The 54952-nt window shown below is 62.0% G+C and carries 57 protein-coding genes, 2 tRNA genes and 1 pseudogene (2 of these 60 cut by a window edge); 29 read left to right on the top strand and 31 right to left on the bottom strand.

Annotated features, from left to right (window positions below):
• The 9 genes from dxr to lpxB form a co-directional block, all read left to right on the top strand.
• Positions 1 to 652, top strand: partial view of a 1-deoxy-D-xylulose-5-phosphate reductoisomerase gene (dxr, locus tag Q0908_RS06510; RefSeq protein ID WP_299282048.1) — the 3' portion only. Its footprint begins 518 nt before the window's first position; the window shows 652 of its 1170 coding nt (coding positions 519-1170); its start codon lies off the left edge, out of view; the stop codon is at positions 650 to 652.
• Between the two features lie 4 nt (positions 653 to 656).
• Complete coding sequence (rseP, locus tag Q0908_RS06505) at positions 657 to 2006, top strand: RIP metalloprotease RseP (protein ID WP_299282047.1); 1350 nt, start codon at positions 657 to 659, stop codon at positions 2004 to 2006.
• A 97-nt stretch (positions 2007 to 2103) separates the two neighbouring features.
• Complete coding sequence (locus Q0908_RS06500; RefSeq protein WP_299282045.1) at positions 2104 to 2229, top strand: hypothetical protein; 126 nt, start codon at positions 2104 to 2106, stop codon at positions 2227 to 2229.
• A 229-nt stretch (positions 2230 to 2458) separates the two neighbouring features.
• The gene (gene bamA / locus Q0908_RS06495) at positions 2459 to 4711 is read left to right on the top strand and encodes an outer membrane protein assembly factor BamA (protein WP_299282043.1); all 2253 of its coding nucleotides are present in this window, start codon (positions 2459 to 2461) and stop codon (positions 4709 to 4711) included.
• A 4-nt stretch (positions 4712 to 4715) separates the two neighbouring features.
• A complete protein-coding gene (locus Q0908_RS06490) occupies positions 4716 to 5255 on the top strand; it encodes an OmpH family outer membrane protein (protein WP_299282041.1) in 540 nt (179 codons plus the stop codon).
• Between the two features lie 74 nt (positions 5256 to 5329).
• Positions 5330 to 5794, top strand: coding sequence for a 3-hydroxyacyl-ACP dehydratase FabZ (gene fabZ / locus Q0908_RS06485; protein ID WP_299282039.1), 465 nt, complete (start codon positions 5330 to 5332; stop codon positions 5792 to 5794).
• Positions 5795 to 5802: 8 nt separating this feature from the next.
• Complete coding sequence (gene lpxA, locus Q0908_RS06480) at positions 5803 to 6579, top strand: acyl-ACP--UDP-N-acetylglucosamine O-acyltransferase (RefSeq protein WP_299282038.1); 777 nt, start codon at positions 5803 to 5805, stop codon at positions 6577 to 6579.
• Positions 6579 to 7460 carry a UDP-2,3-diacylglucosamine diphosphatase LpxI gene (lpxI, locus tag Q0908_RS06475; protein ID WP_299282036.1) on the top strand — a complete coding sequence of 294 codons (882 nt, stop codon included), beginning with the start codon at positions 6579 to 6581 and terminating at the stop codon, positions 7458 to 7460. The genes lpxA and lpxI overlap by 1 nt, the downstream gene beginning before the upstream one ends.
• Complete coding sequence (gene lpxB, locus Q0908_RS06470) at positions 7448 to 8611, top strand: lipid-A-disaccharide synthase (protein WP_299282034.1); 1164 nt, start codon at positions 7448 to 7450, stop codon at positions 8609 to 8611. The genes lpxI and lpxB overlap by 13 nt, the downstream gene beginning before the upstream one ends.
• Here the strand turns inward: lpxB and tyrS are convergent.
• Positions 8608 to 9849, bottom strand: a complete 1242-nt coding sequence (gene tyrS, locus Q0908_RS06465; RefSeq protein ID WP_299282032.1) for a tyrosine--tRNA ligase — start codon at positions 9847 to 9849, stop codon at positions 8608 to 8610. The two genes, lpxB and tyrS, sit on opposite strands and share 4 nt — an antisense overlap.
• Before the next feature lie 64 nt (positions 9850 to 9913).
• Between tyrS and Q0908_RS06460 the strand changes: the two genes are divergently transcribed.
• A complete protein-coding gene (locus Q0908_RS06460; RefSeq protein WP_299282030.1) occupies positions 9914 to 11029 on the top strand; it encodes an anhydro-N-acetylmuramic acid kinase in 1116 nt (371 codons plus the stop codon).
• On the opposite strand, the pseudogene Q0908_RS06455 reads toward Q0908_RS06460, so the two are convergent.
• Positions 11026 to 11441 (bottom strand): annotated as a pseudogene (locus Q0908_RS06455) (cupin domain-containing protein). The gene Q0908_RS06460 and the pseudogene Q0908_RS06455 overlap by 4 nt on opposite strands.
• Before the next feature lie 40 nt (positions 11442 to 11481).
• Here Q0908_RS06455 and Q0908_RS06450 point away from each other — a divergent pair.
• Positions 11482 to 12528, top strand: a complete 1047-nt coding sequence (locus tag Q0908_RS06450; RefSeq protein ID WP_299282028.1) for an FAD-dependent oxidoreductase — start codon at positions 11482 to 11484, stop codon at positions 12526 to 12528.
• Here Q0908_RS06450 and Q0908_RS06445 read toward each other — a convergent pair.
• The 4 genes from Q0908_RS06445 to Q0908_RS06430 form a co-directional block, all read right to left on the bottom strand.
• Positions 12516 to 13025, bottom strand: a complete 510-nt coding sequence (locus Q0908_RS06445; protein WP_299282026.1) for a GNAT family N-acetyltransferase — start codon at positions 13023 to 13025, stop codon at positions 12516 to 12518. The two genes, Q0908_RS06450 and Q0908_RS06445, sit on opposite strands and share 13 nt — an antisense overlap.
• A complete protein-coding gene (locus tag Q0908_RS06440) occupies positions 13022 to 13336 on the bottom strand; it encodes a hypothetical protein (protein WP_299282024.1) in 315 nt (104 codons plus the stop codon). Before Q0908_RS06440 ends, Q0908_RS06445 begins: the two co-directional genes overlap by 4 nt.
• The gene (eno, locus tag Q0908_RS06435; protein WP_299282022.1) at positions 13333 to 14607 is read right to left on the bottom strand and encodes a phosphopyruvate hydratase; all 1275 of its coding nucleotides are present in this window, start codon (positions 14605 to 14607) and stop codon (positions 13333 to 13335) included. The genes Q0908_RS06440 and eno overlap by 4 nt, the downstream gene beginning before the upstream one ends.
• 68 nt (positions 14608 to 14675) lie before the next feature.
• The gene (locus Q0908_RS06430) at positions 14676 to 15563 is read right to left on the bottom strand and encodes a DMT family transporter (RefSeq protein ID WP_299282020.1); all 888 of its coding nucleotides are present in this window, start codon (positions 15561 to 15563) and stop codon (positions 14676 to 14678) included.
• Positions 15564 to 15726: 163 nt separating this feature from the next.
• Here Q0908_RS06430 and Q0908_RS06425 point away from each other — a divergent pair, with 163 nt between their 5' ends.
• Complete coding sequence (locus Q0908_RS06425; RefSeq protein ID WP_299282018.1) at positions 15727 to 17061, top strand: hypothetical protein; 1335 nt, start codon at positions 15727 to 15729, stop codon at positions 17059 to 17061.
• 6 nt (positions 17062 to 17067) lie between these two features.
• Here the strand turns inward: Q0908_RS06425 and Q0908_RS06420 are convergent, their stop codons facing one another.
• Positions 17068 to 17433 carry a Fur family transcriptional regulator gene (locus Q0908_RS06420; protein ID WP_299282016.1) on the bottom strand — a complete coding sequence of 122 codons (366 nt, stop codon included), beginning with the start codon at positions 17431 to 17433 and terminating at the stop codon, positions 17068 to 17070.
• 130 nt (positions 17434 to 17563) lie between these two features.
• Here Q0908_RS06420 and Q0908_RS06415 point away from each other — a divergent pair, with 130 nt between their 5' ends.
• The gene (locus Q0908_RS06415) at positions 17564 to 18853 is read left to right on the top strand and encodes a DEAD/DEAH box helicase (RefSeq protein ID WP_299282014.1); all 1290 of its coding nucleotides are present in this window, start codon (positions 17564 to 17566) and stop codon (positions 18851 to 18853) included.
• Positions 18854 to 18923: 70 nt separating this feature from the next.
• On the opposite strand, the gene Q0908_RS06410 is transcribed toward Q0908_RS06415, so the two are convergent.
• Positions 18924 to 19727, bottom strand: a complete 804-nt coding sequence (locus tag Q0908_RS06410; RefSeq protein ID WP_299282012.1) for a tellurite resistance TerB family protein — start codon at positions 19725 to 19727, stop codon at positions 18924 to 18926.
• 119 nt (positions 19728 to 19846) lie between these two features.
• Between Q0908_RS06410 and Q0908_RS06405 the strand changes: the two genes are divergently transcribed.
• Positions 19847 to 20722 carry a DMT family transporter gene (locus Q0908_RS06405; RefSeq protein ID WP_299282011.1) on the top strand — a complete coding sequence of 292 codons (876 nt, stop codon included), beginning with the start codon at positions 19847 to 19849 and terminating at the stop codon, positions 20720 to 20722.
• Here the strand turns inward: Q0908_RS06405 and Q0908_RS06400 are convergent.
• The 5 genes from Q0908_RS06400 to mazG form a co-directional block, all read right to left on the bottom strand.
• Positions 20719 to 22122, bottom strand: coding sequence for a protein adenylyltransferase SelO (locus Q0908_RS06400; RefSeq protein ID WP_299282010.1), 1404 nt, complete (start codon positions 22120 to 22122; stop codon positions 20719 to 20721). The two genes, Q0908_RS06405 and Q0908_RS06400, sit on opposite strands and share 4 nt — an antisense overlap.
• A 32-nt stretch (positions 22123 to 22154) precedes the next feature.
• Complete coding sequence (locus Q0908_RS06395) at positions 22155 to 22604, bottom strand: GNAT family N-acetyltransferase (RefSeq protein WP_299282008.1); 450 nt, start codon at positions 22602 to 22604, stop codon at positions 22155 to 22157.
• On the bottom strand, positions 22601 to 23110 hold the full coding sequence (locus Q0908_RS06390; RefSeq protein ID WP_299282006.1) for a GrpB family protein: 510 nt from the start codon (positions 23108 to 23110) through the stop codon (positions 22601 to 22603). Before Q0908_RS06390 ends, Q0908_RS06395 begins: the two co-directional genes overlap by 4 nt.
• Positions 23107 to 24048 (bottom strand): nucleoside hydrolase, encoded by a 942-nt coding sequence (locus tag Q0908_RS06385; protein WP_299282005.1) that lies wholly within the window; start codon positions 24046 to 24048, stop codon positions 23107 to 23109. The genes Q0908_RS06390 and Q0908_RS06385 overlap by 4 nt, the downstream gene beginning before the upstream one ends.
• A gap of 129 nt (positions 24049 to 24177) precedes the next feature.
• Positions 24178 to 25032, bottom strand: coding sequence for a nucleoside triphosphate pyrophosphohydrolase (gene mazG / locus Q0908_RS06380; protein ID WP_299282003.1), 855 nt, complete (start codon positions 25030 to 25032; stop codon positions 24178 to 24180).
• Between the two features lie 30 nt (positions 25033 to 25062).
• Between mazG and Q0908_RS06375 the strand changes: the two genes are divergently transcribed.
• From Q0908_RS06375 to Q0908_RS06340, 7 genes are all read left to right on the top strand, one after another.
• Entirely contained in the window at positions 25063 to 26226 is a 1164-nt protein-coding gene (locus Q0908_RS06375) for a M20 aminoacylase family protein (RefSeq protein ID WP_299282002.1), read from the top strand.
• A gap of 47 nt (positions 26227 to 26273) precedes the next feature.
• Positions 26274 to 27242 (top strand): agmatinase, encoded by a 969-nt coding sequence (speB, locus tag Q0908_RS06370; protein ID WP_299282000.1) that lies wholly within the window; start codon positions 26274 to 26276, stop codon positions 27240 to 27242.
• Complete coding sequence (gene speB / locus Q0908_RS06365; RefSeq protein WP_299281999.1) at positions 27232 to 28179, top strand: agmatinase; 948 nt, start codon at positions 27232 to 27234, stop codon at positions 28177 to 28179. The genes speB (Q0908_RS06370) and speB (Q0908_RS06365) overlap by 11 nt, the downstream gene beginning before the upstream one ends.
• A 49-nt stretch (positions 28180 to 28228) precedes the next feature.
• Positions 28229 to 28642 carry a DUF1499 domain-containing protein gene (locus tag Q0908_RS06360; protein ID WP_299281998.1) on the top strand — a complete coding sequence of 138 codons (414 nt, stop codon included), beginning with the start codon at positions 28229 to 28231 and terminating at the stop codon, positions 28640 to 28642.
• Positions 28643 to 28931: 289 nt separating this feature from the next.
• Entirely contained in the window at positions 28932 to 29981 is a 1050-nt protein-coding gene (gene prfA / locus Q0908_RS06350; protein WP_299281994.1) for a peptide chain release factor 1, read from the top strand.
• Positions 29978 to 30811 (top strand): peptide chain release factor N(5)-glutamine methyltransferase, encoded by an 834-nt coding sequence (prmC, locus tag Q0908_RS06345; RefSeq protein WP_299281992.1) that lies wholly within the window; start codon positions 29978 to 29980, stop codon positions 30809 to 30811. The genes prfA and prmC overlap by 4 nt, the downstream gene beginning before the upstream one ends.
• Positions 30812 to 31011: 200 nt before the next feature.
• Entirely contained in the window at positions 31012 to 31575 is a 564-nt protein-coding gene (locus Q0908_RS06340; protein ID WP_299281990.1) for a DUF4167 domain-containing protein, read from the top strand.
• An 8-nt stretch (positions 31576 to 31583) separates the two neighbouring features.
• Here the strand turns inward: Q0908_RS06340 and rsmA are convergent, their stop codons facing one another.
• The 6 genes from rsmA to lptF are packed head-to-tail and all read right to left on the bottom strand — an operon-like array spanning position 31584 to position 39087.
• On the bottom strand, positions 31584 to 32432 hold the full coding sequence (gene rsmA, locus Q0908_RS06335; protein ID WP_299281988.1) for a 16S rRNA (adenine(1518)-N(6)/adenine(1519)-N(6))-dimethyltransferase RsmA: 849 nt from the start codon (positions 32430 to 32432) through the stop codon (positions 31584 to 31586).
• A 36-nt stretch (positions 32433 to 32468) separates the two neighbouring features.
• Entirely contained in the window at positions 32469 to 33434 is a 966-nt protein-coding gene (pdxA, locus tag Q0908_RS06330; RefSeq protein WP_299281986.1) for a 4-hydroxythreonine-4-phosphate dehydrogenase PdxA, read from the bottom strand.
• Entirely contained in the window at positions 33431 to 34666 is a 1236-nt protein-coding gene (locus Q0908_RS06325; RefSeq protein ID WP_299281984.1) for a peptidylprolyl isomerase, read from the bottom strand. Before Q0908_RS06325 ends, pdxA begins: the two co-directional genes overlap by 4 nt.
• 5 nt (positions 34667 to 34671) lie before the next feature.
• Positions 34672 to 36882 (bottom strand): LPS assembly protein LptD, encoded by a 2211-nt coding sequence (gene lptD, locus Q0908_RS06320; protein WP_299281981.1) that lies wholly within the window; start codon positions 36880 to 36882, stop codon positions 34672 to 34674.
• Positions 36866 to 37963 (bottom strand): LPS export ABC transporter permease LptG, encoded by a 1098-nt coding sequence (gene lptG, locus Q0908_RS06315; protein ID WP_299281979.1) that lies wholly within the window; start codon positions 37961 to 37963, stop codon positions 36866 to 36868. The genes lptD and lptG overlap by 17 nt, the downstream gene beginning before the upstream one ends.
• Positions 37960 to 39087: an LPS export ABC transporter permease LptF gene (gene lptF / locus Q0908_RS06310; protein ID WP_299281977.1), complete on the bottom strand. Its 1128-nt coding sequence runs from the start codon at positions 39085 to 39087 to the stop codon at positions 37960 to 37962. The genes lptG and lptF overlap by 4 nt, the downstream gene beginning before the upstream one ends.
• 165 nt (positions 39088 to 39252) lie before the next feature.
• Between lptF and Q0908_RS06305 the strand changes: the two genes are divergently transcribed.
• A complete protein-coding gene (locus tag Q0908_RS06305) occupies positions 39253 to 40725 on the top strand; it encodes a leucyl aminopeptidase (RefSeq protein ID WP_299281976.1) in 1473 nt (490 codons plus the stop codon).
• 1 nt (position 40726) lies between these two features.
• The gene (locus Q0908_RS06300) at positions 40727 to 41182 is read left to right on the top strand and encodes a DNA polymerase III subunit chi (RefSeq protein WP_299281974.1); all 456 of its coding nucleotides are present in this window, start codon (positions 40727 to 40729) and stop codon (positions 41180 to 41182) included.
• Positions 41183 to 41202: 20 nt separating this feature from the next.
• Here Q0908_RS06300 and Q0908_RS06295 read toward each other — a convergent pair whose 3' ends face one another.
• From Q0908_RS06295 to Q0908_RS06285, 3 genes are all read right to left on the bottom strand, one after another.
• Positions 41203 to 41784 (bottom strand): TIGR02281 family clan AA aspartic protease, encoded by a 582-nt coding sequence (locus tag Q0908_RS06295; RefSeq protein ID WP_299281972.1) that lies wholly within the window; start codon positions 41782 to 41784, stop codon positions 41203 to 41205.
• Positions 41785 to 41815: 31 nt separating this feature from the next.
• Entirely contained in the window at positions 41816 to 42442 is a 627-nt protein-coding gene (locus tag Q0908_RS06290) for a MarC family protein (RefSeq protein WP_299281970.1), read from the bottom strand.
• Positions 42443 to 42546: 104 nt separating this feature from the next.
• Positions 42547 to 44391, bottom strand: coding sequence for an ABC-F family ATP-binding cassette domain-containing protein (locus Q0908_RS06285; RefSeq protein ID WP_299281968.1), 1845 nt, complete (start codon positions 44389 to 44391; stop codon positions 42547 to 42549).
• Positions 44392 to 44518: 127 nt separating this feature from the next.
• Here Q0908_RS06285 and ndk point away from each other — a divergent pair, with 127 nt between their 5' ends.
• Positions 44519 to 44941, top strand: coding sequence for a nucleoside-diphosphate kinase (ndk, locus tag Q0908_RS06280; protein WP_299281967.1), 423 nt, complete (start codon positions 44519 to 44521; stop codon positions 44939 to 44941).
• Between the two features lie 108 nt (positions 44942 to 45049).
• On the opposite strand, the gene Q0908_RS06275 is transcribed toward ndk, so the two are convergent.
• The 6 genes from Q0908_RS06275 to Q0908_RS06250 form a co-directional block, all read right to left on the bottom strand.
• Positions 45050 to 45436 carry a DUF4112 domain-containing protein gene (locus Q0908_RS06275; RefSeq protein ID WP_299281966.1) on the bottom strand — a complete coding sequence of 129 codons (387 nt, stop codon included), beginning with the start codon at positions 45434 to 45436 and terminating at the stop codon, positions 45050 to 45052.
• On the bottom strand, positions 45429 to 45599 hold the full coding sequence (locus tag Q0908_RS06270; protein WP_299281964.1) for a YqaE/Pmp3 family membrane protein: 171 nt from the start codon (positions 45597 to 45599) through the stop codon (positions 45429 to 45431). Before Q0908_RS06270 ends, Q0908_RS06275 begins: the two co-directional genes overlap by 8 nt.
• Positions 45600 to 45668: 69 nt before the next feature.
• Positions 45669 to 46010: a TfoX/Sxy family protein gene (locus tag Q0908_RS06265; RefSeq protein WP_299281962.1), complete on the bottom strand. Its 342-nt coding sequence runs from the start codon at positions 46008 to 46010 to the stop codon at positions 45669 to 45671.
• 252 nt (positions 46011 to 46262) lie between these two features.
• Positions 46263 to 47186 (bottom strand): aldose epimerase family protein, encoded by a 924-nt coding sequence (locus Q0908_RS06260; protein ID WP_299281960.1) that lies wholly within the window; start codon positions 47184 to 47186, stop codon positions 46263 to 46265.
• A gap of 82 nt (positions 47187 to 47268) precedes the next feature.
• A tRNA-Asn gene (locus Q0908_RS06255) sits at positions 47269 to 47343 on the bottom strand.
• 71 nt (positions 47344 to 47414) lie between these two features.
• A complete protein-coding gene (locus Q0908_RS06250; protein WP_299282357.1) occupies positions 47415 to 48335 on the bottom strand; it encodes an MBL fold metallo-hydrolase in 921 nt (306 codons plus the stop codon).
• Between the two features lie 66 nt (positions 48336 to 48401).
• Here Q0908_RS06250 and Q0908_RS06245 point away from each other — a divergent pair, with 66 nt between their 5' ends.
• Together Q0908_RS06245 and Q0908_RS06240 are read left to right on the top strand one after the other, a co-directional pair.
• Positions 48402 to 49721, top strand: a complete 1320-nt coding sequence (locus tag Q0908_RS06245; RefSeq protein WP_299281958.1) for an ATP-binding protein — start codon at positions 48402 to 48404, stop codon at positions 49719 to 49721.
• Positions 49722 to 49804: 83 nt separating this feature from the next.
• Positions 49805 to 50251 (top strand): DUF4442 domain-containing protein, encoded by a 447-nt coding sequence (locus Q0908_RS06240; protein WP_299281956.1) that lies wholly within the window; start codon positions 49805 to 49807, stop codon positions 50249 to 50251.
• Between the two features lie 13 nt (positions 50252 to 50264).
• Here Q0908_RS06240 and Q0908_RS06235 read toward each other — a convergent pair.
• Together Q0908_RS06235 and Q0908_RS06230 are read right to left on the bottom strand one after the other, a co-directional pair.
• A tRNA-Ile gene (locus Q0908_RS06235) sits at positions 50265 to 50341 on the bottom strand.
• Between the two features lie 44 nt (positions 50342 to 50385).
• Entirely contained in the window at positions 50386 to 51477 is a 1092-nt protein-coding gene (locus Q0908_RS06230) for a hypothetical protein (RefSeq protein WP_299281955.1), read from the bottom strand.
• A 192-nt stretch (positions 51478 to 51669) separates the two neighbouring features.
• Between Q0908_RS06230 and purM the strand changes: the two genes are divergently transcribed.
• The 3 genes from purM to rnd all read left to right on the top strand — a co-directional run bounded on the left by purM (position 51670) and on the right by rnd (position 54536).
• A complete protein-coding gene (gene purM / locus Q0908_RS06225) occupies positions 51670 to 52716 on the top strand; it encodes a phosphoribosylformylglycinamidine cyclo-ligase (RefSeq protein WP_299281954.1) in 1047 nt (348 codons plus the stop codon).
• On the top strand, positions 52713 to 53303 hold the full coding sequence (gene purN / locus Q0908_RS06220) for a phosphoribosylglycinamide formyltransferase (protein ID WP_299281953.1): 591 nt from the start codon (positions 52713 to 52715) through the stop codon (positions 53301 to 53303). The genes purM and purN overlap by 4 nt, the downstream gene beginning before the upstream one ends.
• Positions 53304 to 53372: 69 nt before the next feature.
• The gene (rnd, locus tag Q0908_RS06215) at positions 53373 to 54536 is read left to right on the top strand and encodes a ribonuclease D (RefSeq protein WP_299281952.1); all 1164 of its coding nucleotides are present in this window, start codon (positions 53373 to 53375) and stop codon (positions 54534 to 54536) included.
• Between the two features lies 1 nt (position 54537).
• Here the strand turns inward: rnd and Q0908_RS06210 are convergent, their stop codons facing one another.
• Positions 54538 to 54952 carry the 3' portion of a hypothetical protein gene (locus tag Q0908_RS06210; RefSeq protein WP_299281951.1) on the bottom strand. Its footprint extends 122 nt past the window's final position, so only the last 415 of its 537 coding nucleotides appear in the window; the start codon falls outside the window, past its right edge — the gene reads right to left on this strand; its stop codon occupies positions 54538 to 54540.

The raw sequence follows: 54952 nt of genomic DNA, 5'->3' as shown, positions 1-54952 counted from the left end.
GTCGGGCGGGGCGTTCCGCGACTGGCCGCTGGAACAACTGGCCACGGCCACGCTGGCCGAAGCCTCGGCACATCCCAATTGGGACATGGGCCAGCGGATCACCATCGACAGTGCTTCCATGTTCAACAAGGCGCTGGAACTTATTGAAACCCGAGAATATTTCGGCGTCGAGCCAAGTCAGATCGAAGTTCTGGTACATCCTGAATCCATGATCCACGCGATGGTCGGCTTTCGCGATGGCGCGCTGATGGCCCATGTCGGCCCGCCCGATATGCGCCACGCCATTGGCTATGCCTTGCACTGGCCCGTGCGCCGCACGCTTCCGGTGGAACGGCTTGATCTGGCCGCCATCGGTCAACTCACCTTCCGCGCGCCGGACGAGGTGCGCTGGCCCGCCTTGCGCCTGGCGCGCGAAGTGATGGAGCGGGGAGGGCTGTCGGGGGCCATATTCAACGCGGCCAAGGAAACCGCGCTTGATGGCTTTATCGGTGGTCGGTTAGGCTTCACAAAGATGGCCGAGATCGTCCAGGAGGTCCTCGAAACCACCGATCCAAGTCATATTGATGCCGCAATGACCCTTGATAATGTACTGCACGTGGACCACATCGCGAGAGAGGCCACACGCAGCCTGATCGAGCAAAAAACAGGATAGCACCTTGGATATTTCGGCCTTGATACCCGCCTTTGGCGGTTTCGCATGGACTATTTTCTTTTTTGTTGTCGCGCTGAGCGTGATCGTGGCGATCCATGAGTATGGCCATTACATCGTCGGGCGCTGGTCGGGCATTCAGGCGGATGTGTTTTCCATCGGCTTTGGCCCCGTACTGTGGAGCCGGATGGACAAGCGCGGCACCCGCTGGCAGATCGCGGCGCTGCCCTTTGGCGGGTATGTGAAGTTTGCTGGGGATGCGAACGCGGCCTCGGGCAAGGACGAAGCGGCGATGGCGGACGTGCAGTCTGACCCTGCCGCCTTGCGCCGCACCATGCACGGTGCGCCCTTGTGGGCGCGGGCTGCGACGGTTGCGGCGGGTCCTGTGTTCAACTTTGCTCTTTCGATTATGGTGTTTGCCATCGTTGGCTATTCCAACGGCGTGGTTCGTGACCCGTTGACTGTCGGCGAATTGCGCCCGCTGCCGACGCAGACGCAAGATCTGCAATCGGGTGACGTCGTGCTGGAAGTGAATGGCGCGGCCCTGCCGAGCTTGGATGATCCCACCTACGGCACGTTTGTCGACACATTGCCCCTGACCGAAAACCTGACCTACACGGTCGAGCGGGATGGGGAGCGGCTGGTCGTGGACGGCCCTCATTTACGCCCGCCCTTCGTGCAGGGCGTCAGCCCGCAAAGTGCGGCTGTGGCCGCGGATATCGAGCGGGGCGATGTGATCACCGCCGTGGACGGCACCCCGATCTTTACCTTCACCGAAATCAAGAACGCGGTCGAAGGGTCCAACGGGCGCAGCCTTGACCTGACCGTGTGGCGCGACGGGGCTGAGCTGCAAAAGGTGCTGACCCCCAAACGCGTGGACGAACCGCAACCCGACGGCGGGTTCGCGACCCAGTGGCGCATCGGTATCGCCAGCGGGAGCGCGTTTGAGCCTGCCACGCAGTCCCCCGGTATTGGTGCCGCGATCACGGGCGGGGTGGCGCAGACATGGACAATTATCAGCGGCTCGATCTCGGGGCTTGGCCACATGATCACCGGCGCAATCAGCACCTGTAACCTGTCAGGGCCCATCGGGATCGCGCAAGTGTCGGGCACCATGGCGAGCCAGGGCGCACAAAGTTTCATCTGGTTCATTGCGGTGCTGTCCACCGCCGTCGGCCTGCTGAACCTGTTCCCGATCCCGGCGCTGGATGGGGGGCACCTGGTCTTTTACGCTTACGAGGCGGTGACCGGCAAACCCCCCAGTGATCGGGCCTTGCAAGTCCTGATGGCGGTGGGGCTGACGCTGGTGCTGTCGCTGATGATGTTCGCGCTCGGCAACGATTTGTTCTGCCCTTAAAAGGCGGCAGGGCGCAGTTGCCCAACTCTTGCCACATTTGATCCCAAGTCAGGCCGCAATCAGCATGCATATCATGTGCAACTGAAAGGATGCTGTCATGCAAACACTTCAAAGCGGATATCGCGGCCTGAGCCTTTTGATGATGCTCAACTGGGATCGTGCGCTCTATGGGTGCACTATTGCGATTGCGTTGGTGGCCGGTGCCTGGCTCGGCACGCTCTGAGCCACAAAGCTTCATACGCCTGAAAAACGACCAACCTGCGCCCATGGCGCGGGTTTTGTTGGTTTTGACAAGCCCTCGCATTCCCGTTACTCACTTCGGCATAGTATGTCTGAATACGTGGGATACAACCATGGGACACGGGTCGAGGGGCGAGCATAAGATGGCACTGTCATGCCGAGAGTTTTTCGTTAGAGCGTTTGCGATTATTGCGTTGGTTTCAGTGGCTTGGATGGGGCAAGTAGCACCATCCCTAGCGCAGAATTTCCAATTCAACCGAATTGTAGTGGACGGTAATACACGCGTAGGTGATGCTGCCGTCCTCTCGCGCGCGGGAATCGCTCCGGGTCAGACGGTGACGGCCGGGCAGGTCAATGACGCCGTTCAGAACCTCCAAAGCAGCGGATTGTTCGAAACGGTGTCGGTTGAGCCGCAAGGGTCCACGTTGCTTATCACGGTTGTCGAACTGCCCACGATCAACCGCGTATCCTATGAAGGCAACCGCCGGGTTGACGACGAAGCGCTCAGCGCCGTGGTGCAAAGTCAGGAGCGTCGGGTGTTCAGCCCCGCGCAGGCCGAGCGCGATGCAAGTGCCATCGCCGAAGCTTATTCCAGCCAGGGCCGTATCGCCGCACGGGTCAGCCCGCGGGTGATCCGCCGTCAGGACAATCGCGTCGATCTGGTCTTTGAGATTTTCGAAGGCGATGTGGTCGAGGTCGAGCGCGTAAGCTTTGTCGGCAACCGCGTCTATTCCGACCGTCGCTTGCGCCGGGTGCTTGAAACCAAGCAGGCGGGTATCTTCCGCGCTCTGATCCAGAGCGATACACTGGTGGAGGATCGGGTGGCATTTGACCGTCAAGTCTTGTCTGACTTCTACACCTCTCGCGGCTATGTCGATTTCCGCGTGCTCAGCACAAATGCAGAGCTCACCGAGGAACGCGACGGCTTTTTCTTGGTCTTCAATATCGAAGAAGGCCAGCAGTTTCGCTTTGGCGAAGTGAGCGTTGCGACCGATATCAACCAGATTGACCCCGATGCCTATCAGTCGCTGATCAAGGTGCGCCCGGGCGTGGTCTATTCGCCCGCGCTGGTGGACGCCGAAATCTCGCGGCTTGAGCGACAGGGTCAACGCGACGGTATTGATTTTCTGCGGGTCGAGCCGCGTGTGGTGCGCAACGACCGCGATCTGACGCTGGATGTGGAATTGGTGCTGACACGCGGCCCGCGGGTCTTTGTCGAGCGGATCGATGTCGAGGGCAACACCACAACGCTGGACCGCGTGGTGCGCCGCCAGTTCCGCATTGCGGAAGGTGACCCCTTCAACCCGCGTGAGATTCGCGATGCCGCGGAACGGATCCGCGCACTGAACTACTTTTCGGAATCCAACGTGGAGGCACGCGAAGGATCGACACCCGATCGTGTCGTGATTGACGTCGATGTCGAAGAGCAGCCCACAGGCTCGCTCAACTTTGGTGGCGCGTTCTCGCGCGATGACGGCTTTGGGCTGGTTGTCGGGTTCACCGAACGTAACTTCCTTGGTCGCGGCCAAACCCTTGGGTTCAGCATTTCGACCGCGGAAGAGGCTGAACGTTACGGCATCAACTTTGTCGAGCCATCCTTTCTGGGGCGCGACGTCGCATTTGGTCTGGCGCTGCAATATAGCGAGAGCGACTCGAGCTTTGCCAACTACGACACGGAGTCCTTCCGCTTTCAGCCAAGCCTGACCTTTCCGATCAACGAAAAGGGCATCTTGAGCCTGCGTTACACGTTTCTTGACAACGAACAGCTGATCCGTAGCCCCGTACAGAACGGCGCGGTGGTGCAGACCGAAATCGACGCGGGCAATCAAGCGGCATCGTCGATTGGCTATACCTACACCTACGACTCGCGCAGGAATGGGCTGAACCCGGATGCGGGCTATCTCATCGAATTCGGTCAGGATTTTTCCGGATTGGGGGGTGACGCCGAATTCATCCGAACGCGGGCCAAGGTCGTGGGCCAGCGACTTGCCTTCAACGACGAGGTGACGTTGCGCGCCACGCTCGAGGGTGGATATCTGGCATGGTCTGGCGGTGTGAACCGGACGGTTGACCGCTTTTCGATCGGGCCAAGCGTTCTGCGTGGTTTTGAACCGGGTGGCATCGGGCCACGTGACCTGTCGGCCCCGAGCGACTCTGACCCGCTTGGTGGTAACCTGTTCCTCGCGGCACGGTTTGAGGCGGAATTCCCTCTTGGCCTGCCGGACGAGTTGGGGATCAGCGGCGGCGTCTTCTATGACGTTGGCAACCTTTGGGACCTCAGCGATGTGGACCTGTCAGGCGGCAATATCGTGGGCGAGGGCGGCTCGTTCCGCCATGTGATCGGCTTCTCGATCTTTTGGGACACTGCCGTGGGTCCGCTGCGCCTGAACTTTACCAACGCCCTGAGCAAAGAAGACTTCGACGAAGAGCAGACATTCGATCTGACCATTTCGACGACGTTCTAGGGCGATGGGATCAGCCCTTCGCCTGATCATCGTGACGCTGGCCCTGTTCGGGGCCAGCGTTTCCTTTGCCCAGGACGTGCGCAGCCCGATCCTGACCATCGACAGCGACCGCTTTTACCGCGCCAGTGACTTTGGCCAGCGGGTCCTGCGCGAGATTGCCGAACAGACAGACGCCCTGGCCGAGGACAACCGGGTGATCGAAGAGACGCTCGAGACCGAAGAACTGGCCCTGACCGAACAGCGCGCCGACCTGCCACCCGAGGACTTCCGCGCCCTTGCGGATGCGTTTGACGCCCGGGTGCAATCCATTCGCGAACAGCGCGAGGCGGAAAACCGCGCAATCGCCAACCAGCTCGAAGAAAACCGCGACCGCTTTCTGAATGCGGCCGCCCCGGTGCTTGAGGCGATCATGCGCGAGGCTGGCGCGGCGGTCATTCTGGAGCGCCGCAGCGTCTTCATTAGCGCCAATGCCATCGACATCACCGATACGGCGGTCGAGCGGATGAACGAGGCCCTCGGTGATGGGGTGCAAACGCCCGACTAGGCGCGCTTGCGACATGACCGACGTCTTGGTAGGCAAGACAACAGACCACATAATACAAAAGGCCCGAGCATCGCATGACCACTGATTTATTGACCGCCGATATCGGGTTGATCCAACGCATCCTGCCCCACCGCTATCCGTTCTTGCTGGTGGACAAGGTCAGGGACATTGACGGCTATCAGTCGGCGACGGGCATCAAGAACGTCACAATGAACGAGCCCCACTTTCAGGGCCATTTCCCCGGCAAACCGATCATGCCCGGCGTCACCATCGTCGAGGCGATGGCCCAGACAGCGGCGGTGATGGTGGGCACGGCGCTGGACATGGCGGATCAGAATATGCTCGTCTATTTCATGGCGATTGATAGATGCAAATTCCGCCGCATGGTCCTGCCCGGCGACGTGCTCGAGCTGCACCTGACCACCGTGCGTGGCAAGCCCGGTGGCAAAGTTTGGAAGTTTCAGGGCATGGCGCAAGTCGAAGGCGAGATGGCCTGCGAGGCCGAGTTCACCGCGATGATGGACTTGCCCGCCGCATGACGCAGTCGATGATCCACCCCTCCGCTGTCATCGAGGACGGTGCGCAGATTGATCCAAGTGCCAGGATTGGCCCGTTTTGCGTGGTCGGCCCGCAGGTCGTGATCGGCCCTGATGTGGTCCTCAAAAGCCATGTGGTCGTGACCGGTGATACCGAAGTTGGTGAGGGCACCGTGATCTTCTCCTTCGCGGTCATTGGCGAGGTGCCCCAGGATTTGAAATTCAAGGGCGAGGCGAGCCGCCTTGTCATTGGCAAGCGCAACCGCATCCGCGAACATGTCACGATGAACTGTGGTACCGAAGGCGGGGGCGGAGTGACCCGCATCGGCGATGACGGGCTGTTGATGGCCGGCTGTCACATTGCTCATGACGCGCTGCTCGGGGACCGGGTGATCGTGGTAAACTCGGCTGCTGTCGCGGGCCACTGCATCATCGAGGATGATGTGATCGTGGGCGGTCTCTCCGGCATCCACCAGTTTGTGCGCATCGGGCGCGGGGCCATCATCGGTGCTGTGACCATGGTCACCAATGACGTCATTCCCTACGGGCTTGTGCAGGCCCCGCGTGGCGAGTTGGACGGGCTGAATCTTGTGGGCCTCAAGCGGCGGGGCGTGAGCCGGGCGGACATCACCGCCCTGCGCGCCGCCTTCCAGATGCTGGCCCAGGGGGACGGGACCTTTCACGACCGCGCCGAGCGGTTGGGGCGTGAATCCGAAAGCGCCTATGTGCGTGAAATCGTGGACTTTGTGATGGGCGACAGCGACCGGTCGTTCCTGACGCCGCGCTGATGCTGGCAGTGATCGCAGGTCAGGGCGCTTTGCCGGGGGCAGTGGCCCGCGCGCAAACGACACCGCCGCTGGTCTGTAGTCTGGCTGGCAATGATCCGGCGGACCTGAGCGTCGATGTCCACTTTCGCGTCGAGCATCTGGGCAGTTTTCTGTCGGACCTGAGCACGCGCGGCGTGCGCGAGGTGTGCTTTTGCGGTCGCATTGACCGTCCCGCCGTTGATCCGACCCAGATCGATGCACAGACCGCCCCCATGGTGCCCACGCTCGCCGCGGCCGTTGCGGGGGGCGAGGACAAGGCCCTGCGCGCGATTGCGACCCTGTTCGAAGAGGCAGGGCTAAAGGTTGTCGGGGCCGCCACGCTCGCGCCCGATCTGTTGCCCGCACGTGGGTGCCCGACCCGCACGCCCGTGCCGCCCCATGCCGAAAGCGATGTGACCGTCGCGCTCAACGTGTTGGGCGATCAGGCCAAGACGGATGTGGGACAAGCCTGCGTCATCCGTGACCGCACGGTCGTCGCGCGCGAAGAGACCGCCGGGACCGATGCGATGCTGGATGGTCTGGGGCCCACAGGGCCGAGCGATGACCCCTTTGGCGCGGCGATGGATGCGGTCGGCTCCGTGCTGGGCACGGCTGCCGACTGGCTATCGGGACCAGACGGCGCGCCACCTGCATCACCGCGCCGCGGCCTTTTGTTCAAGGCCCCGAAACCCGGTCAGGACCGCCGTGTTGATCTGCCCACCATCGGTTCGGGGACCGTGGCGCGTGCGGCGCAGGCCGGGCTCGAAGGGATCGTGATCGAGGAGGGCGGGGTCATGGTGCTCGACCTTGCCGACGTGATTGCGGATCTGGATGCTGTGGGGATGTTTCTGTGGGTGCGCTAAAGGTCTTCATCATCGCGGGCGAACCATCGGGGGATGCTTTGGGCGGCGCACTGATGGCCGGGCTCACCACGCTTTACCCGGATGTGGAATTTGACGGCATCGGCGGAGAACAGATGCAGGCCCAAGGCCTCAACAGCCGCTTTGACATGTCTGAACTCACCTTGATGGGCATTGCCGAGGTGCTGCCCAAATATCGTCACCTCAAGCGCCGCATTCGCGAAACCGCAGAGGCGGCGGTGGCTGCGCGCCCCGATGTGCTGATCACTATCGACAGCCCGGATTTCAGCCTGCGTGTGGCCAAACAGGTCAAGGCGGTGTCGAGCATTTGCACCATGCACTATGTGGCCCCGACAGTGTGGGCTTGGCGGCCAAAGCGCGCGCACAAGATGGCCCGCGTGATTGATCACGTCCTCGCGCTGTTCCCGTTCGAGCCCCCTTATATGGAGGCCGCAGGCATGACCTGCGATTTCGTGGGCCACCCGGCGGCCACCGTGCCGCAGGCGGATGCGCAACAGATCACAGCCTTTCGCGCCAAACATGGGCTGACCGATGCCGCGCCGCTGATCCTCGCGCTGCCCGGATCGCGCCGGGGCGAGGTGTCGCGGATGGCCCCTGTCTTTGGGCAGGCTCTGGGGCATCTGGCGCAAACTCGCCCCGACTTGCGCGTTGTTTTACCCGCAGCGGCCAATGTGGCTGACGCGGTGCTGGCCGAGGTCGCGGACTGGCCGGTCAGGCCCGTCGTACTGGACCCGCGCGGCGTGCCACTTGAGGCGGCGCAGGCGGAAAAGACGGCTGCGTTCGGGGCGGCGGATGTGGCGCTTGCCAATTCCGGCACCGTCCAGTTGGAACTGGCCGCGTCCGGCACGCCGCTGGTCAGCGCCAATGATGTCCACTGGCTGAGCCGCGCGATCATCAGCCGGATGATGATCACCGACACCTACAGTCTGATCAATCACATCACCGACTCGCGCATCGTGCCCGAGGCGATCGGGTACGATTTCACGCTGGAGAATGTGATTTCCGCGATGGAAACCCTGCTGGCCGACCCCTCGAAACAGGCCGCCGCGCTGGAACAGACGATGGAGCGGTTGGGCCGTGGCGGAGAAGACCCCGGCCTGCGCGCCGCCCGTGCGGTGTTGGGCAGGCTTTAGCCCAATTGCACCAGCGCGTGCCGTTTCTTGCCCGCCGACAGCTTGATCGGAGCGGACAGTGCCGCGCCATCCACCATCAAGCCCGCATCGGTCAAGGCCGCGTCGTTCATGCGCGCGCCGCCCTCCGCAATCAGGCGCTTGGCCTCTTTGCCAGACCCTGCAAGACCCGACTTCACGATCAGCTGCACGATGGAAATCCCGTCGCCCAGATCATCGGCCGACAAGGTGAGGGTGGGCAGGTCATCCCCGACGCCGCCTTTCTCAAAGACATCGCGCGCGGTTTCGGCGGCGGTCTTGGCCGCCTCCGCCCCGTGCAGCAGGGTGGTGACTTCGGTGGCAAGGCGGGCCTTGGCCTCGTTGATCTCGGACCCTTTCAGCGCACCAAGCCGCGCGCACTCATCCAGTGGCAGTTCGGTATAAAGTTTCAGGAACCGCCCCACATCCGCATCCGTCGTGTTGCGCCAGAACTGCCAGAACTCGTAAGGCGAAAGCATGTCAGGGTTCAGCCACACGGCACCTGACTGGGATTTGCCCATCTTCTTGCCATCGGATGTGGTCAGCAGCGGTGAGGTCAGCCCATAGACCTCGCCCTCAATCACTCGGCGGGTCAGGTCGATGCCATTGACGATATTGCCCCATTGATCCGAACCACCCATTTGCAAAATGCAGCCATAGCGGCGGTGAAGCTCCATGAAATCATAGGCTTGCAGGATCATGTAGTTGAATTCAAGGAATGATAGGGATTGTTCGCGATCAAGTCGCGACTTGACCGACTCGAAACTCAGCATCCGGTTGATCGAGAAATGCCGCCCGATATCGCGCAGGAAATCGAGGTAGTTCAGCCCATCCAGCCACTCGGCGTTGTTGAGCATCTGCGCGCCCGCATCGTAGTCGAGGTAAGCCGAAAACACCTGCTTGATGCCCGCGATATTGGCGTCAATGGCCGCGCTGTCCAGCAGGGGCCGCTCGTCCGCGCGGAAAGACGGATCGCCCACCTTGGTCGTGCCCCCGCCCATCAGCGTGATCGGGTCATGCCCGGTCTGCTGGAACCAGCGCAGCATCATGATCTGGATCAGCGAGCCGACATGCAGCGACTTGGCCGTCGCATCAAACCCGATATACGCCTTTTGCCCTGGCTTCAGCAGCGCCTCGTCAAGGCCCTGCATGTCCGTGCAATCGGCCAGAAAGCCGCGCGATTTCATCACATGCAGGAAATCGGATCGGGGGGAATAGGTCATTTGGCTTGTCCTCGGGTCGGGCCTGCCGCAGTCTATAAGCAAGGCAGGGGCAAAGGAAAAGACCATGGATAAGGTCGCCGAAAAGGTGCGGGAAAAGGGCCGCGTGATCCGCGCACTTGGCGCGATGTCCGGCACGTCGCTGGACGGGGTCGACGCGGCCGTTCTCGAAACCGACGGGGTGGACATCCACGGCTTCGGCCCAAGCGATTTCCGACCCTATTCAGAGGCTGAACAAACCACCCTGCGTGCGGCCCTTGGGCAGTGGCACGGGGACACGCTTGAGCCTGCAACGGATGTGGTGATGCGCGCGCATGCCGAAGTTTTAGACGCGTTCAACGACATCGATCTGGTCGGCTTCCACGGGCAGACGGTCGCCCACGCGCCGCGCCAGCAAGGCACGTTGCAACTGGGCGAGGGGGCCGCGCTGGCCCACAGTCTTGGTGTGCCCGTGGTCTGGGATTTCCGCAACGCGGATGTGCAATTGGGCGGTGAGGGTGCGCCGCTGGCCCCGTTCTTCCATTTTGCCTGCGCCAAATGGATCGGGGCGACAGGGCCGGTCGCCTTTCTCAATCTGGGCGGGGTCGGCAACATCACCTGGGTCGATCCGAGCTACGCGAAACCGGAACAGGACGGTGCCCTGCTGGCCTTCGACACCGGCCCGGCCAATGCGCCAGTCAATGATCTTGTCCACAAACGTCTCGGGCAGCCTTATGACAAGGATGGCCGGATCGCAGCCAAAGGGACTGTCGAAACCGGCGCGCTCGAGTTGTTTTTGGCCGAGAGCTATTTCTCACGAATGCCGCCCAAGTCATTGGACCGGAACGATTTTGCAGAAATGATTGGGCTGGTAAATGAGTTGAGCGATGCAGATGCCGCCGCTACGCTTACAGCCATGTGCGCCGCCGGTGTGGCCGAGGCGATGCAACATTGCCCAAGCCCGCCAACCCGCGTGCTGGTCACAGGTGGGGGCCGCCACAACCCCGTGCTGATGCGGATGCTGGACGTGTCGCTCGACTGTCCCGTCGCCCCGGTCGAGGCGGTGGGCTTGGACGGTGACATGCTCGAGGCGCAGGCCTTTGCCTATCTCGCGGTCCGGGTGGCGCGGGGCCTGCCGACTTCATGCCCCGGGACGACCGGCGTGCGGGCCGCCGTCGGGGGTGGCACGCTCAGCCTGCCTTAACGCGGAATATCAAAGCCTTCGGGGCCAAGTTAAACCCGTCAAACTGAAATCCTGGCGAGACGGTGCAACTGACCAATGTCCACTCACCTGTGCTGCGTGCGGCCTGCCAATGGCCTTCGGGCACGATGATCTGCGGTGCACCGGCATCCAGATCAGGGCTCAACACGTGATCCGTTGCCGGGCCGGCCCCCGTCGCGCTCAGCGACAGGATCAGCGGCGCACCGGCGTGAAACAGCCAGATTTCGGTGGCATCCACGGTGTGCCAGTGACTGGCCTCACCTTCTCTGAGCAGGAAATAGATGCAAGTCCCGACAGGGCGGCCTTCATTCGTGGCGGCCCATGTCTGGCGGTAGTGGCCACCTTCGGGATGGGGCTGCAAGTCCAGCCGGTCAATGATCTCTTGCGCGGTCATGGGACGAGGGTAGGGTGGCGCAAGCAGGAGGACAAGCGCGATGCGGGTGATCATCATCGGGGGTGGAATCATAGGCGCGGCGCTGGCCCGGCATCTTGTCGAAGGCGGCGCGGATGTGACCGTGCTTGAGGGTGGTGGCGGGGCGACCGCGGCCTCCTTTGGGTGGGTCAACGCCAGCTACTTTCTGAACCCCGACCACTTTGCACTGCGCGCTGAGGGGATTGAGGCGTGGAAACGTTTGGGCGGCTGCGTGACGTGGACGGGGTGTCTGGCGTGGGAAGATGAGGGCGCAGATTTTGACGCGCAAAAACAAAAACTTGAGGATCTCGGTTATGACATTTCGGAAGTGGATGCGACGCAGTTCGCGCAGTTGGAACCGCACATAGCCGTCCCCGAACGCGCATTGCATTACGCGACCGAGGGGATCGCGGCCCCCGTTGAAACAACCCAACATCTGTTGCTCGGCGTGCGCCGGATCAGCGGCGTGAGGGCGCTTGGCATTGCATATCACGCCGGGCAGGTAACGGGGGTCGAGACGGCGCAGGGCGTGTTGGCCGCCGACCGGGTTGTCGTGGCAGCAGGCATTGGCAGTCCGGGGCTGCTGGCCTCTGTCGGTGTGGAACTGCCGATGCTCAAGCGTCCGGGCGTGATGGTGCGCACCGCGCCGGTTGCGCCCTTGTTGCACCATATCCTCGTGGCACCGGGTCAGGAGTTGCGACAGGACGCGGCGGGTCACATCTGGGCACCGGGCGCGGCGCAGCATCAAAGCGACGATGTCGAGGCCCCGCCAGCGCCGCTCGACGCGCTGGCCGATGCCACGCTTGGGCGGGTGCGCGCCGTGCTTGGCGATGTGGACCTGTGGTGGGATCAGGTAATGCTGGCCGACCGTCCGGTGCCACAGGACGGTTTGCCGGTCTTTGGCCCTTGCGGCCTCGACGGTCTGTTCGCGGCGGTCATGCATTCAGGGGTAACGCTGGCCCCGATCACCGCCGAACTCTTAGGCGCACAAATCCTCGACCAAGGGCTGAGCAACGCGCAGACCGCCTTGGCCGCACCCTTTGATCCGGGCCGCTTTCAAAGCGGGTGATCAAAGAACCGCAGATGCGGGGCAAAGTCTGGGTCAGGCTCATAAAACGGCGCGCAGGGCGCAAACCCCATCCGATCATAAAGCGCAATGGCCTCGGTCAGCGGCGCAATCGTGTCGAGCACGGCGCGGGTGTACCCATCGCCGCGCGCGCCCTCCAAGGCGGCTTGTAGCAGAGCGCGGCCAGCGCCGGTGCCGCGTGCGGCGGGGTCCACGAACACGCGCTTGATCTCGGTCACGCCGTGGGCCGCAAGCGGATAATACATCGCACAGCCCACAACGGTGCCGTCCGCCTCGGCCAGCAGAATGTCACCTTTTGGACGTGCGTGGATGCGCGGCAGATCGTCAATCAGAGCGGCGTAGCTGTCCGCGCCATAATAGGTGTCGACGATGCCGGGGATGTCGCGAGCGCGCTCTGCCAGCAGGTCTCGGTAGGCCCAGCACAGCCGCGCGATTGTGGGCGCATCCGCAAAGGTGGCGGAGCGTATCGAAATAGTCATTGGCAATACTTATCAATGGCCTGCGCCATGGTGTTCAACTGGCGGCGCACACGTGCCCGAGGTCTGATCTGTTCCATCAACGCCATGTTGTCGCGGCCCGTATACCACGCATCAAAGATCAGCCCCCGTATGTCATCGTCCAGCACCTGTTCGGCGACAGAATACCAGCACCTGCACTGCGCGACCGAGACCGCGCCAATGCGATCTTCAGCCCGCATCCTGGCGCACGTCGTGGCCGCATCCTGCGCATTTGCGGGCCCGGTCAAAACGACCAGCCCCGCACAGATCACAGCCAGCGATCTCGGCCTCATTTCAGGATCGAGCGGCCTGCATATTCCGCGCTTTCGCCCAGCATCTCTTCGATGCGGATCAACTGGTTGTACTTGGCCAGCCGGTCCGAGCGCGCCAGCGATCCGGTCTTGATCTGACCGCAGTTCGTAGCGACGGCGAGGTCGGCGATGGTGGCATCCTCCGTCTCACCTGACCTGTGGGACATCACATTGGTGAAGCGGGCGCGATGGGCCATGTCAACGGCTTTAAGAGTTTCCGTCAACGTCCCGATCTGGTTGACTTTTACCAGCATCGAGTTGGCGCAGCCGCGTTCGATCCCCATGGCCAGCCGTGCGGGATTGGTCACGAACAGATCGTCGCCTACCAGTTGCACCTTGTCGCCGATCATGTCGGTCAGGGCCTTCCAGCCGTCCCAATCATCCTCGTCCATGCCGTCCTCTATCGAGATGATCGGATAGTCGTTGACCAGTGCTGCGAGGTAGCGCGCGTTTTCCTCGGACGTGAAGGATTTGTCTTCACCTGCAAGTACATATTTGCCATCCTTGAAGTATTCTGTGGCCGCGCAATCAAGTGCCAGATAGATGTCTTCGCCCGGCGTGTAGCCCGCCTTTTCGATGGATTTCAGGATGAAGTCGAGCGCGTCGCGGGTGGAACTGATGTTGGGCGCAAAGCCGCCTTCGTCACCGATGCCTGTGGACAGACCCGCGTCGGTCAATTCTTTCTTGAGGGTGTGGAACACTTCGGAGCCCATGCGCACCGCTTCGCGGATGCTATTCGCGGCGACCGGCATGATCATGAATTCCTGAATATCGATAGGGTTATCAGCATGTTCTCCGCCGTTGATAATGTTCATCATGGGCACGGGCAGCATGCGGGCCGAGGTGCCACCGACATAGCGATAAAGCGGCTGTTGCGTCCATTCGGCGGCGGCCTTGGCTGCGGCCAGCGACACACCAAGGATCGCGTTGGCCCCAAGGCGCGCCTTGTTTGGCGTGCCGTCCAGTTCGATCATTGCGGCGTCCAGTTCGACCTGTTCGGTGGCGTCGATGCCCACCAGCGCCTCGGCGATTTCGCCATTGACGGCTGTGACTGCCTCAAGAACACCCTTGCCCTTGTAGCGGGCTTTGTCCCCATCGCGCTTTTCGACCGCCTCGTGCGCGCCTGTGGAGGCACCGGATGGCACGGCAGCGCGCCCCATGGTCCCGTCTTCGAGGGTCACGTCGACCTCGACGGTGGGATTGCCCCGGCTGTCGAGGATTTCGCGGGCGTGAATGTCGATGATCGTGCTCATGGGAGGACTCCTTTGACTTGAAACTTGCCCCTGCATGTACCGTTACGGCAGCGCCAACAAAAGGGTGTTTACGCGGGCGGGGCGGATTTTACGACCTGTTCGCGCCACAAGGTGTAAAGCCCCGAGGCGATAATGATGGCCGCACCCATCAGCGTCAGGTGGTCAGGGTCTTCACCAAAGATTGCCATTCCGATGATCAGCGCAAAGATCATGCGCGAATAGCGAAACGGGGTGACAAAGCTGATTTCACCCACCCGCATCGCATAGGTGATGCCATAGTAAGCCACTGCCCCGATCAGAACGGCGGCACCGATCAACCCGGTCTGGCTGATCGTCATCGCTACCGGGGCGACGCCCCCGAGCGCCAGCAAGATAGCGGAGGCGGGGATCAGCATCAAAAACGCCATAAAACTCAGTTGCAGCGAGCTGACGGTCGCTGCGACCCGCCGTGTTGCAAGGTCTCGAATGGCAAGACCAAGAACCCCCTGGACCGCAAAAAGCGACAGCCAGTCAAAGCCGTCAGTGCCGGGCCGGATGATCAACAGCACGCCGCCAAAGCCGACCAGGATGGCCGCCCACCGCCGCCAGCCCACAGGCTCGCCCAGGAACGTCGCGGCCCCAAGCGTCACGAGCAGAGGGGCGGCCTGCAAAATGGCTGACGCGGTCGACAGCGGGATGAGCGCAATGGCTGTGACAAACCCCAAGGTGCCAACCAACTCCGCGCCGTTGCGCAGCAGGATTGCTGGCTCTAGAAACCCGTTATCCCACAGGCGCTGGCCCCGACTGCGGCACAGGATCGCGAACACAACTGCGCCGCCAGCCCCGAGCAACCCAATGATCTGCCCTACAGGCAAGGCCCCCGCCAACAGCTTGATCATTGCGTCCTCGACGGCAAACCCCAGCATCGCCAACACCATGACAATCGCGCCGCGCAGATTGAGGGACAAGAGGGGCAAGGGGTTTCCGCTTTGGGTCACGTGTTTTTGAGGCGATAGCACAGGGCTGTGAAGAGCGACAGCCGCCCATTTCGCGCTAACGTCGTAAGGTGGCCTGCGCCATTGATTCCCTGCCCGTGCCTTTGCCCGCCCTTTGCCGGGCCCGTCCATGCGAAAGGTTCCTATGACACGCTTTCTTGTTGCCGCCATGATGACTTGCCTGACTGCCTTGGGCGCACAGGCCGACAGTGAAGAACGCGCAGAGCTCAAGGCCTTTGCCAGTGCGCGGCTGATCGATGCGATCCTGCTTTATGATCAGCATTTCCGGGTGCCAGAGACGGGGCAATATCTGGATGCGCTGCGTTTGGGTGGGGCCGCGCCCGAACCGCTGTCCTCAACTGCGGCGACGGGCATGGGGTTGATCAGCTTGGCCCTTGGCGATCAGTTGGGCCTGATCCCGGATGCGAGCGCCAAGGCCGAAGTGACGCTGCGCCATTTGCTGGGAGAGGTCGAGGGCAGCCCGTTCACGACCGAGCGGTCGAAGTCCGGCTGGTATCGCCACTGGTTTGATGCGCGCACCGGTGCGGTGCCGGACTGGAACCCGGACAAGTTTTCGACCATCGACACCGCCATTCTGGCCGCAGGGGCCGCGATTCTGAGCAACCATCTGCGCCGGCAGGCTGAAACGCAGGGCACACCTGTCCCCGAAGCCGCCGATCTGGCCGCGCGCCTTGTGTCCTCGGTCGATTGGCGCACGGCGGTGCGCAATCCCAAGCGCGGCTCGATCCACCTGATCTTTTACGGGGTCGATGAGGTGCCCACTGAAAATGTCGCCACGATTCCCTTTGACGAATACGCGTTGTTGCCTTGCATGGCCGCCCGTTACGAGGATGAAATCGACCAGCCGGGTGATGCCACAGCCGCTTGGGAAACGCGCTTTGACATGACCGAGGAGTTGCCGATGGCGGATCGTGGCGGACTGACCCTGCTCAGCAAGCCAAGCGGGTCTGTACCATCGCACTTCACCCACCAATTCGCCTTTCACCTCTGTGGCACCTATGCGCGCGACCCCGAATTTCTGGCCGAGATGGGAGAGCTGATGCAGGCCGATCGCGCCTGGTTTGAGGCTGCGGGCGCACCGCCTGACCTGTGGGGCCTTGGTGCGGGATCAGAGCTGGTTCTTGAGCCTGCCGAGACGGAAGCGGCACAGACCTACGGCGTCGCGCGCCTTGACAGCAATCCGAACGCAACGGCGTCTCCTGCAGTCATGGCCGGGTTTCTGGCGGTGGATGAGGTGATGGGGCAGTACAACATCCTGCGCGATCTCAAGGCCCTGTGGGATCGCGACGCCTGCCGCTACTCACACGAAGATCTGGGGTTTTTGTGGCGATGCGCCATCCGCGATACGTCGCTCGCGGTGAACCGGGTCGAGGCGATTGATTTTTCCACATGGATGCTGGGGCTGGCGACGGCCCATCCCGATATCGGCTTGGTCTTTTTTCAGCGCAACACGTATTGAACGCGCCTATTTCTTACGCGGCACACCATAAAGTTCCAGCCGGTGTCCGCGCAGCTCATAACCCAGCTTTTGCGCGATCTTTTCCTGCAACGCCTCGATCTCGGCATCGACAAATTCGATCACTTCGCCCGAGTTCATGTCGATCAGGTGGTCGTGATGTTCGCGCTCGGCATCTTCATAGCGCGCGCGCCCGTCGCCGAATTCCAGCTTGTCGAGCAACCCGGCCTCTTCAAACAGTTTGACGGTGCGATAAACGGTCGCGATCGAAATGCCGGCATCCACCGCACTGGCGCGATTGTACAACTCTTCGACGTCCGGATGATCGTCGGACTCTTCCAGCACTTGCGCAATCACCCGCCGGGGCTGGGTCATGCGCAGGCCCTTGGCCTCGCTGCGGTCGGTGATGGTTGGGCGCTTTGATCTCATGAGGCTGGTGTAGCGAAGGTTTTGAAGGTGGGCAATTGCGGTTGACGCGCAGCGGGGATGGGTCCACTGCGGGGCCATGAGTGATTTTGACATGATGAACCTGCCCGAAAGCGTCGCAAAACGCGTGGCAGAGATGGGTTTGACCCAACCAACCCCCATTCAGGCGCAGGCGATTCCGCATGCGATGAACGGGCGCGATGTGATGGGGCTAGCCCAGACCGGCACCGGCAAGACGGCGGCCTTTGGCATCCCGCTGATCTCGCGGCTGATGGAAGAGGGCGGGCGCGCCGCCCCCAAAACCGCGCGCGGCCTTGTGCTGGCACCCACCCGCGAATTGGCGGGGCAGATCGCGCAAGTGCTGCGCGCGCTCACGGATATGAAAGTGCAGATCGTGGTGGGCGGTGTGTCCATCAATCCGCAGATCCAGCGCCTGTCCAAGGGCGTCGATATTCTGGTCGCCACACCGGGCCGGTTGCTCGATCTCGTGGACCGGCGTGCGGTCAAGCTGGATCAGACCGGCTTTCTGGTGCTGGACGAGGCAGATCAGATGCTCGACCTCGGTTTTGTGCATGACCTGCGCAAGATTGCCGCGATGATGGGCGATGACCGCCAGACCATGTTGTTTTCGGCCACCATGCCCAAGCAGATGGCCGAAATCGCAGGCTCCTACCTTGACAACCCGATCCGCATCGAAGTCTCGCCGCCCGGCAAAGCAGCGGACAAAGTGACCCAAGAGGTCCACTTCATCGCCAAGGCTGAAAAGACGGCCTTGCTGATCGAGTTGATGGACAAGCACCGCGAGGAACGCGCGCTGGTCTTCACCCGCACCAAACACGGGGCGGACCGGCTGACCAAGGCGCTGGAAAAGGCAAAATACGCCGCCGTCGCGATCCACGGGAACAAGCGGCAGGGCCAGCGCGACCGCGCATTGGCCGCATTCAAGGCGAGTGAGATCAAAGTGCTGGTGGCAACAGATGTGGCCGCGCGGGGCCTCGACATTCCGGACGTCAAACACGTCTATAACTTCGATCTGCCCAACGTACCCGAAGCCTATGTGCACCGGATCGGGCGCACCGCGCGGGCGGGCAAGGACGGGGCTGCCATCGCGTTTTGTGCACCTGACGAGATGGATCTGCTCAAAGACATCCAGAAGGTCATGAAGATCCGCATTCCCGTCGCCTCTGGGCGCGCGTGGGAGCCGAGCGATGACACCACGCCCAAGAAACCGCCCCAAGGGCGCGGGCGGGGACGTGGACGTCCGGGTGGCGGTCGGCCAAGCAGTGGCGGCGGAGGCGGTGCGCCCGGTGGGGCCAAGCCCGGCAGCCGGCGGCGACGCAAGCCCAAGCCAAAGGCACCGCCGAGCTGATTTTCATTGGTCGCTTAGATGCTCGAAAAGCCCACCGCTCTGATCACAGCGCGACGGGCGTTTTCGCGGGTCAGGTGTAGAGCGACGGCACCCCAAGCTGGTCATGTACATCGTTCACGGCCCCCGTGTCCATGCCTAGACCCTGCGCCAACTTGTGCAGGTACTGCGCCTCGGCCTGACTGTCGAGGTCGATGGCCAGCAGCGACATGGCATAGACCTGTGGCCCCATCCCGCGCGGCACTTCGGCGACCAAAGCGTCCACATCTACCGGTTTGCCCATTTCGGCGCGCAGGAATGCCGCCTCTTGTGCATCGATATCGCCGCCCAATTGCCCCATCAGTTTTTCCTGCTCCGCATCGTCCAACTGCCCATCGGACTTGGCGGCCTGGATCATGGCGCGCAGCATGAGCGCGGCGGCGGCCTCTTGATCGGCTGTCGGTTCAATGGGATCTTGCGGGGTCTGGTCGAAGTTTGAATTGAGGACTTCACCAAAACTCGCGTTGTTGTCAGCGGGGCGCTGCGCCACTGCACCGCCCAAAGCACCCAACAGACCACCGGCCCCCGCACCGCCAGCCAGTCCGCCCAGCATACCGCCCAAACCGCCATTCTGACCGCGCGCGCTACCAAGATTTTCCAGCAGCCCACCTAATCCGCCAGGGGCACCACCGCTCTTGCCGCCGCCTAACAGACCGCCCAACATATCCTGCAATCCACTGCCCCCGGAAGGTTGCGATCCGCCGGTCAGCCCACCTAAAAGCCCGCCGAGCCCACCTTGTGTGGACGCCGTGCCCTTGCCCCGGTTCATGATTGCCTTTGACCCCTTGGCCACTGCAACTCCAATGGCAACTTTGGTCAGCATTCTCATCAAGCTCATCGGATGTTCCTTTCGTGTTAAGATTTCTCAACTCTCACCTATACACATCGTTCCGGTTTCGAGGTGCGAATTATCGCAGGCGAATTGACATTGGCACCTGAGCGACGCTCAAGTGCTCCATGATCCGTAAAACTCATATCGATATTGCCGGAGCAGTCGCGCTCACCGCCTTTGCGCTCAACTTCGGGCTGAATCAGGTCGTGGTCAAAGTCTCCAATGGCGGGTTCCAGCCGGTGTTCATGGCTGCACTACGCTCGGTCGGGGCCTGCGTCGTCCTGCTGATCTGGATGCGGGCGCGGGGCATTTCGCTGCACCTGCCGCGGGCCAGCATGGTGGGAGGGATCGTGGCGGGCGTGCTGTTCGCGGCCGAATTCATCCTGCTGTTCAATGCGTTGGATCTCACCACCGTCGCACGCTCGTCGATCCTGTTCTATTCGATGCCCGTGTGGCTGGCGCTGGCCGCCCATGTCCTGATTCCGGGTGAACGTCTGTCGCGCACCCGTCTGATTGGTCTGGGCCTCGCGATGGCCGGAGTTGTGATTGCTGTCGCGGATCGCAGCGGCGGGCAGGGCCATCTGCTCGGCGATCTGCTGTCACTGTTGGCGGCGATGTGTTGGGCGGGCATTGCGCTCTGCGTGCGCGTCACGCCGCTCAGCGAGGTCCCGGCCGAGCAGCAACTCCTGTGGCAACTCGTGATCTCGATCCCGTTCCTGCTGGTCACCTCGCTGTTCTTTGGCGATCTGATCCGCGATCTGCGTCCGATCCACATCGCGGGGCTGGCCTATCAGATCTTCGCCATTGCCAGCTTCGGCTTTCTGGCCTGGTTCTGGCTAATGAAGATTTATCCCGCCTCCGGCGTCGCCTCGTTCAGCTTTCTCTCACCTGTGTTTTCGGTGCTGCTTGGCTGGCTGTTGTTGAGCGAAGAGATCACGCTCAGCATCTGGGTCGCCCTTGCGCTGGTGGCCGTGGGCCTCGTGCTGATCAACCGCCGTTAGGTGCCGCAGAAGGTGGCGGGCACAATTTCCTGCGCTGTGGGTGGGCGGCGCAGATCGTCATATTCTGGCGCAACATCATAGGGTTGCGCGAATGCCTTCATCAAGCGATCGAACGGCTCCATGTCACCCGCGACCGCCGCTTCGATCATCGCCTCGATCGGGTGGTTGCGCGGGATGATCTGCGGGTTGGCGTGGGCCATGATCTGCGTTGCCTCATGCCCCACACGGCTTTGCCAGAGCGCCTCCCATTCATCAAATGCGGCACGGTCGGTGAACTGATCACGCGCGCCCGGTTGACCAAGGGCGGCAAAGGCATTGGTGAAATCCGCGCCGTCCTTTTGCATCAGTGCCAGCAGGTCCTCGATCAGTGGCTGATCGGTGGCCTTTGCATCCTCCAGCCCAACCTTTGCACCAAAGCGGCGCAGCCACGCGGCCTGAAGCTGGCCGGGCATGGCGTGCACGATGGCCGTCGCCTGTTCCACTGCCGCCTCCTTGTCGTCGAACAGCTGTATCAGCGCGGTCGCTAGCTGCGCCATGTTCCACACCGCGATCCGGGGCTGGTTGCCATAGGCATAGCGGCCCATCTGATCGATCGAGGAAAACACCCGCGCCTCGTCATAGGCATCCATGAAGGCGCAGGGACCATAGTCGATCGTTTCGCCCGAGATGGTGCAGTTGTCGGTGTTCATCACACCGTGGATAAAGCCAACTGACATCCACGCCGCCACCAACTCGGCCTGCGCGGCGCAGACGGCTGCCAGCAGGCCGATTGGCCCGTCCGCCTGCGGGTGGTGGCGCGCGATGGCGTAGTCGGTAAGGGTGCGCAGCTCGTCGATGTGCCCGCGATGGGCAAAGACCTGGAAGGTGCCGACCCGCAAATGGCTGGCCGCGATGCGGGTCAGCACCGCACCGGGCAAACCGCCCTGTTCACGGTAGACCGGATCGCCCGTGGCCATGGCCGCCAGCGCGCGGGTGGTGGGGACGCCAAGGGCGTGCATCGCCTCGCTGACGACATATTCGCGCAAGACAGGACCCAGCCACGCACGCCCGTCACCCATCCGGGAATAGGGGGTCGGGCCGGAACCTTTCAGTTGAATGTCGCGACGTAGCCCATTGTTATCTATGACTTCGCCAAGCAGGACCGCGCGCCCGTCACCTAGTTGCGGATTGTAGTTGCCGAACTGGTGCCCTGCATAAAGTTGCGCCAGAGGCGCGGCACCATCGGGCACCGTATTGCCCGCAAAGACGTTTGGATCGGTGCCGCTGATCCCAAGCTCTGCCGCCAGAGCAGCGTTCCATGCCAGCGTCACGGGGGCCGAGACGGGCGTGGGCGGCAGCCGGGTGAAAAACACCTCCGGCAAGGTGGCATAGGAATTGTCGAAGGGAATGCGCACAGTCATGTGCCCGACATAAGGCCCGAGGGAGCCGCTGGCTAGAGGTGGCGGGTCATCAGATGATAGCCATCCCGCAATTTGAAACCGCTGCGGGCATACAGCCGTTGTGCGACCTCGTTGTCGGGGCCGACCTCCAGATGCAGCGCCTTGAGGCCCGCGCCGGACAATGCGCGGGGCAGGGCCAGCAGCACTTCGGACGCGATACCGCGTTTGCGGACGCCGGGGCGGATGAACAATTCGTCCACGAACCCGTCCATGCCACCAAACTCGATAGACCAGCCAAAGGTCACGACAATATAGCCAATGGGCGCGCGGGGCGGGCCGATCAGATAAGCGGCTCCGTGAGGGATGCCTGCAAGCAACGGCTCGACCGCAGCCAGGCGTACCTCGTCGCTGACCTCAATCCCCTGTTCCGCGTGAAAGGCCGCCACCAGTGGCAAGAGCCGATCCAGATGATCAAGGGTGGCAAGTGTCAGGGCCGCACTCATTTGTAAGTCTCCAGCGCTTTGGCTTCGGCCTTGACGATCCAGTCGGATTTGCAGGCCCCATATGCGGCACCGCCGTCGGGATGGCGGGCTGCACATGACGCTTTGACCGAAGTGTAGGCGGCGCGCAAGGCGGCGTTGGCGCGCAAGGCGTCGCGAAAGGCCAAATGGCGGCGGATGTCCGCGTGACCTTGCACATAGGCATGGGCATGCACACGACGTGCGCCGGTTTTGGCATCAGACAGCCGAACATAGCGGCGTCCCGGCAGCCCAAAGGCGCCCATCCATTCATACCCCAGGGCTTCCAGATCGGGGCGGGCTGCATCGGCAGCGGCCTCGTCGGCCAAGACCGCCAAAAGATCGATGATCGGTTTGGCGGGCAGGCCGGGAACGGAGGTGGAGCCGATGTGGTGCACCGCGACAAGACCGCCGACATGGGCGCGCCACGCATCGGCATACCTCGCCGCCTGCGCGGGCCAGCCCGGATCGGGGGCAGCCAGAAGGCTCACAATCGCGCCAATCGGTCCGTCAGCAGGGCAAAAAAACCGTCCGCATCCAAATCCCCGATGAATGTCGCGTTCTTGGGGCGATCCGTGACGCCCCACCAATCCGCAACCGTCATGCCTCGCGTCAATTCCGAGCTGGTTTCGATCTCGACATTGACGTAACGGCCGGTGAACAGATCGGGCTGAATGAGGTAGGCGGTCACGCACGGGTCATGCAGCGGTGCCCCGGCTGATCCATATTTTTCCTTGTCGAAACGTTCGAAAAAATCGGTCATCTGCGCCACCGCAATGCCCACCGGCGTGTTCAGCGCGCGAAAGGCGTCGTTGCGCGGCTTGGTCACCAGTGCCTTATGGGTCACATCGAGCGGAAGGACCACAATGTCGATACCGCTTTTAAACACAATATCAGCGGCTTCCGGATCGACATAGATGTTGAATTCAGCGGTGGGGGTGATGTTGCCCACCTCGAAATAGGCCCCACCCATCAGCACGATCTGCTGGATGCGCTCGGCGATATCGGGTGCCTTTCGCAGGGCGGTTGCGATGTTGGTGAGCGGCCCGAGCGGGCAGAGCGTGACCGTCCCGCTTGGCTGCTCTCGGATCGTGTCGATGATGTAGTCGACCGCATGCCCGTCTTTCAGGGCCATGGTCGGGTCGGGCAGGTCCGGGCCGTCCAGCCCCGTCTTGCCGTGCACATGTTCTGCTGTGACCAGATCGCGACCCAACGGGCGGTCACATCCCTCATAGATGGGCACGTCAACCTTGCCCGCCAACTCACAGATAATACGCGCATTTTTCGATGTCAGGTCAAGCGGCACATTGCCCGCAACGGCCGTGAGGCCAAGCACCTCAAGGTCCTCGGGGCTGGCCAGCGCAAGCAGAATGGCGACGGCGTCGTCCTGGCCGGGATCTGTGTCGATGATGATTTTGCGGGGGGCCATATGGTCTCCGAACGGTTGATTTTGGGCGTAGCGTGGCTGCTTTGGCGGCCCTTGTCCAGAACGAGGCGCGGGCTTTCGTGGATCACGGTGGGCGCGATGGGCGTTGGCGTAACGGCGAGGCGGGCGGGGTCAGCCCTGGCCGGATTTCTCACGTGCTTTGGCGTCGTTCCACAGCGCGTCCATCTCGTCGAGCGTGCTGTCAGTGGGGCGTTTGCCGCGGGTCGCCAGCTCCGCTTCTATCGCGCCAAAGCGGCGCGTGAATTTGGCGTTGGTGCGGCGCAGGGCCTCTTCGGGGTCGATGTCGAGATGGCGGGCGAGGTTGGCCACCACAAACAGCAGATCACCCATTTCATCGACCATCTGATCATGGTCGAGCGTATCGCGGGCCTCGACCAGTTCGGCCGCTTCTTCCTGCAACTTATCAAGCACATGGCTGGTGTCAGGCCAGTCAAACCCAACCCTCGCCGCCCGCTTTTGCAGCTTGAGCGCGCGCAGCAAAGCGGGCAGGTTCGTTGCGACACCGTCCAGCGTTCCAGCCTGCGCCTTGCCCGCTCGTTCGCTGGCCTTGATCGCCTCCCAATCGCGGGTTTGCTGGACTGCGGATTTGTCCCGGCTTTCGTCGCCGAACACATGCGGGTGGCGGGCGACCATCTTGTTGGAAATGTTGGTCACTATGGATTGAAATGTGAAATGCCCCGCCTCGGCCCCGATGGCCGCGTGATAGACGGATTGCAGCAGCAGATCGCCCAATTCACCCTCCAGCTCGGCCCAATCCTGCCGCTCGATCGCGTCGGCCACTTCGTAGGCTTCTTCGATGGTGTAGGGGGCGATGGTCTGGAAGGTTTGTTCGATGTCCCAGGGACAGCCCGTTCCGGGATCGCGCAGGCGGCGCATGATCTCGAGCAATCGTTCAATCCCGGCGCTTTCGTCATGTATCAGCGTGTCGCCCATTGCAGCCTCGCGTGCTTTCAGGTTTTGTGACATCTGACGTATCCCGCATGCAGGAGTCCAGCCATGGCGATCATCAACCGTATCGGAGATTTGGGCCCCAAAATGGCAGAGTGGCGGCAGCATTTGCACACGATTCCTGAGTTGTCCTTTGACTGTCCCAAGACGTCCGCCTTCATCAAGGCGCGGCTGGACGAGATCGGGGTGGATGCGATCCATGACGGGATCGCGCAGACTGGCATTGTGGCGATCATCAAAGGGCAGGGGGACGGCCCCACCATCGGCCTGCGCGCGGATTTTGATGCGCTGCCAATCACCGAAGAAACCGGCGTGCCCTATGCATCGACCCATCCCGGGCAGATGCATGCCTGCGGCCATGACGGGCATACGGCGATGTTGCTGGGGGCGGCGCAATATCTGGCGGAGACACGCAATTTCTCGGGCTCTGTCGCGCTGATCTTTCAACCTGCCGAAGAGGCGGGTGGAGGTGGTGAAGTCATGGTGCAGGCCGGCATCATGGATCAATTCGACATCGGTGAGGTCTATGCGATCCACAACGCACCGGGCAAGGATTTCGGCAAGTTTCACACAACGGCGGGGCCGATCATGGCCGCCGCCGATACGTTCCATATTCATGTTACGGGCAAGGGCGGGCATGCGGCGCGCCCCTACGATACTGTTGACCCGGTTGTGGCGGCCTGCGGGATCGTTACCGCGTTGCAGACCATCGTCAGTCGCAATCACAACACCGCCGGGTCTTTGGTCATTTCGACCACCCAAATCCACACCGGCACCACCGACAATGTGATCCCCGAGACCGCCTATATCAACGGCACGGTCCGTACTTTTGACAAAGAGGTGCAGGCCATGGTCGTGGCCCGCATGAAAGAGGTGGTCGCAGGCACGGCGGCGGCCTATGGATGCGAGGCGGAATTGGAGTTCGAGTTCGGCTATCCGCCCACCGTCAACGATGCAGCCAAGGCCGCATTCGCCGTGCAGGTCGCATCCGACGTGGCGGGGCCAGAGGGCGTGGATGACGCGATCACCCCCGTGATGGGGGCGGAGGATTTTTCCTACATGCTTGAGGCGCGGCCGGGTGCATATTTGATGCTTGGGCAGGGGGACGGAGCGGGCGTCCACCATCCCAAATACAATTTCAATGACGAGATTGCGCCCATCGGGGCATCGTTCTTTGCCCGGTTGGTCGAGACGGCGCAGCCGGTGCGTTAGGGTGCGGCGGGATCGTTTGCATATTTTTGGAACAATGAAAGACACCCATGGCGCTTGAAGATGCAAAGACGCAGATGGATCACGCGTTCACCCGTGAAGATTTGCGGGGACCGTCCTTTGAGTTGACCTTTGGCGGGGCGACGTCCTTCCTGCGCCGCCGCTATACCAAGGATCTGAGCGGGGTCGACATCGCCGTCACAGGCGTGCCTTTCGATCAGGCGGTGACCAACCGGCCGGGCACTCGCCTTGGGCCACGCGCAATCCGCGAGGCGTCAAGTTTGCAGGCCCCGGATGCGCCTTATGGTTGGCCGTTCGATGTGCTGAGCGAGCGGGCCATCGTGGATTATGGCGACGTGGCCTTTGACTATGCCGACATTCCGGCCTTTCCCGGCGCGTTGCAGACCCATATCGCGGAGATTTTGGCGGCGGATGTGGCCAGCGTTGTGCTTGGCGGAGATCATTATATCTCGTTCCCGATCCTGAAGGCTTATGCGGAGAAGTTCGGACCAATCTCTCTGATCCAGATTGATGCGCATACGGATACGTGGCCGGATGATGACATGGACCGCGTCGATCATGGCACCATGTTTTACAAGGCCGTGAAGTCCGGCATCGTCGACCCGGCGACCTCCGTTCAGATTGGCATTCGCACGACCAATGAGGACACCCTTGGCGTCAACATCATCGATGCGCCCGAGTTTCATCGCATCGGACCCGAGGCGGCCGCCGCGCGGGCGCGCGAGATCGTAGGGGATCGCCCCTGTTATCTGAGCTTTGACATTGATGGGCTTGATCCGGCCTTTGCACCCGGCACCGGAACGCCTGTTTGGGGTGGGCTCAGTTCGGCGCAGGCAGCGGCCTTGCTGCGTGGGCTTGCGGGTGTGAACATTCGTGGCGGCGATGTGGTCGAGGTCTCACCGCCCTTTGACACCACCGGCGCGACAGCCATCGCGGGGGCCCATGTCGCAACCGAAATCTGCTGTTTGCTGGGGTGGAGACTGCGCAATGGCGCCTAAGAACCAACCCGTCAGCGGCAATGATCTGGCGCGGTTTTCGGGGCCGGGCACCTTCATGCGCTTGCCGTTTTCCAATGCTCTGCAAACGCTGGATGTGGCCATTCTGGGCGTGCCGATGGACATTGGCACCTCCTGGCGGTCGGGCACACGGTTCGGGCCCAAACAGGTGCGCAGCGAATCCGCCATGATCCGGCCCTATAACCTGCAAACAGGGGCCGCGCCCTTTGACAGTTTGCAGATGGCGGATGTGGGTGATCTGGCGATCAACACCTTTTCTCTGTCGGATAGTATTCGCATTATTGCAGAGAGTTATGACGAGATATTAAACTACGACGCGATCCCCGTGGCCATTGGGGGAGACCATTCGATCACCTTGCCGATCCTGCGCGCGATGGCCAAGCGGCATGGCCCGGTGGCGTTGGTCCATGTGGATGCCCATGCGGACGTGAACGACGAGATGTTTGGGGAGCGTGAGACCCACGGTACCGTTTTTCGCCGTGCCTATGAGGAGGGGCTGATCAAGGCCGACAAGACCTATCAGGTGGGTCTGCGCGGCACAGGATACTCGGCGGAGGATTTCACCGAGGCGGCGGGCTGGGGCTTTCAGCAGTTCCTTGCGCCCGAGTTGTGGGGCCGTGATCTGAGCGCGCTCGGTGCCGAGATCCGGCGCGATATCGGGGATGCGCCGACCTACATTTCCTATGACATCGACAGTCTTGACCCCGCCTTTGCACCCGGCACCGGCACGCCCGAAATCGGTGGGTTGACCACGCCGCAAGCGATGCAGTTCATCCGCGCCTTGCGGGGTGTGAACGTGACCGGCTGCGATCTGGTCGAGGTGTCGCCGCCCTATGACACATCGGGCAACACGGCGCTGACGGCGGCGAACCTGCTGTTTGAATTGCTTTGTATCTTGCCCGGCGTCGCGTATCGCTAGTGCGGGCGCCTCCGACCGAGGCATTTTTGCAAAAGGAAGATCAGGTGGGATGAAGGTCGTGTTGTATATTGTTGTATCTCTTATCGTTCTTGTTCTGATCGCTGTGCCCTACATCCGGTTCGCCCCGGCGGACGAAGCACGCTGGCATGTTCAGATTGAGGCAGATCAGGACCGTGATCTGACAGGTGGCGCAATTCGCGTGGTTGAGGCACCTGCGGCTGCTTTGGCGGAGGTTGATCGTGCGGCGCGCGCATTGCCCCGCACGCAGGTCTTTGCCGGCTCAGTGGCCGAAAACCACATCACCTATGTTACCCGGTCAAAGTTCTTCGGCTTTCCCGACTACACGACTGTTCAGCACGTCGATGGGCGGCTGAAAATGTTTGGCCGCCTGCGCTTTGGCCGCTCAGATCTGGGCGTCAACGGCAAACGACTGGAGCGGTTGCTGGGGGCTGTTCAGGGATGAGCTGATACATCCCTCTTCAACCTCGCGCCACATGGGCGAATTGAGTGACATCTGGCACTGCGCGGTGAACATACGCCCGTCGACTTGCAGACAGATCGTCTGTCCAAGTTCAATGCGGCTGCCGGTTTTGTCGGTGCAATAGCACTCAACCGTTTTGCCCGAAGGTGAGGTAACATCCGCCAGCGCAGGGCTGGCCATCAGGAAGAGGAAAAAGGCTGTCCGTCTCATGCTCGATATATAGCACACCGGCCCCCTTGACCAAAGCCCCCCCTTGGATCAAACCCGCGTTATGATCCCTGCTGACCGCCTTGTTCAGATCACCCAACGCTTTCAATATCTTGAGGCGGCGATGGCTGATGGCACCGGCGATATTGCGGCGCTCGCCAAGGAATATTCCGACCTGCGCCCGGTGGTGGAGCAAATTGCCGCATATTCCCGCATTATCGAGGATATGGCCGAGGCCGAAGCGATGCTGGATGATCCCGACATGGCCGAACTGGCGCAGGAAGAACTGCCCCGTCTGCGCGCCGCACTGCCCGAGGCGGAGGCTGCGTTGCAGCTGGCCTTGCTGCCCAAGGATGCCGCTGATGCCAAGCCTGCCATGCTTGAGATACGGCCCGGGACGGGTGGGGATGAGGCGGCCTTGTTCGCAGGCGATCTGTTGCGCATGTATGCCCGCTTTGCCGAACGCCGCGGCTGGAAGCTCGATGTGATCGAGGAACAAGCCACCGAGCTAGGTGGGATCAAGGAGGTCGTGGCCCACATTACCGGTGACAATGTCTTTGCCCGCATGAAATACGAATCCGGCGTGCACCGAGTGCAGCGTGTGCCGACCACGGAAAGCGGGGGGCGCATCCACACATCCGCCGCCACCGTGGCCGTGCTGCCCGAGGCTGAGGATGTCGATGTCGACATCGCGCCGGGGGACATTCGCATCGACACCATGCGCGCCTCCGGCTCTGGCGGGCAGCACGTGAACACCACCGACTCAGCCGTGCGCATCACCCACCTGCCGACCGGGATCGTCGTCACCAGCTCCGAGAAATCCCAGCACCGCAACCGCGACAAAGCCATGCAGGTGCTGCGCGCGCGGCTTTATGATCTGGAACGCAGTCGGGTGGATGACGCACGCTCGGCGGATAGGGCGGCGCAGGTCGGCTCGGGCGATCGCTCCGAACGCATCCGCACCTACAATTTTCCGCAAGGGCGGATGACCGATCACCGGATCAATCTGACGCTTTATAAGCTCGATCAGATCATGCAGGGCGATTTGGATGAAGTGATTGATGCGCTGACGGCGGATGCACAGGCGCGCCTGATGGCCGAGATGGGCACATGACGGCCGCCGAGGCGATGGTGGCCGCCACAGCTCGCCTGCGCGCGGCAGGGGTGCCTGATCCGGCGCGGGATGCCCGCGTGCTGCTCGCCCATGCGGCACAAGTCGATGCTGCGCGCGTGACGCTGATTGCGCCCGAAGATATCGCCCCTGACATCGCCGAGCGCTATGATCAACTGGTGTCTTTGCGCGCTGTCCGCGTGCCGGTAAGTCACCTGATCGGCGAACGTGAGTTTTATGGCCGTCGCTTTAAGATCAGCGCGGATGTGCTTGATCCACGGCCAGAATCCGAAACCCTGATCGAGGCGGCGCTGGCCGAGGACTTTGCGCGTGTGCTTGATCTGGGCACGGGGTCGGGCTGCCTGCTGGTCACCCTTCTGGCCGAACGGGATCAGGCCCATGGTGTTGGCGTTGATCTCAGCGAGGCGGCTTGTTTGCAGGCGAGCGCCAATGCGGTGCTGAACGGTGTGGCGGAGCGGGCGCAGATCCTCGAGGGCGATTGGTTTGAGCCGGTCGAGGGCCGCTTTGATCTGATCGTGGCCAATCCGCCCTACCTTGCAGCGTTCGAGATGGACGAGGTGGCGCCCGAACTGCGCGATCACGAACCGCGCATGGCGCTGACGGATGAAGGCGACGGGCTGTCTGCCTACCGCGAAATCGCAGCCATTGCCGGCAGTTACCTGACCCACCGGGGCCGGGTGATGTGTGAAATCGGGTCCACGCAAGGCCCCGACACCCGCGCCATATTCGTGGACGAAGGGTGGGGTGATACGGTCATCTTGCCGGATCTAGATGGGCGGGATCGTGTGCTGATTGCGCGAAATCCGGCATAAGCGACCCAAAATTCATAAAATTACCCTATTTGCCCTTGTCGCGCGGCCTTTGGCGTGCTTATTCATGCGTCAGACACCGGCCTGCTGGTATGCTTCCAGCGACGGTGTCCCATTCACAGGATCGCCGCGTATTCGCTATGAGGTGCTTATGATGCACCCCGGCAGATCAGATAAAACACGCCAGAGAGCTGAACATATCCATGAAATCTTCGAGATCACGGTCCCGGTCCAAGAACAGTCGTAACCGCAACAACAATAGCGGCGGCGGCAACGTCGTGAACCGGGTGTTCGACAGTTCGGGCCCCGAAGGCAAAGTGCGCGGCACACCGCAGCAAATCATCGACAAGTACAACCAGCTGGCCCGCGATTCCCAATTGTCGGGCGACCGGGTGGCGACCGAGAACTTTCAGCAGCACGCCGAGCACTACATGCGCATGCTCAGCGAGGCGCAAAAGGAAATCGACGCCCGCCGCGAAGAGCAGGAGCGCCAGAACCGGGAACGCCAGGCCGAACGGGACCGCGAGCGCGCGCAACGCCAAGAGCAAGAGGGCAATGCAAGCCCTAATGCGCCCTCCGACGCTGCTGATCCGGCCAACGCGCCCCAACCCGATGTGGCGGATGTGAACGAGGCTGAAGGTGACAGCGGTCTGGTGGAAACGCCCGAAAGCCAGCCCAAGCCCAAGCGCACCCGGTCGCGCAAACCCAAGCCCAGGCCCGCTGATTCCTCGGATGACAGCGGCAGCGCGCCTGAGGCCGCCGAGTAAGTCGCGGCCTAGCCTTGTGCTGCTTTGACCTCGCGGGCCAGCGCGCAAAACGCTTCAATCGACAACTGTTCGGCGCGGTCGGTGGGTTTGATCCCGGCTGCGATCAGTCGATCCTCAATGCCAGGCACCAGCCCCTTGAGTGCTGCGCGCAGCATCTTGCGCCGCTGATTGAACGCCATCGCCACCACGCGGGATAACACCTGCGCATTCGCCTCAAAGCGTGGCGCGGGCAGGGCGGTCAGATGGACAACCGCACTCGACACTTTTGGCGCGGGGGTGAATGCCTCGGGCGGCAGGCTCATTGCGATGCGCGCGTCTGTGCGCCATTGGGCCAGAACCGCGAGGCGCCCATAGGTTTTTGACCCCGGCTGCGCCACGATCCTTTCCGCCACTTCGCGCTGAAACATCAACGTCAGCGATTGCCAAAAGGGCGGCCATGTCGGCGGCGTAAGCCAGCGCACCAGCAACTCGGTGCCGACATTGTATGGCAGGTTGGCGGCCACTCGGATCGGCGGCGTCAAATGCGCAAGCGGGTCAATATCCAGTGCGTCCCCCTCGATCACCTCCAACTGCCCCGGATAGCGTGCGGCGATCTCGGCCAGTGCAGGCAGACACCGCGCATCCTTTTCGATGGCAAGCACCTTGCGCGCGCCTTCGGACAACAATCCGCGCGTCAGCCCACCGGGGCCGGGGCCGACTTCAAGCACGTCCACGCGGCTCAAATCCCCGGCCTGCCGTGCAATCTTGGCCGTGAGGTTCAGGTCCAGCAGAAAATTCTGACCCAAAGACTTGCGCGCCCGCAGCTCGTGGTCCGCAATCACCTGGCGCAAGGGGGGCAGATCGTCGATGGTGCTCATCTCTTCATTGTTCTCCAAATATGCCCGCCGGAGGCATCAACGATCAGCCATACGCGCCGCCATCCGAATGGCTTCGATCATGCTCGTCGGATTGGCGATGCCTTGGCCTGCGATATCAAATGCGGTGCCGTGGTCAGGCGAGGTGCGGATGATCGGCAAGCCAAGCGTGACATTCACGCCCTGGTCAAAGTCGAGCGTCTTGATGGGGATCAGGGCCTGATCATGATACATGCAGATGGCCGCGTCATAGCGGGTGCGGGCAGCGGCATGAAACAGCGTGTCAGCCGGCCACGGACCCGTGACATCAATGCCTGTGGCGGCGACCTCTGCGACAAGGGCGGCCATCCAGTCAAGTTCTTGGCGGCCCATGGCCCCGCCTTCGCCCGCATGGGGGTTGAGGCCCGCAACCACGACGCGGGGGGCCGGGATGTGAAACTGGTCGCGTAAGCCACGGCCGGTGATCTCAATCGTTTCGCGCAACAGCTCTGGGGTCAGTGCGGCTGCCACCTCCTCAAGCGCGATGTGGATGGTCGTGGGCACCACCCGCAACTGATCGCAGGCCAGCATCATCACGGCGCGGGGGGCGTCGGTGAGCGCCTCGAGGTATTCGGTGTGTCCGGGATAGGCAAAGCCCGCACCGTCCATCAGCACCTTTTTGTGGATGGGTGCGGTGCACAAGGCAGAGGCCGCACCCGATTTCACCAGCTCAACACCCCGCATGATGACGTCGATCACGCCTTGCGCGTTGGCGGACGTGGCGGTGCCGGGCGTGGCTGCGTGCGGAAAGTCATGGCGCAGGACGGGCAGGGCACCGGGGCCGCAGGACGCGGCTTGTGCCGCATTGTCGACCTCGATCACGGGGGTATCGACAGGCAAATGGCGCGGATCACCGATCCACACCATCGCGATGTCATGGCGCAAGGCGGCCCAGGCTTTGGCGGCGACCTCGGGGCCAACACCGGCGGGTTCGCCGCAGGTGATGGCGATGGGGCCCTTATTCATTCGAAGACGCGGATCGTCGCTTCGGCCTCAAGCTCAGCCAGCAGGCTTTCGGAGAACGCGTTCAGGCGCTGGTTGCGCAACTGGGTCGCAATGGCCTCGCGATTGATTTCCTGATCTTCGGGCAGGGCTGGCGTGCGCCCGCACAGCATCAGCAGGACAAGCGTCTGGCCATTTGCACGGGTCAGCGCAGTCGAGGTCTCGCCCGGATCCAGTTTGGCCAGTTCGATGGCGATGTCGGCGGGAATTTCATCGGGCGGCAGGCTGCCACGATCCAGCGCGCTTTCTGGTTGGTTCTGTGCGATCCCATAGAGATCATCGCAACGGTCCACCCGCGCAATCACCTGATTTGCGCGCGCAAATGCCTCGGGCGTGCGTCCGCCCGCGATATAGTAGGCGGCGTATTCGATTGCGGAATAGGTCCGCTCGGGGGCGTCAGTTTCGCGAATGCCGCGCAACTGGAACAGGGCGACCGCATTGGGGATGGGCAGGGGTGCGGTCACCTCACCCGGCGCCAGCGCCAGCAACAGCGGGCGCAGGACGGGGGGGAGTTCGCTGATGGGTGTCCAGTCCAGACGTCCACCCCGGCCCCGCGATGCGGTGGCGGAAAAGCGGCGGGCAAAATCGGAAAACTCGGCTTCGGACTCTGATCCGGCCATTTCCTCGGCCAGTTCCAGCACCTGTTCGGCGCGTTGCGGTGGCGCGGGGATGATGATTTCCGACAGCAGCACTTCGATGCCGCCATTGCCCCGTGCGGTGGCCAATGCGCGGTCCACCTCGCGGTCTGTGATCTGCACCCGGCTGCCGAACCGGGCCCGGATATAATCCCGCCAGATCAGTGACACAGAGACGAAATCGCGGAAGGTTTCGCGGGCAACCCCCGCACCTTCCAACCCATCGACAAACTCTTCGGCGCTGAGGTTGGCGCGGGCGGCAAATTCACTCAGCCCTTCTTGCAACTCATCGGGGGACAGGGTCAGGCCAGCCTGGGCCGCTTCGGCTGCGCGCAGCCGGTCGCGGATCAGTTCGGGGATCACTTCCTGGCGTGTGCCGCCCCGTGCGCCCACCACCTGCAAAAAGCGGATGCGTTGCTGCACCTCGAATTCGGTGATCGTTGTTTCGTCAACCTGTGCGACGGGCGCAAAGATGTTCTGCGCAATGCCGGGACCTGTGAACCCGAACAAGACAAAGGTCCCCACCGTGATGGCGTGCGCCACCCGTTGCTTGATTTTCATACCGCTCATCCCGCGTGTTTCCCGCATGCTCTTCTGTCGACCTTCGGGCCACCATTGGCCGAAAACCCCTCTAGGGACACTGATAGCCCCAGTGTGGTGGCAGGCTCAATAGTTGTCGAGCTTGCAAACCGGCGCTGAAGACTGACGTCCACGCGCACGCACTCGTTGCGATAGGTCAGGCTGCCCCCTGCGGTTGCAGCACGCCCCAACTCAAGGTCGTAGCGCACGTTTGCCCGCGCCCGCCACCGCTGGTCAATCTGGTAGGAACCGCCGAAGGTGAATTCGTTGATCGGGTCCTCAAGTTCGATGGCCGGGTCCTCGTCGACCCAGATATAGGTGCCTGCAACGCCGAACTTTGCATTGCTCCAGCTGCCGCGCATCTCGGCCTTGGTGATGTCAAAGCTTTCGTCAAAGAGGGTGCGCCCTGATACGGCCAGCCCGCCTTCGAACTCAAGTTGGCCTGCCAGCAGAAAATCCGAGTCGGCCCCCGAAAGCCCGCTGCTTTCGGTGAAATCGGGCTGGGCTTCTTCGCGGATGACCTGTCCGAAGGTGGCATGAGCCGTCCATCCCTCGGGATCGATCCGCGCCCACGTGGTGCCGTAGGCAAAGGCCCAACCGCGTTCACGCCGATCCGTTTCGGGAAAGCGGGACAGCGCCAGCAGATTGCCTTCGCCAAATTCGACGCGGGTGCTTTCCTCGTTCGGCACGTCCAGCCCGTCGCCCCCGACCCATGCAAGTTGGGCCAGCGGCTCGATAAACTGCGTCACGCCCGAGTTCGAGCGCCGGATCAGCGGATAGCGCAGCCCCACGGCCACATGAGGCGCAATGCTGCTGTCGCCGTCATCCACCGTCTCGTCCTCGGACACGCGGATCGCATCGCCTGCCACGCCCAGTTGGGTCTGGATTTGCAGCCCGCCCATCTGGAACGTGCGCAGCCAGTTGGTGTCCACACTCAGGCGCAGTACATCGCGCCCATCCACGACCCCGTCGCCGTTCACATCCGTGGGCACATCCGAAGCGCGCTCAAGCGCTTGAGCTTCGGCAGCGAGGCGGATTTCACCTCCGATCACGCTCGGAAAGAACCGCCGTTCGTAAAGTGCGTTGACCACGTCCGATGGCAGCACGTCGTCGTCTTCATCACCGCGGATGGATTTGAAGTTGATATAGGACAGGCGGATAAATTCGTCGCGCCGGGCCCGTTGCAGTTTGATCTGACTGTCAAGCCGGTCCTTCCCGGTCACGTCATAGTTCGACAGGTAGGAATCGTCCGATACTGCCTCGATATCGAATTGCAGGACGAAGTCGCGCTTGAGCTGGAATTCACCAGCGGCAAAGAGATACCCACGAGACTCGCCCGGTTGCAGATCGTCGTCCGAGGTCGCGCCTTCGATCGTCAGCCGCCCGCGCTTGAACAGCTTGCGATAGCGCAATTCGAGGGTGCGCGTGCCATCCGCGATATAAGGCGTGATCAGCAGGTCGCTGCTATCGCCAAGGGTGACGAAATAGGGGGTCTTGATCCCGGTGCCGAACAGCGAGTTGATGACAAGTTCCGGAAACAGGAAGCCGTTTGTGCGGCTGACCGTCGGGTCCGGCATTCGCAGCCGCGGCAGGTAAAAGATCGGAATGTCGCGCACAAGCAAGGTCGCGTTATCGAAATAGAGTTGCTGGGCTTCTTTGTCGTGGATTACCTTGCTGGCCCGGATCTGCCACAGCGGCGGGCGCGATTTGCCGTTCTTCTCGCAGATCCGGCACGAGGTTGCCGCGACCTTGTAAAGCTGAGTGTATTTGCCCCCACCCACGCGATTCATCTGCACGGAGGCCAGTTGCAACTGGTCGTTCAGCACCAGCCGCGCACCGGTCAAAAGTCCGGTCTGGAAATCATCCGTCAGTTCAGCCTGCGAGGCCACGATAACCGACCCCCGCCCGTCATCCAGCGTGATGGGGCCGGTGATGGTAAGCGCGCCGGTGTCCTGATTGTATTCGATGGACTGGGCCGTCAGACGGGTGCCGTCCTGAAAGGCCTCGACATTGCCGGTGGCGATCAGGCGGCGGTCCGACGTGACCTGGATATCGTCGGCGACCAGAACGGCGGGGCTGACCACCGGCGCGTCGCTGTCCACTTCCTGAGCCTCAACGCTGCCCGGCGCAAAGAGCAGTGCGGCGATCAGCAGGGCGGCGCACCCCCATATCCGGAACCGGTCAGCCATCTTCTGCATGCAACAACAGCCCCAACCCCAAAAGGATTGACGCAAATGGCGCAGCCCAAGCGGCGAACAGCACGGGGATTTGCCCGTTTTCGCCCAGGATCTGCGCAAAACTGCGAATGAAATACAAACCGAACCCCAGTAGTACCGCTGCCAGCACGGCCGTGCCGGTCCCCCCAAAGCGGGTATGGCGCATTGAGAACGCTGCGGCAACCAGAACAAGCCCCATCAGGAACAAGGGCCGCGCCAGCTCGGATTGCAGCCAGACATGTTGCTGGCGGGCCGAAAACCCGGCCTGTTCAAGTTGCGTGATAAAGGCGGGCATGTCCCAGACCGACACGCCTGCGGGTGTGCCAAGGCTTTCGCGAATTCGGTCCAATGTCAGCGTGGTTTCCACCGACAGGATATCGTGGGTGGTTGCGTTGGCCTCGGCGTTCATGCCGGCGGTGAGGGGCCAGACCTTGGCATCCCGCAGCGCCCACGCACCGTTTTCGAGGGCCGCACTGGTCGCCTCAATCCGTTGCACAGGGTTGCCCGAGGATGCGTAGCTGAGGAAGGTCACGTCATATAACACGGACGCGTCTGTGTTGGACCGCCCGGCCCGGATCACAGTCTGGCCCGTGTCACCGCCCTGACGCAGCCACAGCCCTTCTTCGGACACCGACAAGGCAGAAATGCCACCGGAGCGATACCCTTCGGCCAAGGTTGCATAGCGTTTCGAGGTCGCCGCCACCATCGGCCCCAGCATCGTTGTGGCGATGATCCCCACGATCAGCGCGACCGCCAGCGGGGCCAGCAAGGCGCGCGCCGCCGACCGGCCTGCGGCCCGAGTGACCACCAGTTCGGATGAGCGCGCCAGTGAGATGAACAGCACGACGGTGCCCAGGATCATGATCAGCGGCAGGATCTGGTTGATGGTTTCGGGCGCATTCAGGACGGTCAGGACGATCCGCTCCGCAAAGGAAACATCGTAATCCGCAAATTTGCGCGTCTGATCAATCAGGTCCACCAGCACCACAATCGTTGACAAGACTATGGCGATCACGAGCAGGGCCAGCGCAAAGCGCCGCGCGAAATAGAGGTGGAGGATCATGGTGTTGCCCTCCGTATCCGCCGCCAGACCCCATGCGCGCCTGCAGCCACGAACAGCAGCGCACCCACAATCACCGCGCCGATCAGCGATGGCAGATAAAGGATCGGCCACAACCGCGCATCTTCAATAACAGGGCCAGACAGACTGCTGCGCATCCCGTCAAGGGCCACGAGGATCAGGAAGGCAATCACGATCTCGCGCCAGACCCCAAAGCGCGAATACCCTCCCACCAGCAAGGTGGCAAAGCCGATCAGGGCGGTGACAAGGCAAAAGACGCCGCGCGCGATCCGCGCATGAAGCTCTTCGGCGACGACGCCGGGTGTCGTGTTGAACTGTGCGGCGATCCCGGCCCAATCGCGCAACAACTGCGTGGACACAAGGTATTCAATCGATGGTTTCACCACCTTGTTGGAGGTCATAAGCGATGTGATATCAAAGGAGTAATCCTGAAACTTGCCCGTCGACAAGCGGTTGTTGGACGGGGTGAAGCGTTGGGCCAATCCGTCCACCATGATCAGCGACGTGGTGTCCCCGCTGCGCAGCAGGTAGGCTTCGGTGCCGGTATAGATCATCCGCTCGTTCGGGGTGCGCCGATCCGCAAGAAACACGTCCAGCAGCACGCCGTCTTCGCGGATGGAGCGGGTGTACAGCGTCACCCCTTCCGTCGGGGTCAAGAACGCGCCTTCGGTCAGCAATTGCGAGGTGACATTGCGCGAAATCTCCAACTCGCGCTCGCTCAGCTGCCCCGAGGCAAGCGGGACCAGCACGTGACTGAGCACCGATATCATCGTGGCCGAGATCAGCCCGAATACGGCCACGGGGCGCGCCAGCCGCCAAGGCGAGGACCCGGTGGACATCATCACCGTCAGCTCGCTTTCGTTGTTGAGCCGGTTGGTGACGTAGATGGCCGCGGCAAATGTGGCGATGGGCAAGACGGTTGTGACCAGTCTCGGAAGACCAAGCGCCGAAAATTCAAGAAAAACGAGGGCGGTCTGTCCATCGCCAATCAGGCGATCAAACAACTGCACCGCCCGGTTGATCCAGAACACCGCCACCAGCACAAGCGCGAAAAAGCCAAACAACCAAAGCAGTTGTGACAGCATATAGCGGTCGAATCTGACCAAAGTGTCCCCCGTTATGTGCCTGTATTATTGTTCGGGTCGCAGCAGCGTTGCGGGCAAGTTACCCCAAGGGGGGGCTGGGGAAAACTGCAAAGTGTACTTTACGTGCTGGTAAGCTTCGTTTGGGCAGGGTACGTCTGAGTAAACTTCAAAAAACCGGAGCCTGATATGACCGATCTGACGCCAGTGTCCTTTGCTGTCACCGACCTTGACGCCTTTGCCGAGCATGCCGGCCGCATCGCGGTGATCGTCACGCCTGAGGGCAAGCTGGAACAGTCGGGGCGCCGGGTGAACCGGCTGAGCAAGGGCGCGTTGCAGCGGTTTGTCGACAGTGAACGTTTTGCCAAGGTCAAGGTGGGTCAGGTCGTGAGCATGGCGTGGCCCGCGGGCATGGCCGCCGAGGCTGTCGATCTGATCTGTCTGCCCCGCAACCATTCGGTCGAGGAGGCGCGCAAAGCCGGGGCCGCCCTTGGCAAGGCGCGCGGTGATGCGACTTTGTTGCTGGCGGTGGATGGCGCGCGCCGGGTGGCAGAGATCGCGTTCGGCTGCGTGATGCGCGACTACACGTTTTCAGCTCATAAGACGGATGCGGAGGCCAACACGACAGGCATCAGCGTCATGTGCTCAAAACCTGACGAGGCCGAAGCGGCGGCAGCCCCCTTGCTCGCCATCGCAGAGGGCACGTTCATGACCCGCGATCTGGTCAACGAGCCTGCCAATGTGCTGACGACCACCGAGTTTGCGGATCGCCTGGCCGAGATGACTTCGCTTGGACTCGAGGTTGAGGTACTGGAAGAAGCCGACCTTGAAAGGCTGGGCATGCGCACATTGCTTTGCGTAGGGCAGGGGTCTGACAGCCCGTCCAAAGTGGTGGTCATGCAGTGGAAGGGCGGGGCCAAGGACGCGGCACCCTTGGCCTTGGTCGGCAAGGGTGTGGTCTTTGACACCGGCGGCATCAGCCTTAAACCCGCGGGCGGCATGGAAGACATGACCATGGATATGGGCGGCGCGGGCGTTGTGGCGGGTACCATGCGCGCGCTCGCCAAGCGCAAGGCCAAGGCCAATGTCGTGGGCCTTGTGGGGCTCGTTGAAAACATGCCGTCGGGCAATGCCACCCGCCCGGGCGATGTGGTCACATCCATGAAGGGCGACACGGTTGAGGTCATCAACACGGATGCGGAGGGCCGCTTGGTGCTGTGCGATGTGATGTGGTACGCGCAAGAGCGGTTTGAACCGGCGGGTATGATTGATCTGGCAACCCTCACAGGTGCCATCATCATCGGGCTGGGCCACGAGAACGCGGGCGTGTTTTCCAATGATGACGCGCTGTGCAACGCGTTTCTGAAGGCCGCTGAGAAAGAGAATGAAGGTGCGTGGCGCATGCCGCTTGGCCAAGCCTATGACGACCTGCTGAAATCACGCATTGCCGACATGAAGAACATCGGCGGGCGTCCTGCCGGATCGGTCACGGCCGCGCAATTCCTGCAACGCTTTGTCAAGGACGGCACGCCTTGGGTTCACCTTGATATTGCGGGCGTGGCCTCGGTCAAATCTGCCACGACGCTGGCCCCGGCGGGCGCGACGGGCTGGGGTGTGATGGCACTGAGCCGCTTGGTGGCGGACAATTTCGAGACCGAGTGACATGGGGGCCGCCTATTTCTACCACCTGACGCGTCGCCCGCTGGAGGAAACGCTGGCGATGCTGCTTGGCAAAGCGCAAGGGGCAGGGTGGCGCGTTGCGGTACGCGGCGGAGATGCGGGGCGGCTGGCATGGCTGGATGAGCGGTTGTGGCTGGGGGTGGAGGACGGGTTTCTAGCCCATGGCATCGCCGGTGGTCCGCATGACGCCGACCAGCCTGTGCTGTTGACCACCGGACCGGCCGCCAATGGCGCGACCTGTGTGATGAGTGTCGATGGGGCCGAGGTCTCTGCCGATGAGGTCGCCGCGATGGAGCGGGTGTGCGTGCTGTTTGATGGCAACGACCCGGAGGCGCTTGATGTGGCGCGCGGCCAGTGGAAGGCCCTGAAGGATGCGGGCGCATCTGCGCAATACTGGTCCGAAGAAAGCGGGCGGTGGGAGAAGAAGGCCGAGACGTAAGGTGGCGACATTGCCCGACCCTACCGGCTGAGGGTCAGCGCCCCGTCCGCGATTTCGATCCGGCCCCACCGTTGCAAGTAACCCATGCCAAGCAGGGATTGGTCCAACTCACCCCCGTTGACCACAGCCGAGACGTTGGTGTCGACATGCGGCCCGATCTCGACCGTGTCCAGACGCACCCGTGCGGTGCTGACCTCGCCATTGGCGGTCAGGGCACGGCCCAGATAATTGAGGTTTGCAGGATCCAGCCCGGCGGCCTCCGCATCGGCTTTGTTCAGCACAATATCCGTGGCCCCTGTGTCGATGACAAAGTCCACAGGCGCGCCGTTGATGTCCAGCGTCAGCAAATAATGCCCGCTGCGGTCGCGGGGCACGGTGATTGTGCCGCTCTCGTCAAAGCGGGTCTGGCTGGCAAACAAATCCTCCTCGATATCGCCCCACATGCCGACAACTGCGATGGCCCCGAGGAAAATCAGCACCCAGATCGCCGCCATCTGCAGGGTCTGGCTGAGCTTGAGTTTCGTGGTCAGCAGAAAGCCCGCGCCAAGGACGAGGCCGAAGACGCTGAGATAGACCAGTTGTGCAATGCTGTCGCTGCTCATGAGAGATATATAGGCGCTTTGTTTTTTGTTTTCAGCCCGGCATCAAACCGAAATTGCGCAGACCGTCGAGAACGAATTGCACTGACAGGGCGGCGAGCAGCATCCCCAAAAGGCGGGTCACGACCGTGATCCCGGTCTTGCCCAAGGCGCGTTCCAAGAGCGACGAGGCGAGAAACAGGCCCAGGCACACGCCCAGAACAAGAGCGGTGATCGCCAGCACCAGCGCCAGCCCTTCGACCCCCGGTTTCTGACCTGTCAGAAGGATGACGGAGGCGATGGAGCCGGGCCCGGAGATCAGTGGGATTGCGAGGGGGAAGACCGAGGGGTCGTCCTGTGCGTCGGCGTCCTCGCTTTGATCTTCGCGCCGCTTGGTGCGCCTCTCGAATAGCATATCGAGGGCTGTGAGAAACAGCAGGATGCCGCCTGCGACCCGAAAAGCGGGCATTGAGATGCCGATGAAGCCCAGCACCGCCTCACCAAACAGCGCAAAGACGACGAGGATCAGCATGCCGATGGCGCAGGCGCGCACCGCAATGGCCCGCCGCTCGCGTTCGGGGACACCTTGGGTCAGTGCCACGAACAGCGGAGCCAGCCCGATGGGGTCGATCACCACGAACATGGTGACGAAGGCAGTGATCAGAAAGGCGGTGTCGATCATTCTTTTCTTATTATATTGAGCGCCTTGCGGCGCGTTATTTATGTTGGAATGAGGGGCGCTGCCCCTCAAGCACCCCGCGGTTTAGTTGGCGAAATGAAGCTGGATCAGGCTTGTTCGGCGCTTTCGAGCCGCTCAAGATCTTGCATCCACAGCGTTTCGGCGCGCCCGAGCGCGTCCATCACTTCGGCATATTTCTTTTGCCAGACCTCCATTTCGCCCAGTTTGGCATCCTCGTAAAGCGCGGGGTCGGCCAGCTTCTTGGCCAGCTTGTCGCGCATGTCGTTCAGCTTTTCCACCCGCGCTTCGGATTTGCGCGCCTCGGCTTTCAGCGCGAGCATGGCGTCACGATTGGGTCGTTTGGGTTTGGGCTTTTCGGCTGCGGGTTTGGCGGGCTTGCCGTCGCTCAGCAGCAGTTTGCGATAGGCCTCAAGATCATCCTCGAACGGTTTGACCGTGCCGTTTGAAACCAGCCACAGCCGATCGGCCACGAGTTCAAGCAGGTGCATGTCGTGGCTGACGAGGATCACGGCTCCGGTATAGGCGGTCAGCGCCTCGACGAGCGCCTCGCGGGATTCGATGTCGAGGTGGTTTGTCGGCTCGTCCAGGATCAGCATGTGGGGTGCGTCGAGTGTCGCCAGCAAGAGCGACAGCCGCGCCTTTTGCCCGCCTGAGAGTTTTCCCACAACCGTTTCGGCCTGATCCGCCATCAGTCCGAAGCCCGACAGCCTTGCGCGCCAGCGTGCAGGCCCTTCGGTGGGGCGTTCGCGGCGCAAATGGTCGAGCGGGGTTTCGTCAATGAACAACTCATCCACTTGGTGCTGCGCAAAATAGCCGATGCGCAGCTTGTTGGATTTGGTGATCTTGCCCGTCAGCGCCGGCAGCCGGTCGCTTAGAAATTTGGACAGCGTGGATTTGCCCTGACCATTCTTGCCAAGCAGCGCGATGCGGTCATCCTGATCAATCCGCAGCGAAAGTTTCGACAGCACCGTGGTGTCGCCATAGCCCGTGCTGGCCCCGTCGATATGGATGATGGGGGGCGACAGTTCCTCGGGGTTGGGGAAATCTATCCGCTTCAGCCCCGCCTCTTGCGGGGTGGTGATGGGCTGCATTTTCGACAGCGCCTTGAGCCGGGATTGGGCCTGACGCGCCTTGTCCGCCTTGTAGCGGAACCGGTCTACGTAGGATTGGAGGTGGGCGCGACGGGCGTCCTGTTTCTTGGCCATGGCCGCGGCATTGGCCAGTTTCTCGGCCCGCTGGCGGGCAAACTGGTCGTAGGGGCCTTGGTAGAAGGTCAGTTTGCGATCTTCGAGATGCAGGATGGCACCCACGGCGCGGTTGAGCAGGCCCCGGTCGTGGCTGATGATCACGACGGTGTGGGGATATTTCGCAAGATATGCTTCGAGCCAGAGCGCGCCTTCGAGGTCGAGGTAGTTCGTCGGCTCGTCCAGCAGCAGCAGGTCGGGTTGCGCGAACAGCACGGCGGCGAGGGCCACGCGCATCCGCCAGCCGCCCGAGAAATCGGCGCAGGGTTTGAGCTGTTCGGCGTCGTCAAAGCCCAGACCCTTGAGGATCGTGGCCGCGCGGGCCTCCGCACTCCACGCATCAATATCTGTCAGACGGGTCTGGATTTCGGCGATGCGGGCGGGGTCGTCGGAGGTGTCGGCCAGAAGGGCGGCGCGCTCGGTATCGGCCGCAAGCACGGTGTCGAGAAGCGAGGTCTGCGAGGCGGGCACCTCTTGGGCCACACCGCCGATGCGCGCGCCGGAGGGCAGTGAGATATCGCCCCCCTCAAGCGCCAACTCGCCCCGGATCAGGCGAAACAGCGTCGTTTTTCCGGTGCCGTTGCGACCCACAAGGCCGACCTTGTGTCCTTCGGGAATCACGGCACTGGCGCCCTCAAAAAGGGGGCGGCCCGCCACCGCGTAAGAGATATCTGAGATGCGCAACATGGCCTTGCTGATGCCGCAAGCACGCGGCGCGGTCAATCGCCGCTTTTCACGGATGCGCGTGCATGTTAGGCGGGCCGCGATTTAACACGCGTGGTGCCTTTGCACCACGTCAGACAGGAGTGATACCATGGCCCTTGAGCGCACATTCTCGATCATCAAACCCGATGCAACCCGCCGCAACCTGACCGGTGCGATCAACAAGAAATTCGAAGACGCGGGCCTGCGCATCGTGGCGCAAAAACGCATCCATCTGACCAAAGCCCAGGCCGGTGCGTTCTACGCCGTGCATGCCGAGCGTCCTTTTTATGACGAACTGTGCGAGTTCATGGCGTCCGCGCCCATCGTCGCTCAGGTGCTGGAAGGTGAGGGGGCAATTGCCAAGAACCGCGAAGTGATGGGCGCAACCAACCCCGCTGATGCGGATGCAGGCACGATCCGCGCTGAATTCGCGGAAAGCGTTGGTGAGAATTCGGTTCACGGATCAGACGCGCCGGATACTGCAGCCGAAGAGATCGCATACTTCTTTTCGGGGCTTGAGCTGGTTGGCTAGGCGTCTGAGACGATGAGATTGAAAGGCGTTCCCAGTGATCGGGGGACGCCTTTTTTGTATCTGCATATGCAGTGAGCTTTAAGATTGCAGTGTAATGCAATGATAAACTTATAAGATAATCGGTGGTGCGTCAGCCACGTCATCCGGCACGGGCGGGCTGACGTGTTTGCTGAGCAAGGCCACGTTGCGGGTGTTCGCCTTCCAGCCGATATCGAATAGATCACCCACCAGAGGGATGGACCCGATCAGCGCGTCCAGTCCGACATTCCCAAGCATACGCAGGGTGACATGGGCGGGCACCCCCATCTGGTGGCCCTTCAGCACGATATAGGCCGCCGGTCCCAAGGTCAGCACATCGCCGATCCCCGGAATGAGCCCTAGCAAACTGTCCCAACCCACCCGGACGCCGATCACAGGCAATCTGACGGCGCGGTCCATGGCGCGCGCGAGCCGGTCCAGCCGCTCAAGCTCGGGGTGGGCGATGCCCTCAGGCATGTTTTGGTGTCCGCGCGATGATCCACACGGCGTGGATGATGCCCGGCAGATAACCGAGCAGGGTCAGAAGGATGTTCAGCCAGAAGTGTTTGCCCAAGCCCACCTGCAAAAACACACCCAAAGGGGGCAGAATGACGGAAAGAATGATGCGGATGAGATCCATGATGTACCCTTTTGGCGTAAGACGCTGTTGGACAGGAAACCTCAGGTGGGGCGGTTTTGTTCCACCGCCTCAGGATTTGGCGACAACGCCGATCTCGTTCAGGGTGCGTTCGAAGTCGGACAAACCCTTGTCGAACCCGTCGGCCTTGATCGCATCAAAGCGGGCGCGCAGGGCCTTTTTCTCATCGCCCTTGCAATCGTTCCAGGGCCGTCCCTGCAAACCCATCACAAGGACGTAATAACCGATAAAGTGGGGGCGGGTGCCTGACATCAACAGGCGTCGATAGGCCTCGTCCGGGCCCAAGGCGCGCAGGGTTTCTGCGTCCGGAATGCCCGCTTTGGCGCAGGCGGCGTCCATTGCAGGACCAAGGTTGCGAATGCTCGAGACCGGAGTGGATGTAGCCGCTGTCATGGGCGCACTTTAATACGACCAGGCGGCGCTGTCACAGCCCATTGTCCGGTTCAGATGCTCGCGTAATCTGTAAAGATCGGCGTGGGCCGTGGATCGGGCTTGGGCCGGGGTTGATAGATCGGAATGCGTGTCTGCTTTGCCATTTTGGGTGCCTGCTTTGGTTGCTCGTGGTCACTCTTGGTGGTGATCGTTCCACACCAGCAGAGCAGTTTGCCGAGGCCGTGGCGCAAATGTGGCAATTGTGTGGCAATCCTAGCTGTCGCGGTCGAACCGATATCGTGTGATCTGCGTGTAGGGTTGGGTTGGTGTGCAGATAATGCTTGGGAAATCAGGGTGATGCACCGCGTCCGGCCAGCCTTGCGGCTCAAGCGCGATCCCGGCGTAGGGCGCGATGTCTGTCCCGGCGATCTTTGGCAGATATGCACCGCCATAGACCTGAAGCCCAGGTTCGGTGCTGTCGATATGCAGTCGAATGCCTTGCGCACCGTGAAGCGTGGCGACATGGCGCGCGGTCACCTGTTTGCGCGGCGCGGTGCACAGGTTGTGGTCGATTTCGGGGTGGAGCGGTTTGGGGGCGCGGTGATCAAAGGCGGTGCCTGCCACATCCGCAATTACCCCGGTCGGGATGTTGTGCTGATCGACCGGCAGGTAGTGCGCGGCATGCACCTGCAAAAGATGCGCGCGTGCATCCCCAAGCCGCCAATAGGGGTGGTGGGCGATGTTGATCGGGGTGGCGTGGTTCGTCGTGGCGGTGATGTCGAGCGTCAGGGTGGCCGCGCTGAGCCCATAGCGCACTGTGATCTGGCGCAATCCGGGCAAGCCTCCATCCCCATCTGCAAGGGTGCAGCGCAGGGTGACGCCGCTGTCATCCTGCGCCATCATGTCCCAGGGCCGACGATCCAACCCATCAGGCCCACTGTGCAGGGCCGTCCTGTCATTTTCGTTGGTTGGCATATGATAGGTGGCGTCGCCCAGATGCACCTCGCCACCCCGGATGCGGTTTGCCACAGGCCCCACAATCGCGCCGGCATAGACGTCATGCCACCCCGGGTGTCGGTGGGGGTCCGCATGCAAAACAAGGTTTGGTCCGTCGTGAAAGCTCACATGCTCAAGCCGTGCGCCGTAAGGCGAAATCCGGGCGGACATATCGGCGGATCGGAGGGTGAAATGCGTCATGGACAGACCATGGCAAAAGCCGGGGCAGGGTGCAAACCAACTGACCCGCCATGCGGTCGAAATGGGGGCTTTTCGGGGAAATTGGCTCCGGCGGTAGGGATCGAACCTACGACCAATTGATTAACAGTCAACTGCTCTACCGCTGAGCTACGCCGGAACGGTTTGTGGCGTATAGCAATGCTGATTCACCTCGTCCAGAGGGTTTGCGCCTCTGATCCGGAAAAAAGTTCACTGCGGCACTGCGTGCTGAAAAACTGCATCTGCGTGCAGGGTGCCTTGCGCTGCCACTTGAGATTTCCCTGCAAGGTCAATGAGATGCGCCAGTACGTTTCGGGTGGCGGCACCCAGTAGTGCTGGCGGCGTGTCCGTGTAGACCGCTTGCGCGATCTGGGTGGCGGTGGCGGGGCCCTTGCGCAAAGCGTCAAGAATGGCGGCTTCGCGTGCGCGGCGGTGCGTGATGAGCCAGTCAAGACGCCCATGCGGGTCTGTGATGGGCGCGCCGTGGCCCGGGTAAAACACCCGCCAGTCGCGCCAGTTGTTCAGATGATCGCAGGAGGCCATGAAATCCGTCAGGTCCCCGTCCGGGGGCGAGACCAGCGAACTGGCCCAGCCCATGACGTGATCGGCCGTCAGGCACGCATCCCCAAGCCCCAGACAGATGTGATTGCCCAGATGTCCGGGGGTGTGGATGATATCGAGCGTCCAGTCGCTGCCGATGATCTGCGCGCCGTCGCCCACGATGTGATCCGGCACAAAAGCGGTGTCGATGCCCTCGCCGCCGCCCACCAGATCGGTTTGGGCCAGGCGCTCCATGACGGCGCTGCGGCCAGCGGAGGCGGGGCCGAACCCGTAGGTCGGCGCGCCGGTGGCTTGCGAAAGGCGCCCGGCGAGGGGGGCATGATCCAGATGGCTGTGTGTGACCACGATATGGGTGATGCGCGCATCTGGCCCGCAAGCCGTGAGGATGGCATCCAGATGTGTCGGATCATCTGGTCCGGGGTCGATGACCGCCAGATCGCGCCCGCCCACCAGATAGGTGTTGGTGCCGCGATAGGTCATTGGTGAGGGATTGGGGGCCACGATCCTGCACAGGCCGGGCTCCAACAGCTCGACCTGGCCCGGAACGGGATCAAACACATCAACTTGCATGTCCGGTGCGTCCCTTTTCACCTTTGCGTCTTTCGCCCCGCCAGCAGGGGCGCTAGGTTCGCGCCCATGTCGTTCAAATGGCTCAAGCGTTACATGCCGCGCGGGATTTATGCCCGGGCCGCTCTTATCCTGTTGTTGCCGGTTGTGGTCGTGCAGCTTGTGGTTTCGGTCGTGTTTGTAAAGCGGCATTTCGAGGAAGTCTCACACCAAATGTCGCAAGCGGCTGCGCGCGAGGTGCGGCTGGTTCTGGCCAGCATTGAAAGCGCACCGCGCCGCTCGGACATCACGGAGACGAGCGCGGCTGTGGCCACGCCGCTGGCCATGACAGTCACGCCGCTCAGCGAGTCGGCATTGGACGAGCCGCATCAACGCGCGTGGTATGACTTTTCCGGCATCGTGATCACCGACCGGCTTGGAAATGCGGTGCCCGAGGTTGAGGTGGTGGACCTCTCGAACGACCGGCGGGTGCGGCTGGTGCTGGATACGACCATGGGCGCGGTCGAGGTGAGTTTTGATCGCCGCCGTGTGTCTGCCGCCGCACCGCACCAATTGTTCGTAAATATGTTGTTCTTCAGCGTGCTGGTGACCCTCATCGCCTTTATCTTTCTGCGCAACCAGTTGCGCCCGATCAAGCGGCTGGCGCGTGCGGCGGATGCGTTCGGCCGGGGCAGGGTGATGCCCTATTCCCCGTCGGGTGCCACCGAATTGCGCGCGGCAGGGGCCGCCTTTGTCGACATGCGCAACCGGATTGAACGGCAGATCGAAACCCGCACGCTCATGTTGTCGGGGGTCAGCCATGATCTGCGCACCCCGCTGACCCGCATGAAGCTGTCCCTGTCGATGCTGGATGACGACGAGCGCATCCCGATGGAGCGGGATGTGGAAGATATGCAGCGCATGATTGACGCATTCCTGTCCTTTGCCAAAGGCGACAGCGAAGACGAACCACAAGATACTGACCCGATCGCGCTGGTGCGCACGCTGGTCGAGGACGCGCAACGCGGCGGGCAACCTGTCACGCTGGTCGAATGCGAAGGCGCTGGCGAGATGCCGCTGCGGGTGATGGCCATTCGCCGCGCGCTCGACAATCTGGTCAGCAATGCGGTGCGCTACGGGACACGCGCCGAAGTTTCCGTGCTTTTGACCGACACGTTCCTGCGCTTCCGGGTTGAAGATGATGGCCCCGGCATTGCTGAAGATGACTATGCAGATGCGCAGCGCCCGTTCACCCGGCTCGACAGTGCGCGCAATCAGGACAAGGGGTCCGGCGTCGGCCTCGGCCTTGCCATTGCCACCGACATTGCGCGCGCCCATGGTGGCGTGCTGCGACTGGGCCGGAGCGAACAGTTGGGCGGCCTGCGCGCCGATATCGTGATCGGACGCTAAGCGCCTTGTGCCGCAGCGGCACACTTGCGCCGGGTGCGGCTGACGATCTTAGTGGGGCCTGAGCCACAAAAGGAGCCCGCCCCATGACACCCTATGAGATGATCCGCGCACAATTGAGCAAAGTCGTGCCGTTCGCCAACTATGTCGGTGTCGAAGTGATTGAGGTGGGCGATGGCACCGGCATAACGGCGCTGGATCAGCGCGAAGAGACGTCGAACCACATCCAAAGCCAGCACGCAGGTGCGATGTTTACTCTGGGCGAGGCCGCGTCGGGGGCTGCACTGGCCGGCACGTTCGGGCCGATGATCTTTCAGGCCCGCCCCGTCGCCTCGGGTGCGACGATTTCATATGTGAAGATTGCCAAAGGGCGACTTGAGGCGCACGCCAAGACGGACCGCCCCGGCGCGGATGTGCTCAAAGAGTTCGAAGCCGAAGGCAAGGTCGCCTTTGACATCAACGTCGATATTCGTGACGCCGAGGGTGACACGGTGGTGGCCATGACCGTGGGCTGGCACGTACGCAAAGCGTAAACGGCGGAGGTGTTGGTAGGCCCGGCAGGACTTGAACCCGCAACCAAAGCGTTATGAGCGCTCTGCTCTAACCAATTGAGCTACAGGCCCGCCAAAGGTGGGAATACCACCGGGGCGATACGTGTCAAGCGCCCCTAAAAGGTAAAGCGGGACCCGATGAACACCACGTCGGTGTCCTGAAAATCTTCGGCCGGGGTGGACACATCATAGGTGCGATAACCTGCGAAGAATTCGGTGTTCCACTTGTTGACCCTCTGCACGACGAAGAGGCTGAAGGATTCAGAATCGCTGCCGTTCACGTTCTGGTTGCTGCCGTCGTAGTAATCGAAGGCAAAGGATGTGCTGCCCCAGGGCAACAGATCTTTCTTCTGATAGCCGAGCTTGAGATAGTAGTAGCCCGGATCGTCGCGCCCATCGATGTCCAGATCATCCTGCGCCGAGGCGAATGTCACGTTGAACCCGGTGGGCTCGTGAAAGGCCGAGACAGACCCCGCGATCCGATCCGTATCCCCGAGTTCCGCAAATGTGATCCCGCTGCGAACGCGGAAATCCCCGATCGTGCCGTTGTAGCGCAGGACGATATCGTTTTGAGTGTTTTCACCGGCCGAGACCGAGGCCACAAAGCCGCCCCCAAATTCAGGCGTGTCATAACGGAACCGTTCGATCCGGGTGATTCCGTCAAAGTTCGAAAAGAAATCGCCGATGTCATTTGAACTAAAGTCGTCCGTGTCCGTGCGCAGGATCTGCCCGCCCGCGATCAGGCCCACAGCCGAGTTGTTCCCGATGAACGTGCCCGATGTGTCAATCTCTGCGATCCCGTTAGAGGCCGCATCGCCAAACCCATAGGTGAAGGTGCCGTAAGGCGTTCGGGTGAACACTTCGAATTTGCGCTCATTCGATACGGACGTGCTCACGTCGGAATTGAGCTGGCTGACCACATTGGAGGACGAGAATTCGAACTCGAATTCGATATTGCCCCCAATCACGTAGTCCCCGAAATCATAGCTGATACTGGAGCGCAGGCGGGTGGAGGAGTTGTCGTTGTCGACCCAGAATTCGTTGCTCTCGACCCCGTCATCGGTGAACAGCACGCCGCGGTTGATATGGCCGCCAAAGGTGAACTTTAACCCGCCATCCTCGAAATTGATGACCTGCGCATACGTCAGCGTCGGTCCGACTGTGGCTGTTGTCAAACCGGCGACGCATTTCATCAGGATACTGCGCACAGCACATTCCTTTCAAAAGACGGCATCGTTCCAGAACGCCCGAAAGTTGCGCACCTGTAAAGTTAAATGTCGGTGCCTTCCGCATCAGCGTCCGTTTCGTGAACTTGCCGTAATACACGCAGGCCGGCTTATTTCCTTTTGCAACCCCGCCCGAGTTCGCGATATGGGGCGCATGACCTTGGGAGTATGCACATGAGCGAGCAGAAGACTGGAATGACCTATGCCGATGCCGGCGTCGATATTGACGCAGGCAACGCGCTGGTGGACCGGATCAAACCGGCGGCGGCTGCGACAATGCGGGCCGGCGTGGCTTCGGGTCTGGGTGGCTTTGGCGGCTTGTTCGACCTCAAGGCGGCAGGCTTTGTCGATCCGGTTCTCGTGGCAGCCACGGACGGTGTAGGCACCAAGCTGCGCATCGCCATCGACACCGGCAATGTGGACGGCGTGGGCGTTGATCTGGTTGCGATGTGTGTCAACGATCTGGTCTGTCAGGGCGCGGAACCTTTGTTTTTCCTTGACTATTTCGCGACCGGCAAGCTGGAACTTGATCAGGCCGCCCGCATCATCGAAGGCATTGCGCGGGGCTGTGAGGCCTCGGGCTGTGCCCTGATCGGCGGCGAGACGGCGGAAATGCCCGGCATGTACCCGGCGGGTGATTTCGATCTGGCGGGCTTTTCGGTCGGCGCGATGGAGCGGGGCACGGCGCTGCCCGGTGGCGTGGCTGCGGGTGACGTGTTGCTGGGCCTTGCCTCGGACGGGGTGCATTCCAACGGCTATTCGCTGGTGCGCCGCGTGGTTGAGGCCTCGGGGCTGGCGTGGGACGATGCGTGCCCTTGGGGCGCGGGCACCTTGGGCGAGGCGCTGCTGACACCCACGCGCCTTTACGTCAAAGCGGCGTTGGCGGCGATCAAGGCCGGTGACGTGCACGGGCTTGCCCATATCACCGGCGGCGGTCTGACCGAAAACCTGCCACGCGTCCTGCCGGACGGGCTCGGGGTCACGGTCGATCTGGATAGCTGGGATTTGCCGCCCGTCTTTGGCTGGCTGGCCGAGGTTGGGGGCATGGCCGAGGCCGAAATGCTCAAGACCTTCAATGCAGGGATCGGCATGGTGGTTGTCGTGGCGGCGGACGCGGTTGAGGCGGTCACCGCCGCACTTGAGGGCGATGGACAGGACGTGGCCCGCATCGGCCATGTGGTCGAAGGGCAGGGTGTCTCCTACTCCGGTGCGCTTTTGTGACCAAACGGGTCGGGATTTTCATCTCGGGCGGTGGGTCGAACATGCGCGCGCTGGTCGAGGATATGACGGGCGATCATGGGGGTTGCCCGGCGGTGGTGCTGTCCAACAACGAAAGCTCGAGCGGCATCGCTTGGGCGCGGGGACAGGGGATCGCGACCGAAGTGGTTGATCACCGCCCCTTTGGCCAAGACCGACCCGCATTTGAGGCTGCAATTGATGCCGCCCTTGCGCCCCACAGCCTCGACATCATCTGTTTGGCCGGGTTCATGCGGGTGTTGACGGCTGGTTTCGTCGCACCCTGGCAAGGGCGCATGTTGAACATTCACCCGTCATTGCTGCCGAAATACAAGGGCCTGCACACCCATGCGCGCGCGCTGGCGGCGGGGGATACGCAACACGGATGCACCGTGCATCTGGTCACACCTGAATTGGACGATGGGCCAATCCTGGGGCAGGCCACAGTCCCGGTGATCGAGGGTGACACGCCCGAGACACTGGCCGCGAGGGTGCTGGTGCAGGAACATGCGCTGTACCCCGCCGCGCTGCGCCGTTTTGTGGATCGAAACACGACGCCGTTCACGCTCTAGCCACTGTGCGGCGATTGGTGTAGACCCGAAAAACCCAAGGGCGCAGGCCCCAAAAGCAAGAAGCCATTTATGAAAACCATCACCACGACTGACGCACTGGCAGCCTATTGTCGCGAGGCGGCCACCTACGATTATGTCACGGTCGATACGGAATTCCTGCGCGAACGGACTTATTACTCCAAACTCTGTCTGATCCAATTGGCAATGCCGGGCACGGATGCGTCCAACGCGGTGCTTGTGGATCCGTTGGCCGGGGGGCTGTCGCTTGAGCCGCTTTATGAGCTGTTTCGCGATACATCCGTGGTCAAGGTGTTTCACGCCGCGCGCCAGGATCTCGAGATTTTCTATGTCGATGCCGAAGTGTTTCCAACACCGTTGTTTGATACGCAGGTGGCGGCGATGGTCTGCGGCTTTGGCGAACAGGTGGGTTACGAGACGCTGGTGCGCAAGATCGCCAAGCAACCCCTTGATAAAACGTCCCGTTTCACGGATTGGTCGCGCCGTCCGCTGACCGATGCGCAAAAGACATATGCCGTCGCAGACGTGACCCATCTGCGCCAGATCTATGAATTTCTGGCCGCCAAGCTGGCCGAAAGTGGCCGTGCGCGTTGGGTCGAGGAAGAGTTGCAGGTGCTGTTGTCGCGCGACACCTACATCATCAAACCCGAGAATGCGTGGAAGCGGGTCAAGACGCGCACGTCCTCGCCCAAATTCCTTGCCATCGTGCAGGAGCTGGCCGCCTTCCGTGAGGCGCATGCGCAATCACGCAACGTGCCGCGCAACCGGGTGTTCAAGGATGACGCGCTGGTGGAACTGGCCAGCAACAAACCGAAATCCTACGAAGACCTTGGCCGCTCGCGCCTGTTGCTGCGCGAAGCGCGCAAGGGCGACATTGCTGATGGGATACTGGAAGCGGTCAAGCGGGGGGTGAACATGGACCCGGAGGCGATGCCCAAACCCGACCGATCGCGTGAAAAACTACAGGTCAATCCAGCGCTGGCGGACCTGCTCCGCGTCCTGCTCAAGGCCAAGACGGAAAGCGCGGGCGTGGCCGCCAAGCTGATCGCCTCAGCTGCGGATCTGGACGCACTCGCTGCGGGGATGCGCGATGTCGCGGCCCTTGGTGGCTGGCGGTCCGAAGTGTTTGGCGAAGATGCGTTGCGTTTGTGCGATGGACGCGTGGCACTGACGGCCCAGGGGGCTGACGTCAAGATTATCGACTTGGACGAATGACTTAGCGGCGCGCGCTGCTTTGCGCGTTGCGCTCGCCTTCGACCCGAATGGAGCGGATGTCGGCCAGCTTGCGATCTGTGATCCGGTCCGCCACCACAAAGGTCCGTTGACGCTGTGACGTGGTGCGCCGACGCTCAAGCGGATGGACCCCCTGAACCTGATAGACCAGAACACCGTCCTCATCCGGTTCCAGATCGTCATTTTCGGGGATCAAACGCACGTCATAGACATCGTCGATATCCGCGATTGCCGTGGCGCGCACGATGGCACCACCGGGCACGCGTTCGATCACCAACTCACTGACCTGATCAATGGGCGTGCCGAAATACTCGTCGCTGGCCCGCAGGCTGGCAAACAGGCCCGGGCCGCGATCCACCGGCATCAACGGGTTCACCTCTTTGGGTTCTTCCGAGCGT

The organism is uncultured Tateyamaria sp. (assembly GCF_947494755.1).
In the GTDB taxonomy this organism is placed as follows: domain Bacteria; phylum Pseudomonadota; class Alphaproteobacteria; order Rhodobacterales; family Rhodobacteraceae; genus Tateyamaria.
Note: the sequence above shows the minus strand (reverse complement) of the source record. Positions and strands in the feature narration are given on the sequence as shown.

Excerpts from the sequence above, each read along its gene's own strand:
- mazG (WP_299282003.1), bottom strand. The coding sequence starts at position 25,032 with ATGTCACAAAACCTGAAAGCACGCGAGGCTGCAATGGGCGACACGCTG.
- Q0908_RS06240 (WP_299281956.1), top strand. The coding sequence starts at position 49,805 with ATGACACCCTATGAGATGATCCGCGCACAATTGAGCAAAGTCGTGCCG.
- prfA (WP_299281994.1), top strand. The coding sequence starts at position 28,932 with ATGATCCCTGCTGACCGCCTTGTTCAGATCACCCAACGCTTTCAATAT.
- Q0908_RS06445 (WP_299282026.1), bottom strand. The coding sequence starts at position 13,025 with ATGACTATTTCGATACGCTCCGCCACCTTTGCGGATGCGCCCACAATC.
- Q0908_RS06260 (WP_299281960.1), bottom strand. The coding sequence starts at position 47,186 with ATGACGCATTTCACCCTCCGATCCGCCGATATGTCCGCCCGGATTTCG.
- lptG (WP_299281979.1), bottom strand. The coding sequence starts at position 37,963 with ATGATCCTCCACCTCTATTTCGCGCGGCGCTTTGCGCTGGCCCTGCTC.
- Q0908_RS06415 (WP_299282014.1), top strand. The coding sequence starts at position 17,564 with ATGAGTGATTTTGACATGATGAACCTGCCCGAAAGCGTCGCAAAACGC.
- Q0908_RS06290 (WP_299281970.1), bottom strand. The coding sequence starts at position 42,442 with ATGATCGACACCGCCTTTCTGATCACTGCCTTCGTCACCATGTTCGTG.
- tyrS (WP_299282032.1), bottom strand. The coding sequence starts at position 9,849 with ATGACCTATTCCCCCCGATCCGATTTCCTGCATGTGATGAAATCGCGC.
- fabZ (WP_299282039.1), top strand. The coding sequence starts at position 5,330 with ATGACCACTGATTTATTGACCGCCGATATCGGGTTGATCCAACGCATC.
- rsmA (WP_299281988.1), bottom strand. The coding sequence starts at position 32,432 with ATGAGCACCATCGACGATCTGCCCCCCTTGCGCCAGGTGATTGCGGAC.
- Q0908_RS06265 (WP_299281962.1), bottom strand. The coding sequence starts at position 46,010 with ATGACAGCGGCTACATCCACTCCGGTCTCGAGCATTCGCAACCTTGGT.
- Q0908_RS06410 (WP_299282012.1), bottom strand. The coding sequence starts at position 19,727 with ATGAGCTTGATGAGAATGCTGACCAAAGTTGCCATTGGAGTTGCAGTG.
- Q0908_RS06325 (WP_299281984.1), bottom strand. The coding sequence starts at position 34,666 with ATGAAAATCAAGCAACGGGTGGCGCACGCCATCACGGTGGGGACCTTT.
- Q0908_RS06375 (WP_299282002.1), top strand. The coding sequence starts at position 25,063 with ATGGCGATCATCAACCGTATCGGAGATTTGGGCCCCAAAATGGCAGAG.
- speB (WP_299282000.1), top strand. The coding sequence starts at position 26,274 with ATGGCGCTTGAAGATGCAAAGACGCAGATGGATCACGCGTTCACCCGT.
- prmC (WP_299281992.1), top strand. The coding sequence starts at position 29,978 with ATGACGGCCGCCGAGGCGATGGTGGCCGCCACAGCTCGCCTGCGCGCG.
- speB (WP_299281999.1), top strand. The coding sequence starts at position 27,232 with ATGGCGCCTAAGAACCAACCCGTCAGCGGCAATGATCTGGCGCGGTTT.
- Q0908_RS06450 (WP_299282028.1), top strand. The coding sequence starts at position 11,482 with ATGCGGGTGATCATCATCGGGGGTGGAATCATAGGCGCGGCGCTGGCC.
- lpxI (WP_299282036.1), top strand. The coding sequence starts at position 6,579 with ATGCTGGCAGTGATCGCAGGTCAGGGCGCTTTGCCGGGGGCAGTGGCC.
- Q0908_RS06405 (WP_299282011.1), top strand. The coding sequence starts at position 19,847 with ATGATCCGTAAAACTCATATCGATATTGCCGGAGCAGTCGCGCTCACC.
- ndk (WP_299281967.1), top strand. The coding sequence starts at position 44,519 with ATGGCCCTTGAGCGCACATTCTCGATCATCAAACCCGATGCAACCCGC.
- pdxA (WP_299281986.1), bottom strand. The coding sequence starts at position 33,434 with ATGAATAAGGGCCCCATCGCCATCACCTGCGGCGAACCCGCCGGTGTT.
- Q0908_RS06460 (WP_299282030.1), top strand. The coding sequence starts at position 9,914 with ATGGATAAGGTCGCCGAAAAGGTGCGGGAAAAGGGCCGCGTGATCCGC.
- Q0908_RS06420 (WP_299282016.1), bottom strand. The coding sequence starts at position 17,433 with ATGACCCAGCCCCGGCGGGTGATTGCGCAAGTGCTGGAAGAGTCCGAC.
- bamA (WP_299282043.1), top strand. The coding sequence starts at position 2,459 with ATGGGGCAAGTAGCACCATCCCTAGCGCAGAATTTCCAATTCAACCGA.
- Q0908_RS06385 (WP_299282005.1), bottom strand. The coding sequence starts at position 24,048 with ATGGCCCCCCGCAAAATCATCATCGACACAGATCCCGGCCAGGACGAC.
- Q0908_RS06245 (WP_299281958.1), top strand. The coding sequence starts at position 48,402 with ATGTCGTTCAAATGGCTCAAGCGTTACATGCCGCGCGGGATTTATGCC.
- Q0908_RS06270 (WP_299281964.1), bottom strand. The coding sequence starts at position 45,599 with ATGGATCTCATCCGCATCATTCTTTCCGTCATTCTGCCCCCTTTGGGT.
- Q0908_RS06285 (WP_299281968.1), bottom strand. The coding sequence starts at position 44,391 with ATGTTGCGCATCTCAGATATCTCTTACGCGGTGGCGGGCCGCCCCCTT.
- lptD (WP_299281981.1), bottom strand. The coding sequence starts at position 36,882 with ATGCAGAAGATGGCTGACCGGTTCCGGATATGGGGGTGCGCCGCCCTG.
- eno (WP_299282022.1), bottom strand. The coding sequence starts at position 14,607 with ATGAGCACGATCATCGACATTCACGCCCGCGAAATCCTCGACAGCCGG.
- Q0908_RS06250 (WP_299282357.1), bottom strand. The coding sequence starts at position 48,335 with ATGCAAGTTGATGTGTTTGATCCCGTTCCGGGCCAGGTCGAGCTGTTG.
- Q0908_RS06305 (WP_299281976.1), top strand. The coding sequence starts at position 39,253 with ATGACCGATCTGACGCCAGTGTCCTTTGCTGTCACCGACCTTGACGCC.
- purM (WP_299281954.1), top strand. The coding sequence starts at position 51,670 with ATGAGCGAGCAGAAGACTGGAATGACCTATGCCGATGCCGGCGTCGAT.
- Q0908_RS06275 (WP_299281966.1), bottom strand. The coding sequence starts at position 45,436 with ATGCCTGAGGGCATCGCCCACCCCGAGCTTGAGCGGCTGGACCGGCTC.
- Q0908_RS06425 (WP_299282018.1), top strand. The coding sequence starts at position 15,727 with ATGACACGCTTTCTTGTTGCCGCCATGATGACTTGCCTGACTGCCTTG.
- Q0908_RS06395 (WP_299282008.1), bottom strand. The coding sequence starts at position 22,604 with ATGAGTGCGGCCCTGACACTTGCCACCCTTGATCATCTGGATCGGCTC.
- Q0908_RS06400 (WP_299282010.1), bottom strand. The coding sequence starts at position 22,122 with ATGACTGTGCGCATTCCCTTCGACAATTCCTATGCCACCTTGCCGGAG.
- Q0908_RS06340 (WP_299281990.1), top strand. The coding sequence starts at position 31,012 with ATGAAATCTTCGAGATCACGGTCCCGGTCCAAGAACAGTCGTAACCGC.
- Q0908_RS06295 (WP_299281972.1), bottom strand. The coding sequence starts at position 41,784 with ATGAGCAGCGACAGCATTGCACAACTGGTCTATCTCAGCGTCTTCGGC.
- Q0908_RS06490 (WP_299282041.1), top strand. The coding sequence starts at position 4,716 with ATGGGATCAGCCCTTCGCCTGATCATCGTGACGCTGGCCCTGTTCGGG.
- Q0908_RS06500 (WP_299282045.1), top strand. The coding sequence starts at position 2,104 with ATGCAAACACTTCAAAGCGGATATCGCGGCCTGAGCCTTTTGATGATG.
- Q0908_RS06300 (WP_299281974.1), top strand. The coding sequence starts at position 40,727 with ATGGGGGCCGCCTATTTCTACCACCTGACGCGTCGCCCGCTGGAGGAA.
- rnd (WP_299281952.1), top strand. The coding sequence starts at position 53,373 with ATGAAAACCATCACCACGACTGACGCACTGGCAGCCTATTGTCGCGAG.
- Q0908_RS06440 (WP_299282024.1), bottom strand. The coding sequence starts at position 13,336 with ATGAGGCCGAGATCGCTGGCTGTGATCTGTGCGGGGCTGGTCGTTTTG.
- lpxA (WP_299282038.1), top strand. The coding sequence starts at position 5,803 with ATGATCCACCCCTCCGCTGTCATCGAGGACGGTGCGCAGATTGATCCA.
- Q0908_RS06360 (WP_299281998.1), top strand. The coding sequence starts at position 28,229 with ATGAAGGTCGTGTTGTATATTGTTGTATCTCTTATCGTTCTTGTTCTG.